At 72.4% G+C, this 57,671-nt stretch carries 46 protein-coding genes and 1 tRNA gene (2 of these 47 cut by a window edge); 15 read left to right on the forward strand and 32 right to left on the reverse strand.

The window, feature by feature from the left end:
• From PSD17_RS04820 to PSD17_RS04830, 3 genes are all read right to left on the reverse strand, one after another.
• A protein-coding gene (locus PSD17_RS04820) for an FAD-binding oxidoreductase (RefSeq protein WP_339121794.1) crosses the window boundary here: on the reverse strand, nt 1–496 show its 5' end (the start). 905 nt of this gene lie to the left of the window's left edge; 496 of the gene's 1,401 nt are visible here — the first part of the coding sequence; its start codon is at nt 494–496; the stop codon falls past the left edge of the window.
• A gap of 66 nt (nt 497–562) precedes the next feature.
• On the reverse strand, nt 563–3,523 hold the full coding sequence (locus PSD17_RS04825) for an ATP-binding protein (protein WP_339121795.1): 2,961 nt from the start codon (nt 3,521–3,523) through the stop codon (nt 563–565).
• Between the two features lie 165 nt (nt 3,524–3,688).
• Entirely contained in the window at nt 3,689–4,888 is a 1,200-nt protein-coding gene (locus PSD17_RS04830) for a helix-turn-helix transcriptional regulator (protein ID WP_339121797.1), read from the reverse strand.
• Between PSD17_RS04830 and PSD17_RS04835 the strand changes: the two genes are divergently transcribed.
• Entirely contained in the window at nt 4,855–5,658 is an 804-nt protein-coding gene (locus PSD17_RS04835) for a hemerythrin domain-containing protein (protein ID WP_339121799.1), read from the forward strand. The genes PSD17_RS04830 and PSD17_RS04835 overlap by 34 nt on opposite strands.
• A gap of 118 nt (nt 5,659–5,776) precedes the next feature.
• Complete coding sequence (locus tag PSD17_RS04840) at nt 5,777–6,805, forward strand: alpha/beta fold hydrolase (RefSeq protein ID WP_339121800.1); 1,029 nt, start codon at nt 5,777–5,779, stop codon at nt 6,803–6,805.
• A gap of 260 nt (nt 6,806–7,065) precedes the next feature.
• Here the strand turns inward: PSD17_RS04840 and PSD17_RS04845 are convergent, their stop codons facing one another.
• The 15 genes from PSD17_RS04845 to PSD17_RS04915 form a co-directional block, all read right to left on the reverse strand.
• Nucleotides 7,066–8,175, reverse strand: coding sequence for a plasmid pRiA4b ORF-3 family protein (locus PSD17_RS04845; protein ID WP_339121802.1), 1,110 nt, complete (start codon nt 8,173–8,175; stop codon nt 7,066–7,068).
• Nucleotides 8,176–8,311: 136 nt separating this feature from the next.
• Nucleotides 8,312–9,514: a serine hydrolase domain-containing protein gene (locus PSD17_RS04850; RefSeq protein ID WP_013678414.1), complete on the reverse strand. Its 1,203-nt coding sequence runs from the start codon at nt 9,512–9,514 to the stop codon at nt 8,312–8,314.
• Between the two features lie 302 nt (nt 9,515–9,816).
• The gene (locus tag PSD17_RS04855) at nt 9,817–10,833 is read right to left on the reverse strand and encodes a hypothetical protein (RefSeq protein ID WP_339121803.1); all 1,017 of its coding nucleotides are present in this window, start codon (nt 10,831–10,833) and stop codon (nt 9,817–9,819) included.
• A 332-nt stretch (nt 10,834–11,165) separates the two neighbouring features.
• The gene (locus PSD17_RS04860; protein WP_339121804.1) at nt 11,166–12,503 is read right to left on the reverse strand and encodes an MFS transporter; all 1,338 of its coding nucleotides are present in this window, start codon (nt 12,501–12,503) and stop codon (nt 11,166–11,168) included.
• A gap of 72 nt (nt 12,504–12,575) precedes the next feature.
• Complete coding sequence (locus tag PSD17_RS04865) at nt 12,576–13,769, reverse strand: cytochrome P450 (RefSeq protein WP_339121806.1); 1,194 nt, start codon at nt 13,767–13,769, stop codon at nt 12,576–12,578.
• Between the two features lie 118 nt (nt 13,770–13,887).
• Nucleotides 13,888–14,784: an alpha/beta hydrolase gene (locus tag PSD17_RS04870; protein ID WP_339121808.1), complete on the reverse strand. Its 897-nt coding sequence runs from the start codon at nt 14,782–14,784 to the stop codon at nt 13,888–13,890.
• A gap of 5 nt (nt 14,785–14,789) precedes the next feature.
• A complete protein-coding gene (locus tag PSD17_RS04875; RefSeq protein ID WP_339121810.1) occupies nt 14,790–15,800 on the reverse strand; it encodes an AraC family transcriptional regulator in 1,011 nt (336 codons plus the stop codon).
• A gap of 51 nt (nt 15,801–15,851) precedes the next feature.
• Nucleotides 15,852–17,513, reverse strand: coding sequence for a (2,3-dihydroxybenzoyl)adenylate synthase (locus PSD17_RS04880; RefSeq protein ID WP_339121812.1), 1,662 nt, complete (start codon nt 17,511–17,513; stop codon nt 15,852–15,854).
• A 23-nt stretch (nt 17,514–17,536) separates the two neighbouring features.
• Nucleotides 17,537–18,661 (reverse strand): FAD-dependent monooxygenase, encoded by a 1,125-nt coding sequence (locus tag PSD17_RS04885; RefSeq protein ID WP_339121814.1) that lies wholly within the window; start codon nt 18,659–18,661, stop codon nt 17,537–17,539.
• Nucleotides 18,658–19,230: a flavodoxin family protein gene (locus PSD17_RS04890; RefSeq protein WP_339121815.1), complete on the reverse strand. Its 573-nt coding sequence runs from the start codon at nt 19,228–19,230 to the stop codon at nt 18,658–18,660. The genes PSD17_RS04885 and PSD17_RS04890 overlap by 4 nt, the downstream gene beginning before the upstream one ends.
• Nucleotides 19,231–19,235: 5 nt before the next feature.
• Nucleotides 19,236–20,498, reverse strand: a complete 1,263-nt coding sequence (locus tag PSD17_RS04895; protein WP_103381172.1) for an alpha/beta hydrolase — start codon at nt 20,496–20,498, stop codon at nt 19,236–19,238.
• On the reverse strand, nt 20,495–20,752 hold the full coding sequence (locus PSD17_RS04900) for a hypothetical protein (protein ID WP_013678425.1): 258 nt from the start codon (nt 20,750–20,752) through the stop codon (nt 20,495–20,497). The genes PSD17_RS04895 and PSD17_RS04900 overlap by 4 nt, the downstream gene beginning before the upstream one ends.
• Nucleotides 20,749–21,345, reverse strand: coding sequence for a VOC family protein (locus PSD17_RS04905; RefSeq protein ID WP_041762998.1), 597 nt, complete (start codon nt 21,343–21,345; stop codon nt 20,749–20,751). Before PSD17_RS04905 ends, PSD17_RS04900 begins: the two co-directional genes overlap by 4 nt.
• Before the next feature lie 94 nt (nt 21,346–21,439).
• Nucleotides 21,440–22,168, reverse strand: coding sequence for a TetR/AcrR family transcriptional regulator (locus PSD17_RS04910; RefSeq protein WP_234028080.1), 729 nt, complete (start codon nt 22,166–22,168; stop codon nt 21,440–21,442).
• Between the two features lie 217 nt (nt 22,169–22,385).
• Nucleotides 22,386–23,087, reverse strand: a complete 702-nt coding sequence (locus PSD17_RS04915; protein WP_013678428.1) for an alpha/beta fold hydrolase — start codon at nt 23,085–23,087, stop codon at nt 22,386–22,388.
• Nucleotides 23,088–23,865: 778 nt separating this feature from the next.
• Here PSD17_RS04915 and PSD17_RS04920 point away from each other — a divergent pair.
• On the forward strand, nt 23,866–24,066 hold the full coding sequence (locus tag PSD17_RS04920) for an alpha/beta fold hydrolase (RefSeq protein ID WP_339121820.1): 201 nt from the start codon (nt 23,866–23,868) through the stop codon (nt 24,064–24,066).
• Nucleotides 24,067–24,120: 54 nt separating this feature from the next.
• Here PSD17_RS04920 and PSD17_RS04925 read toward each other — a convergent pair whose 3' ends face one another.
• Complete coding sequence (locus PSD17_RS04925) at nt 24,121–25,683, reverse strand: PucR family transcriptional regulator (RefSeq protein WP_143770703.1); 1,563 nt, start codon at nt 25,681–25,683, stop codon at nt 24,121–24,123.
• A gap of 152 nt (nt 25,684–25,835) precedes the next feature.
• Here PSD17_RS04925 and PSD17_RS04930 point away from each other — a divergent pair, with 152 nt between their 5' ends.
• The 9 genes from PSD17_RS04930 to PSD17_RS04970 all read left to right on the forward strand — a co-directional run bounded on the left by PSD17_RS04930 (nt 25,836) and on the right by PSD17_RS04970 (nt 37,043).
• Nucleotides 25,836–26,828: an LLM class flavin-dependent oxidoreductase gene (locus PSD17_RS04930; RefSeq protein ID WP_013678440.1), complete on the forward strand. Its 993-nt coding sequence runs from the start codon at nt 25,836–25,838 to the stop codon at nt 26,826–26,828.
• Nucleotides 26,825–27,913 (forward strand): DUF917 domain-containing protein, encoded by a 1,089-nt coding sequence (locus tag PSD17_RS04935; protein WP_013678441.1) that lies wholly within the window; start codon nt 26,825–26,827, stop codon nt 27,911–27,913. The genes PSD17_RS04930 and PSD17_RS04935 overlap by 4 nt, the downstream gene beginning before the upstream one ends.
• The gene (locus PSD17_RS04940) at nt 27,906–29,471 is read left to right on the forward strand and encodes a hydantoinase/oxoprolinase N-terminal domain-containing protein (RefSeq protein WP_103381177.1); all 1,566 of its coding nucleotides are present in this window, start codon (nt 27,906–27,908) and stop codon (nt 29,469–29,471) included. The genes PSD17_RS04935 and PSD17_RS04940 overlap by 8 nt, the downstream gene beginning before the upstream one ends.
• 107 nt (nt 29,472–29,578) lie before the next feature.
• Complete coding sequence (locus PSD17_RS04945) at nt 29,579–30,430, forward strand: FAD binding domain-containing protein (protein ID WP_013678443.1); 852 nt, start codon at nt 29,579–29,581, stop codon at nt 30,428–30,430.
• 5 nt (nt 30,431–30,435) lie between these two features.
• Nucleotides 30,436–30,903 (forward strand): (2Fe-2S)-binding protein, encoded by a 468-nt coding sequence (locus tag PSD17_RS04950; protein WP_013678444.1) that lies wholly within the window; start codon nt 30,436–30,438, stop codon nt 30,901–30,903.
• A complete protein-coding gene (locus PSD17_RS04955) occupies nt 30,900–33,221 on the forward strand; it encodes a xanthine dehydrogenase family protein molybdopterin-binding subunit (protein ID WP_339121824.1) in 2,322 nt (773 codons plus the stop codon). Before PSD17_RS04950 ends, PSD17_RS04955 begins: the two co-directional genes overlap by 4 nt.
• The gene (locus PSD17_RS04960; RefSeq protein ID WP_339121826.1) at nt 33,218–35,638 is read left to right on the forward strand and encodes a xanthine dehydrogenase family protein molybdopterin-binding subunit; all 2,421 of its coding nucleotides are present in this window, start codon (nt 33,218–33,220) and stop codon (nt 35,636–35,638) included. The genes PSD17_RS04955 and PSD17_RS04960 overlap by 4 nt, the downstream gene beginning before the upstream one ends.
• A complete protein-coding gene (locus PSD17_RS04965) occupies nt 35,635–36,510 on the forward strand; it encodes an FAD binding domain-containing protein (protein WP_339121828.1) in 876 nt (291 codons plus the stop codon). The genes PSD17_RS04960 and PSD17_RS04965 overlap by 4 nt, the downstream gene beginning before the upstream one ends.
• Entirely contained in the window at nt 36,507–37,043 is a 537-nt protein-coding gene (locus PSD17_RS04970; RefSeq protein WP_013678448.1) for a (2Fe-2S)-binding protein, read from the forward strand. Before PSD17_RS04965 ends, PSD17_RS04970 begins: the two co-directional genes overlap by 4 nt.
• Before the next feature lie 96 nt (nt 37,044–37,139).
• On the opposite strand, the gene PSD17_RS04975 is transcribed toward PSD17_RS04970, so the two are convergent.
• Nucleotides 37,140–37,652 carry a hypothetical protein gene (locus PSD17_RS04975; protein WP_013678449.1) on the reverse strand — a complete coding sequence of 171 codons (513 nt, stop codon included), beginning with the start codon at nt 37,650–37,652 and terminating at the stop codon, nt 37,140–37,142.
• 299 nt (nt 37,653–37,951) lie between these two features.
• Between PSD17_RS04975 and PSD17_RS04980 the strand changes: the two genes are divergently transcribed.
• Nucleotides 37,952–39,454 (forward strand): matrixin family metalloprotease, encoded by a 1,503-nt coding sequence (locus PSD17_RS04980; RefSeq protein WP_296154160.1) that lies wholly within the window; start codon nt 37,952–37,954, stop codon nt 39,452–39,454.
• A 138-nt stretch (nt 39,455–39,592) separates the two neighbouring features.
• Here the strand turns inward: PSD17_RS04980 and PSD17_RS04985 are convergent, their stop codons facing one another.
• Genes PSD17_RS04985 through PSD17_RS05000 form a run of 4 tightly spaced genes read right to left on the reverse strand, consistent with a single transcriptional unit; the run spans nt 39,593 to nt 42,870 of the window.
• A complete protein-coding gene (locus PSD17_RS04985; protein ID WP_339121833.1) occupies nt 39,593–40,009 on the reverse strand; it encodes a hypothetical protein in 417 nt (138 codons plus the stop codon).
• Nucleotides 40,010–40,020: 11 nt separating this feature from the next.
• On the reverse strand, nt 40,021–41,196 hold the full coding sequence (locus PSD17_RS04990; protein WP_339121835.1) for an LLM class flavin-dependent oxidoreductase: 1,176 nt from the start codon (nt 41,194–41,196) through the stop codon (nt 40,021–40,023).
• Between the two features lie 41 nt (nt 41,197–41,237).
• Nucleotides 41,238–41,675, reverse strand: coding sequence for a GlcG/HbpS family heme-binding protein (locus tag PSD17_RS04995; protein WP_339121836.1), 438 nt, complete (start codon nt 41,673–41,675; stop codon nt 41,238–41,240).
• A 28-nt stretch (nt 41,676–41,703) separates the two neighbouring features.
• Complete coding sequence (locus PSD17_RS05000; protein ID WP_339121838.1) at nt 41,704–42,870, reverse strand: SDR family oxidoreductase; 1,167 nt, start codon at nt 42,868–42,870, stop codon at nt 41,704–41,706.
• Between the two features lie 225 nt (nt 42,871–43,095).
• Here PSD17_RS05000 and PSD17_RS05005 point away from each other — a divergent pair, with 225 nt between their 5' ends.
• On the forward strand, nt 43,096–44,118 hold the full coding sequence (locus PSD17_RS05005) for an AraC family transcriptional regulator (protein ID WP_339121839.1): 1,023 nt from the start codon (nt 43,096–43,098) through the stop codon (nt 44,116–44,118).
• 367 nt (nt 44,119–44,485) lie between these two features.
• Here the strand turns inward: PSD17_RS05005 and PSD17_RS05010 are convergent, their stop codons facing one another.
• The 4 genes from PSD17_RS05010 to PSD17_RS05025 are packed head-to-tail and all read right to left on the reverse strand — an operon-like array spanning nt 44,486 to nt 52,353.
• Entirely contained in the window at nt 44,486–45,691 is a 1,206-nt protein-coding gene (locus tag PSD17_RS05010; protein WP_013678455.1) for a TIGR02679 domain-containing protein, read from the reverse strand.
• A complete protein-coding gene (locus tag PSD17_RS05015) occupies nt 45,688–46,812 on the reverse strand; it encodes a TIGR02678 family protein (protein ID WP_339121843.1) in 1,125 nt (374 codons plus the stop codon). Before PSD17_RS05015 ends, PSD17_RS05010 begins: the two co-directional genes overlap by 4 nt.
• Complete coding sequence (locus PSD17_RS05020; RefSeq protein ID WP_339121845.1) at nt 46,805–48,289, reverse strand: TIGR02677 family protein; 1,485 nt, start codon at nt 48,287–48,289, stop codon at nt 46,805–46,807. Before PSD17_RS05020 ends, PSD17_RS05015 begins: the two co-directional genes overlap by 8 nt.
• Nucleotides 48,286–52,353 (reverse strand): TIGR02680 family protein, encoded by a 4,068-nt coding sequence (locus tag PSD17_RS05025; protein ID WP_339121846.1) that lies wholly within the window; start codon nt 52,351–52,353, stop codon nt 48,286–48,288. Before PSD17_RS05025 ends, PSD17_RS05020 begins: the two co-directional genes overlap by 4 nt.
• A 227-nt stretch (nt 52,354–52,580) precedes the next feature.
• Between PSD17_RS05025 and PSD17_RS05030 the strand changes: the two genes are divergently transcribed.
• Nucleotides 52,581–54,287, forward strand: coding sequence for a DUF5635 domain-containing protein (locus PSD17_RS05030; protein WP_339121848.1), 1,707 nt, complete (start codon nt 52,581–52,583; stop codon nt 54,285–54,287).
• A gap of 132 nt (nt 54,288–54,419) precedes the next feature.
• Here the strand turns inward: PSD17_RS05030 and PSD17_RS05035 are convergent.
• From PSD17_RS05035 to PSD17_RS05050, 4 genes are all read right to left on the reverse strand, one after another.
• Nucleotides 54,420–54,496, reverse strand: a tRNA-Thr gene (locus tag PSD17_RS05035).
• 55 nt (nt 54,497–54,551) lie between these two features.
• Nucleotides 54,552–54,968: a nuclear transport factor 2 family protein gene (locus PSD17_RS05040; RefSeq protein ID WP_103384602.1), complete on the reverse strand. Its 417-nt coding sequence runs from the start codon at nt 54,966–54,968 to the stop codon at nt 54,552–54,554.
• 28 nt (nt 54,969–54,996) lie between these two features.
• Nucleotides 54,997–56,148 carry a DNA polymerase III subunit delta' gene (locus tag PSD17_RS05045; RefSeq protein WP_339121850.1) on the reverse strand — a complete coding sequence of 384 codons (1,152 nt, stop codon included), beginning with the start codon at nt 56,146–56,148 and terminating at the stop codon, nt 54,997–54,999.
• Nucleotides 56,145–57,671: the 3' portion of a bifunctional MFS transporter/dTMP kinase gene (locus PSD17_RS05050; protein ID WP_339121854.1), read on the reverse strand. Its footprint extends 774 nt past the window's final position; only the last 1,527 of its 2,301 coding nucleotides appear in the window; the start codon falls outside the window, past its right edge; the stop codon is at nt 56,145–56,147. The genes PSD17_RS05045 and PSD17_RS05050 overlap by 4 nt, the downstream gene beginning before the upstream one ends.

Raw genomic sequence — 57,671 nt, forward strand, 5'->3', positions numbered from 1 at the left:
ACCGCAGGTTGTCCACGGCCAGGCCGCACCGGCGCGTCAGCCAGCCCATTCCGCCGCCGAGGGTGAGCCCGCCGACGCCGGTGTGGCTGATCGTCCCGCCCGTCACCGCGAGTCCGTGCTGCTGGGTGGCGGCGTCGAGCTCGCCCTGGGTCACGCCGCCGCCGCAGCGGGCACGGCGGGCCGCCGGGTCGACGACGACGTGGCGCAGCAGACTCAGGTCCACCGTCAGCCCACCCTCGGGCAACGGCGCGCCCCCATAGGAGTGGGCGCCGCCGCGCACCCCGATCTCCAGCCCTTCCCCCCGGGCGTGGGCCAGCGCGGCGCCCACGTCGTCGGGCGTCGCGCAGCGGGCGATCACCGCGGGTCGGGCGGCGATGGCGCCGTTCCAGGGTGCGCGGGCCGTGGCGTAGTCGTCGTCGGCCGGGGTGAGCACGCTGCCGGTGAAGCCCGCGCGCAGCGTGTCGAGCGTGCCGGTGCTCGTCGTGGTGTCGGTCATCGTCGGTGCCTCCTCGCTCTGCGTCTGCGCGACAGGATGCGAGGACGGGCGTTCCGCAGCCGTTCCTCAGTCGTCGGCAGGAACGCGGACCAGCACGTCACGGGCGGCGGGCGCCCACAGCCGGGCCGGCCCGCCCGCGGCCAGCAACCGCTTCGCCTGCGCCGCGGCGCCGGAGTGGTCACCCGCGGCGACGAGCGCCGCGAGCAGGACCCGGCTCGCGATCGCCGCCTGACCGGGTGCGCTCGGCCGCTCGCAGACGGCGCGTTCGGCGGCGCGGATCGCGGCGAGACCGCGCTCGTGCGCGCCGTCGAGCACGGCGACGTAACCGCGGAGCATGGCCATCGTCTGGATGTGCACCCTCTCCCCGCCGTGCGCCTCCAGGCCGACGGTGAACCGGCGCACCGCGTCGTCGTCGCCCATGTCGACGGCGAGCACCATCGCGAACGTGAGAGCGGTCAGATGGCTGAACCGATGCCCGACCACCTCGGCCCACGCCAGCGCCTCGTCGCGGGCGGCGACCGCACCCGCCGGATCGCCGAGGAAGAACAGGGTGTTGGCCAGCCGGCTCTGGCACACGACCTTGGGATCCTGCACGTAGTCGACGAGGTGGATGCGGCGCAGCTCGGGCCGGTAGCAGCGCAGCGCCCGCTCGAAGTGGTCCCGTGCGGTGCCCATCTCGTTCTGCCAGAACGCGGCGATGCCGAGCACGTAGGCGGCCTCGACCGCGAGCACGCCCGCCGGGGCGCCGTCGCCGCGGTCGGCCGCGTCCCAGAGCTGTTGCCCGAACCGGCCGGCCGCGGCGAAGTCACCCCTGGTGAGCGCCTCCAGCGCGAGCGAGCGCAGCGCCGGTGCAGCGGGTTCGACGCCGAGCGCCGCGGACAGCTCCAGGATCCGCTGCTGGGTCGACCGCACGGCCTCGGACACGTAGCCGTGCACGGGCACCAGTGGCCCCAGCAGGGCGGTGCGGAGGTCGAGCTCGACCGCGTCGCGTTCTGCGGAGCGCGGTCGGGTCCCGGCCAGCGCGAGGGCACGCCCGAGCAGGTCGGCGGCGCGGACATCGGCGTGCAGCAGCTGGGCGGCGGCCGCCGCCCGGCGGTACCAGAGGATCGCCCGGTCGACCGCCCCCGCCTGCGCGTGGTGGGCGGCGACCTGCGCGCTCACCGGGTCGGGTGTGGCGCCGTGGGTCCGTTCCAGCGCGTCGGCGATCCGCTCGTGCAGCATCCGGCGCCGGGCCGGGCTGAGCTCCTGGTAGGCGACCTGTCGGATCCGGTCGTGGCTGAAGTCGTAGCTGCCGCCGTCGCCCTGCTCGCGCACGATGCGGTGCCGCCACAGCTCGTCGAGCCCCCGCACGGCGTCCTCCGCGTCGAGCTCGGCGGCCGCGACGAGCACGTCGACGGGGAACTCGCGGCCGATGGCCGCTGCTACTTCGAGCAGGTGGCGGGCGGTGGCGCCGAGTCGCGCGAGCCGACCGGCGATGACCGACTGCACACGGGGGCTGGGTGGCGCACCGGGCGTCCAGCCGCCGCGCAGCGCCTCGACGATGTAGAGCGGGTTGCCCTCGGTCTCGGCATGCAGCCGACGCGCGTCCGCGGCGTCGAGGCCGGCCCCCTGGGTGCGGGCGGCCAGCTCGGCCGTGTGCATCGCGTCGAGCCGGCCGAGGTCGATCTCGGAGAGCCGGTCGCGGTGCGCCAGGCCGACGAGCAGCTCGCGCAGCGGCCCGTCCGGGGCCGTGTCACCGGTCCGCGCGGTGCCCACCACCAGCAGCGGGGCGTCGGCCGCGACGCGCAGCAGGTAGTGCAGCAACCGGCAGGTCTCGCTGTCGGCCTCGGGCAGGTCGTCGACGACGAGGAGGGTCGGCGAACGGGTGGCGACGACCGCGGCGGCGATGGCGTCGTACAGGCGGTGGCGCTGGTCGCCCGGGGGCAACGGCACCGGCGCCGCCAGTCCGGGAACCTCGGCGAGCAGTTCCGGCAACAACCGGGCGAGCTCGGTCAGCCGGGCGGGCTCGAGCCGGGCCAGCCGGGCACGGACGGCCGGCGTCCGCAGCCAGTCGACGACCGCGCCGTAGGCGAGCGTGCCCTCCGCGGCGTGGCATCGGGCGACGGCGACGACCGCGCGCCGCCGCACGCACCACGCGCCCAGCTCCTCGACGAGCCGGCTCTTGCCGATGCCGGCTTCGCCCTGGACCAGCACCAGCCGCGCCGCCCCGGCCGTCGCCTCCTGCCACGCCGCCGCCAGTACCGCCTGCTCCCGGCCGCGCCCGACCAGAGCCGGCCGCGCACCACGGGTTTCGGGCGCACGGGCCGGGACGGCGAGCAGCGCGTCGTACGCGGCGCGTGTCGGCTCCGAGGGCTCGACGCCGAGCTCACGCTCGAGCGTGCTGGCGCACAGGTGGTAGGCGCGTACCGCCCGGGCCCGGTCGCCGGCGGCATCGTGCAGTCGCATCAGCGTCCGGTAGGTCTGCTCGCGCAGCGGGTCCAGCCGCAGCAGCCGCTCGGCGTGCGTGGTCGCCTCGACGACGTCGCCGGCCGCCGTACACAGTTCCACCAGCTCGGCCAGCGCGTCCATCTGGAGCCGGGCCAGCCGGTCACGCTCCGCCACCAGCCATTCGTCGTCCCGTCCCTCGCCGAGCTCGCCGCCGTAGAGGGCCACCGCCGCGCGCAACGCGTCCCGCCGGGCGGCGTCGTCCTCGGTGGCCAGGAGCTTCTGGTACTCGGCGACGTCGAGCCACAGTTCCGCACCGGGGCGCCAGCGCAGGGTGCGGCCGGTGATCTCGACGAAGTGGTCGAGCTCGGGAACGGTGCTGCGCACGGTGTGCAGGAGATGGCGCAGGTTGGTGCGGGCCTGCGTGCCCGTGGATCCGGGCCACAGCGCGGACGCGACCCGCTCACGCGGGAGCGCCGTCTCGGGGTGCAGGACCAGGTAGGCGAACAGCGCCTCGGCGCGGGCCGATCCCGGCGCGGCACCGGCGGCGCCGAGCCGGATGTCGAAGGGTCCGAGCAGCCGGACCCGCGCTGCCGACGGCACGGCCGGATTCTCCCGGTTCGTACTGGTCCGCACCAGGGCATACGCGACCGTGATCCCGGTGGCGGTGGGCCGGGCCGGTTGCGATCGGTCGGACTCGTCCTGGGAGGGCAGGGCCTGCGCGTCACGAACCTGTTGGATGCGACGTCACCGCAGTCCGGGCACGGGTCACGCCCGCGTGGGTCGGCTGTCGTCGAGGACGAGTCGGGCGATCATCTCGCGCCGACTGGAGACACCGAGCTTGCGGAAGACGGCCTTGAGATGGTCCTGCACGGTGTGCGGCGAAAGGTGCAACGCGCTCGCGATGACCTTGGTCGACGCGCCCTTCAGGACCATGACCGCGACGTCCTGCTCGCGCGCCGTGAGCCCGCGCGCGGCCAGCGTCATCCTGCCGACGGCCGACCGGGGCGCCTCCTCGATGGTGACGACGACGGAGCGCGTCGGCGTCGGCCCTCCGTCGAGAGCGATGGCGCGCAGCGACGACCACCTTCCGGACCGCCCCAGCACTCGCGTCGTTGCCGGCTGCCCGCTCGTGCGCGCGCGTGCCACGACGGCCAGGACGTTCGACGGCAACGATTCCCCGTCCCAGCCCCCCAGATCCACGATCTGCTCGTCCGCCGCCGCCGTCATGTCGGACACCCGGTCGCGATCATCGACGATGATCACCGCCGCACCCGTCGCGGACCCGGTCGTCGGTGGGGACGCCGCGAAGAGCACACGCTGCAGGCTCAGCGCAAGGAGTTCGTGCACGTCCGACAGCTCGCGGGCCTCGCGGGCGGTGAAGGGCACGTCCCCGGCACCTCGGTAGAGCGCGAGCGCACCCCACGACACCCCGCGCGCGCGACACACGAGTCGCAGCTCGTCGCTGAAGCCGAAGTGTGGTTGCAGGAAATCCCGGAACCGTCGGCAACGCTCGGGCCGGCCATCCGTGTCGACCGAGAGCACACCGACCGGCGCTCGACGCCCGGCGATGTCGGCGAACTGGTTGACGTCGGGACCGCCGTACTCTGCCGCGGCGAACTCCTCGTCCCCGACGGCGAGGGGGTGGGACTTGAAGGCGCGAGCGATCAGGCCGCTGCTCGGATCCATCGTCGCCAGACAGGCGAATGCGAACGGGACGTGCGCGCCGACGGCGGCGAACACGGCCTCTGCGACACCGTCGACGTCGCGACAGCCGGGCAGGACCGCACCGAGCCTGTCGCCCAACGACCGGGGACGCACGCCGCGCATGCCGCCATCGTGGAGGACGACGTGCTCGCGAGGGAACACCCCCGGCACGAAGTCCCCACATACCTGGGATGGGAACCGACGCGTTCCGCCACGACCCTTCCCACATGCCCGACCACGCGGAGCCCGATCCCTCGACACCGGCGAGCACCTGGGTGCACACCCACGGCCCACGGTGCTGGTGGAGCCCGGACCAAGCCGGGTGGTTCTGCGCGGAGTCCGCCGACCGGGCCGCGACGGCCCGCGAGCCCGAGCCACCGCTGACCGACGTCCGCGACCTGCTCCTCGTCCACACCGCCCTGCTGCGGGAGTTCCGGCTCGCCGCCCGAGCCGTCGCGCGCGTGCCGGCGCCCGACCGGCGCGGGGCTCGGGCTGTCGGCCGACACCTGCAACTGCTGTGCGACCTGCTCCACCACCATCACCGAGGGGAGGACACCCTGCTCTGGCCCGTCCTGCGGGCCCGTACCCCAACCAGCACGTCGCGGGTCTTCGACGAGGTCGACTCCCAGCACGACGCCGTCGACCAGCTCGTGCAGCGCGTCCGGGACCTCGGACTCGCCTGGGCAGACACTCCCGGTACCGACCACGGTGCCGCGCTGACCACGACCCTCACCGATCTCCACACCCTGCTCGCGGTGCACTTCGACCTCGAGGAGCGTGCAGTGCTCCCACTGGCAGCGGCGAACCTCACCGCGGACGAATGGCACGCCGTCGGAGAAGCGGCCGTCGCCGAACTGCCCAAGGCCACGATGCCGCTGGTCTTCGGCATGTTCGCCTACGAGGGCGACGCCGCGGTCCTGCGTGCCATGCTCGCCTCGGCGCCACCCGTGCCCCGTGCCCTGCTCCCGGTGATCGCGCCGCGGATCTACGCGCGACGTGCTCGTCGAATCCACGGGACGGCGACCCCTTGACCCGGGCGTGGACGACGCAGCCGGCGTGCGGTGACCTGCCTCCTCGCCGACGATGAGCCGACCGAATCATCCCGCACGGATGTGGACAGCGGCCCGCATACGGAACAAACTGCGCCGGGTGAACAGAGCCCGACGGTCCCCCGGGGCCGGCGTGCGCGCCACGGGCAGGCAGCGATGCGCCGTCCGTCGGCGAGCTCGGCAGACGGCCTCGTCCGTCGTCGGTGTCGCGCTGCTGATCGCCGCTGCGTGCTCGCAGCCGTCGGCCGCCGGCACGAGCCCGTCCCCGACCGCCGGTCCCGGCTCGCAGGAACCGACGGCCGGACTGGTCGACATCGGCGGTGGCCGCACGATCTGGCTGGAGTGCCGTGGCACCGGCACGCCGACGGTCCTGCTGGTCTCCGGCGCGGTGGGTGCGCACGACGACTGGACCCACACGTTGAACGACGCCGACCCGGCGGCCGCACCGTCACAGAATGACGCTGCGGTGTTCTCCGAGGTCTCCCGCTTCACCCGGGTATGCGCCTACGACAGGCCCGGGACCACTCGACTCACCGGCGAGCTGTCCCCCTCCACCCCGGTGCCCCAGCCGACCACCGCGCAGGCCGCCGCGTCCGACCTGCGCGCGTTGATGTCCGCCGCCGGTGAGCGTGGACCGTACGTGCTCGTCGGGGCCTCCTGGGGAGGGATGCTCGTCAACCTGTTCGCCCGGGAGAACCACGCCGACGTGGCCGCCCTCGTCCTCGTCGACGGCGCATCGGACTTCCTCGAGGAGACGCTCACCCCCGGCCAGTGGGCTGCCTGGATGCAGGCGGTCGCCACCTCGCCCGTGCCGCCGGGTGGGGAGATACCCGACTACGACGGTGCCGTCGCCGAGATCCGCGCGGCGCCCGCGCTGCCCTCGGTGCCCGCGGTCGTGCTGACCGCCGACCAACCGTGGAACCTGTCGCTGGGCGATCAGCCGCCGACGTGGCCTGCCTGGACCGCGGCCCAGGACCGGCTCGCCGACCAGCTGCACGCCACCCATGTCACCGACACCGACAGCGGACATCCCATCAACCTGCAGAACCCCCGCGTCGTGGTCGACTCCGTCCGCAGCGTCGTCGACACCGCCCGCGGCACCCCCGGACCGGCAGCCACCACACGCTGATCGGACTGTGCCTGCGCAGCTGCCGCCACAGGTCCTCGCCGACCGGATCGGTGGCGGGCGACGGCCCGAACGACGACCTCGGGAGCCGACGCCACCAGCCCGTCCTCGATCGACCGACTGCTGGAGGCGCACCGCATGCAGCTCGAGGCGATGGCCGAGGGTGCGCGGATCGCCTCGGCGCGACTCTGGTCGTAGGAGCGGGGACGGCGGCTCGGGAGCTCTGCGGGGGCTCCTGACCGTGAGGTCGGGGGCGCGCCGAGCTACCAGGCAGGTCGGCGGGACCACAGCGCAGCCAGGCCCGTCGCCCGGGGCAGCAGCGTCGCGGCCGACGGACCGGCCTCCCAGGTCCGCCAATCGCCGAGGACGAGGTCGAGCGCACGCAGCTCCGCCGACACCCGATGCAGGTCCATCTCGAGGTCCGGCTCGGTCAACGGGCGGCCGTCGACGCTCCACCCGTGTCCCATCAGCGGCATGACGCGACGGGCCAGCTCCGCCGTCGGCAGCGGACCGGACGCGGCGAGGACCGCCACGGCGGTCGTCGCCAGGATTTCCCCGAACCCGCCCGGTTCGAACCACCTGCGGAGGCGCCGCACGACCTCGGTGTCGTCGCCCGCCGCGCGGGTCGGGCTCATCACCCCGCCTGCCAGCCGGGCCAGCCCGACATCGCGCAGCATGTCGTGCAGCACGGCCAGCGGCGGCAGGTGCTCCTCGATCGACGCCGGCCGGTCCAGCCGCCGCCAGTGCGGGCGACGCTCCTGGACCGCCCGCACGAACGACCGGGGCAGTCGCCCACCGGGCGTCAGCTTGACCCCACCGGCGAGCAGGTCCAGCACGATCCGCACGCTCTCCGGTACCTCGCCGACCGTCTGCCGGACGAGCAGGCTCGTCGCATCGCGCTCGAAGGTCGGCAAGTCCCCCGCCCACCGGCGAAGATGCTCGTGCTCCTCGTGCCCCGGATCGGCCAGCACCGCCAACAGGTGCGCGTAACCCGGCGCGCCGCCGCAGTCCTCGGGTGGGCAGCCACCCTCGCCGTCCACGCAGGCAGGGGCCTCGCCGCCCCTCCCGAGCGCCTCGACCTCGTGCTCCCAGCCGTCACCCAGGTCGTAGACGTACTCGAACCGCGACGGCAGCTCCCGCAGCCGTACCACGGCCTCGTCGCGGACCTGCAGCTCGTCGACCCAGTCCGGATCCGGCACGCCGTACCGGACTCCCTCGGCCTCGAACAGGTGCAGGTGGCTGTCCGTCCAGCCGATTGCCGCCTGGAGCAGATCGTGCAGCTCCGCCAGCGTCGCGTCGGCGGGGACGTCGATCACCCGGACGACCGCCGGTTCGACGTCCCGCATCCTGATCCGCAGCCGTGTGGTCCGCACGATCGGCACCGTACCGACGCGTCACCGGTCCCGGCCCGGGCGGGCCGACCACCCTGGTGACCCGAGGACCGGTGTCGACCGACGCCGCGTTGGTGCCGCCGGGCCCGACCCGGCGGCACCACCCGACGACGACCCGTCAGTCGTTGGCGATGGCCTTGTAGACCGCGGTCTCGAAGTCCATGTAGCCGCCGAACGAGACTGGATCACCGAACGGGAGGATCTGCGTCGCCCAGTAGCCGCCGATCCCGTTGGCACGGTCGATCCAGTAGAACAGGTTCGCCAGACCGGCCCAGCCGATCGCACCGGCGGGCCGGCCGGTCGGTGCCACCTCCTCGTTGACCTGGAACGTGTACGACCACGTCTTGCGCTGGCCCGGGAAGAACTCGGCGTCGTTGGACAGCCACTCGATCACCCCGGGCAGGACCTTCACCTGCAGGTTGTCGGGCAGGTGGTTCTGCACGCCGAGCTCGACGGTCTCCGGCCTGAGCACCTGCTCACCGGAGTCCGCGCGCCCGTCGTTGAGCCACATGCGGATGAACCTCAGGTAGTCCGACACGGTCCCGAACAGCCCGTGCCCGCCGAAGTGCACCTCGGGGTCGGGGGGCAGCGCGAAGTCGCTCGGGGTGAGCGAGCCGTCGGCCTCGCGCTGGTGGGTGCGGGCTGCCCGGGCGAGCTGCTGCTCGGACGCCTCGAACGTCATGTCGGTGATGCCGAGCGGGGCGAAGATTCGCTCCTGGCACACCTCTCCGAGCTGCTTGCCGGTGATGCCCTCGACCACCTGGCCGACCCAGTCGATGTTGCTGCCGTACTCCCACTTGTCGCCCGGGTCGAACAGCAGCGGCGTGCGCAGGGCGCGCTGCGAGGCGGTGGCCACGCTGGGCTGGTCGTGCTCGTCGGCGAGCCGCTTGTAGGTCTCGTTGAAGAAGTCGTAGCCGAAGCCTGCGGTGTGGGTCAGCAGGTGGTGGGTGGTGACGTCGCGGGCCGGCGGGCGCAGGATCGGCTTGCCCGAGTCGTCGAAACCCTCGATGACCTGGAGCTCCCCGATCGCCGGGGCGTACTGCTTGGCAGGGGCGTTCAGGTCGAGGTCGCCCGACTCCACGAGCTGCAGTGCAGCTGTGCCGGCCACGGCCTTGGTGGTGGACCACAGCGAGAAGATCGTGTCGGTGGTCATGGCGGTGTCGCCGGAGAGGTCCCGGACACCCGACGCGCCCAGGTACACCTCGCCGTCGCGGTCGGTGACACCGGCGACGACGCCGGGCACCCGTCCCTGGCCGGACGGCGGACCGTCCGAAACCTTCTGGACGACGGCGTCGGCGGCCGACCGGATTGCCTCACTCATGAGCCGTTCCTTCCTGATCGGACGGTCACGGCCCGGTCGGTGCCGGCAACGGACGATGCTGCCGGCGAAGGAACCAGAGGTACGTCGTACCGGCGCCGGCGAGTCGTGACCTTGATGAGCACAGCACCCCCGAATGCCTGCGACGACAGGTGTGCGCGACGCGCCCACCAGGGCCACGGTCCTCGCGAGGTGCGACCTGCGTGTCTCGCGATCATGCTACGACCGGCACATCGCGTGTGGGCTGCCCCACACGCTATTTCACCGAACGGAGCAGTCCGGCGGGAGAGGGGCACGACGGCGGGTCACAGCCACCGCGCGCCGGCCAGCGCCGCCTGCTCCCACCAGTCGAGCTCCGCCGCGTCGCCGACGGCCTTCTCCCAGCCGAACAGCGCCGCCGTGGCGACGAGGCTCAACCCGAGCTGCCGGTCCCACCACCCGGTCGTGTCGACACCGTGCCGTTCGAGCCGGTCGCGGTACCGGGCGATCGTGGCCTCCTTGCCCTCCGGAAGGCGGGCCCGGTTGAGGGCGAGGTACCACGTCAGGTCCCAGGTCGGCGGCGCCTCACCGGGGAAGGCCCAGTCGATCAGCACGGTCCGCCCGTCGGGACGACGGCCCACGTTGCCGAGTTTCCAGTCGCCCGCGACGAACGTCATGGGGGTCGTGCGCAGCGCCTGCGCCAGCGCGGCCGGGTCGCGGTGGACCGCCGTGACGAGATCGTGCAACCGCGGCGCCCGCTCGGGGAGCAGGGCCCAGCCCTGGTGGGCCACTGCGATCGGTCCCGGCACCTCCGGCGCGTCCAGCTCGGGGGCGATGGTCTCGGGGGCGAAGAACATCCAGCGTCGGGAGAGGTCCTGCAGCCCGAGCAGGTCGTGCCAGCCCATGAAGTGGGCATGGCCGGCGGCCATGTGGTCGATCCAGCCGGCGTGGTGCGCGGCCGGGACCAGGTCGTCACCGGGCGGCACCAGGTCGGCGGCGCGGTCGAGCATGAGGATCGACAGCCGGGCCACCGGGCCCGCATCCGACGGGACGTCCTCCAGCGCCATGCCCACGACGGTGTGGTCGATGACCCTGGGCATCTCCGCGTAGAGGCCGGCCCTCCAGGCCGTGAACTCCCAGTGCGAGTCGTTGCCGGCCACCCGCATGAGCCAGTCGTCGGTGGCGGAGACGACCTTGAGGAAGTGCGGGACACCGTCGACGCGCAGCCGCTCGAAGCACGCGCCCGACTTCGCGTCGGAGGGGCGGACCACGACCCGGTCGTCGGCGCCGGCAAGGAGCTCGTCGAGTGTCCCGGCGATGCGGGGGGCGATGTCAGTGGACATGGTCTGCCTCCGTCCCGGTGAGCAGGGTCGCAGACCAGCGGTCGGCGCAGAAGTGGCCAATGGCGGTGCGATTCGATTCGGGCGGGACCCGGCGCGTGCCCGACACCGGCGCGCTCTGGCGATGGACGCGCACCGGCGCGTTGGACGTCGACGTCGAGGGCCGGCTCCGCACGCAGCACGCGCGTCCGCGCTCCTGACCTCCTGTCGGATGCGCCGACCGGTCGGGCGTCGGCGCGGCGGCGATCGTCCACCCCGCCGGGCCCGACCGCACGCCGCGGACGGGCAGGCGCACACGCCCGGACGGATCGTCCGACCGCGCGTGTCGGTACGCGTTACGCGTTGGCCGCAGGTGTGGCCGGAGAGGTCGTCGAGACGGCGTCGTCGGCGGCCGGGCGGTACGGGCTGCGGAGGGCGAGCGCGGCGGCCAGGCTGACGAGCGCAGCGACCGCGACATATCCCGCCACAGCGGTGAGCCCCCCGGTCGAGCTCGCGAGCAGGGTGGCGACGATGGGCGCGCAGGCACCGCCCAGCACCCCGCCGATGCCGTACGCGACGGAGGCACCGCTGTACCGGACCTCGGCCGGGAAGGCTTCTGCGAGGTACGCGCCGTACGGGCCCGTCATCAGGGCGATGGTCAGCGCCGCGACGGTCGACCCGACGAAGAGACCGACCGTCGAGCCCGACTCCACCAGCGCGAAGTAGGGGAAGGCCCACAGGCCCATGGCCACGATCCCGGCGACGAGGACCGGCCTGCGGCCGTACCGCCCGGCCAGCACCGCCGCGAGCGGGAGCGCGACGGTCCAGAGCAGCGCCGCGACCATCGTGACCGTCAGCATCGTCGAGGCGCTGTGCAGCTTCGCCTGTGCGGCGTAGCCGAGCACGAACGCGAGCAGCAGGTTGCCCAGCACCGATGCCGCGATGGTCACCCCGGAGGCGGGGATCCAGATCCGCGGGGCCCGGAACACGTCCGCGATCGGGGCGCGCCGCACGGTGTGCGCCGAGCGCAGCCGCTCGAACTCGGGGCTCTCGTCGAGCTTCAGCCGGATCACCAGGCCGACCACGACGAGCACCGCGCTGGCGAGGAACGGGAGACGCCAGCCCCAGGACACGAACCCGCCGTCGCCGACGGCGAGGCGCACCACCAGGAACACCATGCTGGAGAGCACCACGCCGAGCGGCAGGCCGACCTGGGGCAGCGAGCTGAACAGGGTCCGCTGCGCGGGGGTCCTGGCGTGTTCCAGCGCGAGCAGGGTCGCGCCGCCCCACTCCCCGCCGACCGCGAGCCCCTGCGCGAGCCGCACCAGCACGAGCAGGATGGGCGCGGCGACGCCGATGGTCGCGTAGGTCGGGAGCAGTCCGACGAGCGCCGTCCCGATCCCCATCACGAGCAGGGACAGCACCAGCATCTTCTTGCGGCCGACCCGGTCACCGAAGTGGCCGATCAGCGCGCCGCCGATGGGGCGGGCGACGAAGCCGATGGCGAAGGTCGACAGCGCGGCCAGCGTGCTCGCCAGGCTCGACGTGCTCGGGAAGAACTGCGGGGCGAAGACGAGCGTCGCCGCCAGTGCGTAGATGAAGAAGTCGTACCACTCGATGGTGGTGCCGATCAGCCCGGCGATCGCGACCCGCCAGGGACGCCCGGTCCCCGTCGGGGAGGTGGTTTCAGACATCGTCGTCCTCTCGGGGGTGGGTGTCGGAATTCGGGTACGAGCCGGGGGCCGGGACAGCGACGACGACCCCGATCACGCCCGCCATCCCGGGTTCTCCGCGGTGAAGGCGACGGGCAGCGCGTAGTGCGTCATCAGCGATCCGCCGACCAGGCCGCTCTCGACGGGCTCCCCGTCGAGCCGCAGGTCCGGGAGCCGGTCGAGGAGCCTGCCCATCGCGATCCGCAGCTCCGCGCGAGCGAGGTGCTGTCCCTGGCACACGTGCACGCCGGTCCCGAAGGCCAGGTGCCGGTTGCGCGTGCGACCGCGGTCGAAGGTGTCGGGATCACCGAACTCGCGGGGGTCGCGGTTGGCGGCCGCCAGATCGAGCAGTACCCGCCCGCCTTGCGGCAGTTCGTACCCACCGACCTGCACGGGGCACCGGACGCTGCGGGCGAACAACTGCAGCGGCGTGGTCAGCCGCAGGCTCTCCTCGATCACCGCCGGAAGTGCGCTGCGGTCGGCGACCAGTTCGTCCCGCAGTCCGGGCACGGTGAGGACGTGCCGGATCAACCCACCCAGCGCCGACCCGGTGGAGTGGTGGCCGCCGAGGATGTAGGCCACCAGGAGCCCGGTCGCGCCCGCCTCGTCGATCTCCTTGCCCTCGACGACGCCGTTCGCCAGCTGGGTCAGCATGTCGTCGCCCGGGTGCCGGCGACGGTCTGCCAACCATCCCTGGGTGGTGTCGTGGAACTCGGCGTACCGAACGGGGAACTCGGGGGTCCCCATCGCGGCGTACAGCGCGGCGGCGATGGCACGGGCCCGCACGGCCTCCGACTGTTCGAGTCCGATCATCCGGCCGATCACGATGGCGGGCAGGGGTTCGGCGAGCTGGTCGACGAGGTCGGCCTTCCCCGATCCGGCGAAGCCGTCGATCAGCAGGTCCACGACCTCGGTGATCACCGGCTCGAACGCCCGCACCGCCCGCGGCGTGAGCGGGCCGTCGAGGACCCGGCGCCATTCGGCGTGCTCGGGCCCGTCGAACTCCAGAGCGGGGACCGGCGGGAGCAGCGAGTTGGACGGGATCTTCACGCCGTCGGCCGAGGAGAACGACGCCGCGTCGCGCAGCGCCGCCCGGACGTTCTCGTAGCGGGTCAGGTAGTCGAAGCCGCCGTGACGGTCGCTGTGCACCACCGGACAACGCTCACGCATCTCGGCGTGGGCCCGGCGGACCTCGGCGGCGGGCAGGGTGCCGTCGAGGTGGTCGAAGGCAGCGGGTGCGGTGGTCATGGCGACTCCTTCGTCTTCGCTGACGGGCCCGCCCAGCGTCGTCCGGGGGACGCGAGCGGTCTATCCGGTCGGTGCGGCGATGTCCGCAGGACGCGACCCGTCGAGGGCTGCACGTCGTTCACCGGCGCGCGGCGCATTCGGCGGCGAAGGCGAGCTGCCCGAGGTGGAACGCCCTCGAGAGCCGGTGGTGGTCGAGGTTGTGGCCGGCGCCGCCCTGGATCCGGGCGTGCACCCACGGGGCCGAGGTGAAGGCCACGGCGAACGCGGCCAGCCGCTCCTCGTCGACGATCCACAGCCCGTCGTGTTCGGCGAGCGTGTACTGGACGGGGACGACCACGTCGGCCGCCGGCCGCACGTACGTCGAGGGCCATCCGTCGACGATCTCCAGCATCTCCGCGAGCGGCAGCGGCGCGACACCCGCCCTGGCCGCGTCCACGGCCTCCTCGTCCACCGTGCCCGCCGGCCCGTAGAGCAGCGCCCGCCGCTGCGGAGCCGGGAGCTCCACCGGCCCCGCATCGGGCGGCACGCCGTGCCAGGCGTCGACCACGTGGGCCGGCGACCGGTCCCCGACACCGTGCAACGAGATCCCCAGCAGCGGCCACTCCGGCCTGCGGGCCGCCAGGTGGACCGCGATCGCCGAGCCGATCGAGTGCGAGACCACGACGACACCCGGCCGGGCGCCGCCGCGCTCGCTCCACAGCGCACCGATCGCCTCGTCCAGGACCTCCGCGGAGCGCGCGAACGTGAGCTCGCCCGCCGGCAGCGCGTCGCTCCCGCCGTACCCCGGCCGGTCGAGCGCGACCACCTCGAAACCCGCTGCCACGCCCACGTCGAGCAGCGAGTGTCCCGGGACGTCGAAATAGCCGGAGTGGTAACCGCCGCCGTGCAGGGCCACCACGAGCGGCGAGTCCTCGGCGCCCGGTCCGGTGCCCCGACCCGTGATCCGGCCCGCGGCGGTGCGCAGCTGCACCGTCGTACGTGCCGGCGTCGTGAATGCCGGCGTCGTGAATGCCATGGTCGTCATCCCCTCGTCGTGCCGGGCCGCCCGTCCCGCGCGACACGACGGGCGCCGTGCAGCGTGACGGACGGCGTGATGCCGTAGCGGGCGCGGTAGTCCTGCGCGAACCGGCCCAGGTGAACGAACCCGCAGGCCAGCGCGACGTCCGCGACCGTCGTCTCGCCCGGGGGACCGGTCAGCATCCGGTGGGCGCGCACGAGCCGCTGCTCGCGCTGGAAGCCGGTGAGCGAGGTCCCGAACCGCGACCGGAAGCCCTCCTGCAGCGTGCGCAGCGAGACCCCCGCCCTCGCGGCCAGGTCCTCCGGGCGCAGGGGCGGGATCGGGTCCGCCGCGACGATCTCCGCCACGACACCCGCGGCCCGGTGGCCGCGCGTCCCCCCGCCCCGGGTCAGCGCCGTGGCGTGGTCGTGCGACTGGGCCAGCAGCAGGGTGGTGACCAGCATGCGCTCCAGCTCGGCGCCGGCGCCCGGCGGCAGGACGCCGCTGTCGAAGCGGTCCACCGTCGATGCGGCCAGCCGGAGCACCGCGGGCCACGGCGAGTCTCCCGGCACACCCAGGTCGAACGTGAGCCCGCGCGCGGGCGCGGTCCCGATCCGGGAGTACGCCTGGTCGACGACGATCCGCGGGAGCTTGGCCGCGACCTGTGCGGTCCGGGGGGCGAACCGCAGGCGCAGCCGTTCCCCGGGGGAGATCACGCAGGCCCGACCGGCGGCGACCCGGTGCTCCCCGAGGTCGGTCGCGACGTCCATCCCACCGCCCAGCACCAGCAGAACGGTGTAGTAGTCCATCGGGACGCGGCCCGTGACCTCCGCCTCGCCCGCGTACACCGCGGAGAGCAGCGTCGACGCGCCGATCGCGACCGCGTACACGCGGGACCCGAACTCCTTCGGACGGGACGCTCGCAGTCGGTGGGCCGACATCACCCGGCCCGCCACCTCCTCGGCCTCGTCCAGGGCGGTGGTCTGCAGTCGGGCGTGCCTGCGCAGGGGCAGGTGCGGCGACATCGTCGTCATGGCGGTCCTCCGTCGACCCTCACGAAGATCGTCGAGCCGGGCGGGTCCCTGCTAGGTGCGGGCCTGCGGGACCAGGTCCTCGGCGAGCCGCCGGAGCCGGATTCGGTCGATCTTGCCGACCTGGCTGACCCGCGGCATCTCGGCCAGCACCTCGATGCGCTCGGGCCACTTGTACTTCGCGACCCCGAGCCTCTCGAAGTGGGCGCGGACGGCGTCGAGATCGATCTCCGCGCCCTTCCTCGTGACGACGAAGGCACAGGCGCGCTCGCCGAGCCGCGGGTCGGGCATCGCGACCAGTGCCGCCTCCGAGATCGCGGGGTGCGAGCCGAGCAACAGCTCGATCTCCTCGGTGTTGATCTTCTCACCGCCGCGGCTGATCATGTTCTTGATCCGGCCCTCGACGGTGTAGCAGCGCACGCCCGCGATGGTCCGCTCCGCCATCAGGTCCCCGGTGCGGTAGAACCCGTCGGCGGTGAAGGCCCGACGGTTGTGCTCGGCCGAGTCGTAGTACCCGAGCAGGGTGTACGGGCCGCGGGTGCAGAGCTCGCCCACCTCGCCGGGCACCACCTCGTCCTCGGTCCCGGGCTCGTACAGGCGGACCTCGTCGCCGCTCGAGATCGGGACACCGACGCTGTCGGCCCGCGCGTCGAGCGGGTGGTCGAGCGGCGTGGTGAGGCACAGGCCCTCGCTCATCCCGAAGATCTGGCCGGCCCAGACACCGCGTGCGTCCAGCGCGTCGACGTGGGTGCGGGGGACCTTCTTGCCGCTGAAGAGGACCCGCCGCAGGGCGCCGCCCGCCGTGAGCCCGTCGTCGAGGGCGACGTCGTAGGCGAACGGGCCGAGCAGCAGATCCGTGGCCCGGGTGCGGACCACGAGATCGACCGTGGTCCGCGCGTCGGGCACGCCGAGGACGAGCGTCGCGCCGACGCTGTGCGGGCCCTGCAGCCCGATGATCACGCCGGCGTTGTGCACGATCGGCATCATGAAGGCCATGCGGTCGCCCGGGCCCCAGCCCATCGCCCGGGCGAGGCTCGCGCCGTAGTGCCAGTAGGGAGCCTGCAGGCACGGGATCACCTTGGGCACGCCGGTCGTGCCGCCGGACAGCTGGAACGCCGCGAGGGACTGCATTCCCAGCCCCGCCTGCACCCCCTCGACGAACGCGCGGGCCTCGGCGGGATCGATGTCGTCCCCGAGGTGGTCCAGCTCGATCGCGCGCGGGTCGGACGCGGCGCCGTCGGACACCAGGACCGTCCGCTCCACGCCCGCCGCCTGCTCGAACGCGAAGGCGACCAGGTCGAAACGCGGGTCCGCGGCGGCGACCAGGTGCGCGACGGGTGCCGTCTGACGGGCGATCTCGGCGATCTCGTGGCCGCGGTGCAGCGGCAGCGTGCAGACCGGCACCAGTCCGGCCTTCAGCAGCGCGTACCAGGCGACCACCGTGTGGACGGTGTTGTGCACCTGCAGCAGCACGGCGCCGCCGGGTACGAGCCCCAGCCTGTTCAGCCCCGCGGCCCGCTGGTCGCTGGCCCGGTCCAGCTCGGCGAAGGTCAGGCTGTCGGCACCGCAGACCACGGCGTCGGTCGTCGGGTGCTCGAGCGCGATCGAGTGCAGGTGCTCCGCGATCGTCGGCCGCTGCCAGAAGCCCTCGCGGACGTAGCGGTCCTCGACCTCGGGCGGGTAGCGGACGATCCTGGCGTCGGAAGCGAGCGTCATCGCACGTCTCTCTCGTGAGGCGGTCAGCGTAGGTCGCGCTCGTAGCCGAGCACCACGTCGCGGTTCCGGCGGCGGAAGTCGCGGTAGGAGACCCGGCCGGTGCGCATCAGGTACTCCAGCGCGAACTTCGTCGGGTGGGTGATGGTGCGGCCGGGTAGGCCCTCGTACCAGTCGATGCTCCGCTTGGCCGCGGCCTGGAAGGCGTCTGCGACGGGTTTGCGGGCGCGCTCGAACTCCTTGAGGCCCACCTCGACGTCCCAGCCGGAGCCCGCCAGCGCCTGCGTGAGATACACCGCGTCGCGCATCGCGAACCGGGTGCCCGATCCGATCGACGGGTGCACCGTGTGCAGCGCGTCCCCGATGAGCACGAGGTTGTGGTGGGTCCAGTGGCCGCAGCTGAGGAACGTCGTCCGGAACCACGGCGAGTGGTTGCTCCGCAGCGGGGCGCCGTCGAGCGAGTCCGCGAACAGCTGCTCGCACAGCGCCCGCGACTCCTCCTCCGTCATGTCGCCGAAGCCGAGCCGGTCGAAGGTCTCCTGGCCGACCTCGACGGTGAAGTTGCTGAGGTCGGGTGAGAACTGCGAGGCGTGGCTCATGAGCAGGCCGTGGTCGCTGTTCCGCAGGATGATCGACGGCGGGTAGGCCCTGGGCGTGCCGTACCAGGCCAGCCAGTTCGAACCGAGCTCCTCGGTCGGCGCGAAGTGCTCGGCGAACCGTGTCCGGGTCCGACTGTTCACCCCGTCGGCGCCGACCACGAGGTCCCAGTCGCCGAGGTCCGCCTCGGTGACGGCCGCCTCGGACTCGTGCTCGACGGTCACGCCGGCCTCGCAGGCGATCCGCTCGAGCGCGGCGAGCAGGGCCCAGCGGGCGTTGAGGTAGCTGCGCCCGACGTGCACCGGGACGTCGGTCCCGTCGAGGCTGAGCACCATCTGCTCGTGGCTCATGCCTGCGGTCAGGGCATCGACGACGTCCGGCGCGGCGGGCCGCAGCGCCTCGGCGGCGCTCTCGCTGAAGGCCACGCCCCAGCCGTAGGTCACGCCGGGCGGGTTCTGCTCGCGGACGTGGACCGTCGCCGTGGGGACCGCCCGCTTCGCGAGGAGCGAGAAGAACAGACCGGCGGGCCCGCCGCCGACCACCAGGATCCTCACAGTCCGGTTCCCTTCCACAGCGCCACCTGCCGCGCGACGCGCTCGCCGAGCGACGCGGCGGTGCGCAGGTCGCTGTCCTTCATCCCTTCCAGGCCCTGGTCCGAGTTGGACTGGGCCATCGCGCCCGCGTAGGCGCCCAACCGGTTGAGCTCGGCGTCCGAGCCGGTGCTGCGGCCGTTGCCGTCTGGCAGACCCAGCCCGACCCAGACCATCCCGTGCTGCATCGCGAAGAGCCACAGCTGCGTCAGGGTGTTGAGCTTGTCCCCCGAGTGCCCGCTGGAGTTGGTGAACCCGGCGGCGAGCTTGCCCTTCCAACCCTGGTCGAGCCAGATCTTGGAGCTCGCCTCCATGAACGTCTTGAACACGGCGGAGCCGCTGCCCATGTAGGTGGGGGTGCCGAGGACGAGCGCGTCGCACCCGTCGAGCTGTCGGGGATCGGCGGCCACCTCCTCGGCGAAGTACAGGGCGACGTCGGTCCCGGGGACCGCGGCGGCGCCCTCCCCGACCGCCCGGGCCTGGGCGGCGGTGTGGCCGTAGCCGCTGTCGTAGACGACTCCGACGGAGCCCACGTGGGTCACCTCGTTCCGTGTGGTGGTGCGGTGCCGAAGCGCTCCGCGAGCCAGTGGTCGACGTGCACGGCGGCGGCGGCGTAACCGGTCGGCTCGCCGTCGGCCACGGGCTGGCCGAAGTGCTGTCCGCGTACGACGTGGTGGGTGAGGTCGGCGGCGCCGAGGGCGGCGACCATCCGGGCGCCGGCGGCCGGTCGGGCCGCCTGGTCGCCGCTGAACTCGACGTACAGCGTCGGCACGGTCACACCCGGGGCGCAGCGCACGAAGTCCGCGCGGGTGTGGTTCGCCGACCACGTCGAGAGCCAGGAGTCGGGGGTGGTGATCCTGCCGAACCCGACGAGCCCGTAGTTGATCAGGTCCGGCCGGCGCCCGAACAGCGATCCGTAGTGCCGGTCGTTGGGGTCGATCGTCGGGTCCACGTAGGCGGGATCGGCGTCGGTCCGGTAGGTGGTGATGATCCGCGGGGCCAGCGCCGCCCGCCGATCCTCCGGGTCGCGGCTGCGGCTGTGCCGGGCCCGCGCCTGCGTCGCCTCCTCCGCCGCGGCGACGGCCCGCGCGTCGATCCGGGCGATCCGCTCGGCCTGCGCGGCGCGGTACGTGGCGACGAAGTCCGCCGGGTAGCGGCTCGGTTCCGGGGGCGGCGCGAACCCGTTGCGGGCGGAGTACATGTCGAGCGCGGGATCCACCGACATCGGGTCCGCCTCGTCGACGACGGACGGGTCGATGCAGTGGCGCAGCACCTGGCCCTGCCCGGGGTGGGGAGCGAGGAAGATCGCGCCGTCCGGCACGGGCATCCGTGTGCCCGGTAGCGGGACCGGCCGGCCGGCGGGCGTGACGTCGATGCGCCGTTCGGGCTCCAGCGCGGCCTGCTCGATGTAGAAGGCGGCGAGCGGGCCGCCGCCCGAGTGCCCGAACACGAGCACCGAGGTGAAGCCGAGGTCGCGCAGCCGCGCGTGGCCGGCGGCGGCGTCGAGCAGGGCCTGCTCGTGCACCAGCGCGATGTCGTTGTTCGGCGATCGGGTGCCTTGGGTCCAGACCGACACGCCCGCCCGCAGGAACAGCGGGACCATCGGATGGTGGGTCAGCGACTGCCGCGGGTGCATGACGGTGACGACCGTCGTGGCGCCGGCGAGCGCGTGCAGGACCCCCTCGACCGTGGCGCCGTCCGCGGTGGTGAGCCGATGGACGGAGATCGTGACGCCGGGCGGCGGCGGCGCGGTGTCGACATCGCGCCCGGCGCCGAGACGGTCGACGGCGATCGGGCTCACGGCGCCTCGTCGATCGGTTCGACGACGAGCTCGACCTTGTCCCACCGCGCCACGCGACCACCCGCGACGGCGGCGACAGAGCTGTACCAGACCGCGTTCCGACACCCGGTCGCACCGCGTTCGATCCGGATCCCCCCGGCCGCCTCGACCTCGAGGTACGGCCCGCGGCGGTGGACGGTCGTGTCCGGTTCCTTGCTCGCGACCTCGGCCAGCGGCCGGAAGTCCGCGACGTCGAGCACGTAGAGGACCGTCATGCGAACGTCACCTGCTCGGCCTCGCCCATGTAGCGCTCGGCGATCAGCGTCGCCTTGCGCGCGAAGAACTTCTCCAGCGTCGGCTCGTCCTCGCCCGCCACGTCCATGAGGGCGTCCACGCTGACGTCGGCGTCGATGTCGTCCTCGATCGTGATCGCCCGCAACGGGCGGGTGATCTCCATGAGGTAGCCGTTGGGGTCGGTCACGTAGATCGACTCGACCGTCTCGTGCCGGACCTGCAGCTCGCACGGCCAGTCGCTCGCGTCGAGCCGGCGCCGGTACTCCAGCAGGTGCTCCTCGGAGTCCACGTGGATCGCCAGGTGCCGGGCGCGGTGGATCAGCTCCGGGATCGCCGCGTCCCGGTAGGGCGCGACGCCGAAGTAGTAGAAGAACGCGAGCCGGTCACCGTTGCCGATGTCGAAGAAGAAGTGGATGAAGTCCGGGTGGTCGCCCGGGCCCCACCCCAGCGCGCAGGTCGCGTGCACGACGGGGAACCCCAGCACGTCCCGGTAGAAGGTGATCGTGGCGCGCGGGTCGAAGGTGGGGAACGCGGCGTGGTCGACCCCGCGGACCACGTGCGCCTGTTCCGAGATGGACACCGGATTGCTCCTCCCGCGTCGAACGATGCGGGCACGAGCGTAGGACGAGGGTGTCAGACACGTCAAGAAACTGACGAGCCAGTATCGATCAGCTCTCCTCGCGAAGGAGCCGGGCCAGGTAGTCGAGGTCCTGCTGCAGCAGGGCGACCGCGCCGAGCGGCGTGGGCGCGGTGGGGCGTCGCTCGTCGACCTGCGCGACCATGGCGAGGGCGTTGGCCGCGATCTGCTCGGCCACCGGCTCGGCGGGATGTGCGGGGGCCGGGTGGAACCACCAGGCCACCCAGTTGCACATGCCGATGATCGACAACGCCGTGATCCGGCTGTCGAGCGGCCGGAACACCCCCGCCGTGACGCCCTCGTCCAGCACCGCCGTGACCTCGCGCAGCACAGCCCGGCGCGAGTCGAGGTGCCGCTCGGCGATCTCGGCGGGCAACGACTGCTCGCTTCGGTCGAGCGTCCGGAACTGCGCCGGCTGCTCCGCTCGCTGCATGACGAGCGTGTGGACGAGCGTGCGCAGCTTCTCGGCGGGTTCCAGGTCCACCCGCTCCCGCACCGCGCGGAGGGTGAGGGCGGCCTCCTGGCTCGTCGCCTCGACCATCGCGACGAGCAGCTCCTCCTTGCTGCGCACGTAGTTGTAGAGGTTCGGCCTGCTCAGACCCACCGCGTCCGCGACGTCCTGCAGCGTCGTGCCCTCGTAGCCGCGCTCGGCGAAGAGCTGCATCGCCTGCTCGAGGATCTCGCTCATCATGAGCTTGCGCCGCGGCGCCTGCTTCCGGGGACCCCGGCCGTTGCCACCCCGCTCGACGTCCTCCGTCACCCGGCCACCGTAGACGCCGTCCACTCCGGAGACCGGCGGCTCCTCCACGTCGACCCGGCCGCCGCCGGGCCGAGGGGTGACGACCCGACCCGGTCGGCCCGGTGGGCAGGTCAGGCCGTCTCGCCCCGAATGGACCGAGGATCGCGCAAGCCGGCCCGTGAGTGGCTGTCCGGATCCGTCGGGCACCACACGGTGACCGGGAACGTCGTCGTGCGCCTCATCCCACGGGCTCGACCGCCCTGGAGGCGGTCGAGATGAGCTGCAGCACGTCGTCGGGGTGGGAGACCATCGCCACGTGGTTCGTCGCGACCTCGACTGTCGTGGCGTTCATGCGGGCGGCGAACTGACGCTGGGCCTCCGGCGGGATCGCCTGGTCGCCGTGGGCGACCAGGAACCAGGACGGGTGCGACCGCCACGCCGGTACCCCCATCACCTCCTCGACCGCGGACCACGCCAGCGGCTGCTGCACCGCGTGCATGACCCGCGCCTTGACCGGGTCGACGTCGGCCGCGAAATGGTTGACGAAGTCCTCCTCGGGCAGCCAGGCGAAGCCCTGCTCGTCGACGTCCAGGTGCGCCAGCGCGGGGCCCGGGGGAGCCTGCGCCAACAGTTGACCGATCGACTCACCCTCGTCGAGGCCGAAGGCGGCGACGTAGACGAGGCCGACGACGTTCGGCGCATCCGTGCCCAGCGCGGTGATGATCTGGCCGCCGTAGGAGTGGCCCGCGACGATCGTGGGACCGTCCTGACGGGCCAGGACCTGGCGGAGCCGGGCGACGTCGGCCGCCAACGACGACTCCGGGAACTGGGGCGCGGTGACGGTGAAACCGTCGGCCTGCAGGCGCTCGATGACCGCGCTCCAGCTGGAGCCGTCGGCCCACGCGCCGTGGACCAGGACGATGTTGACTCGGCGACTCATGGCGTTCCCTTCCGGATGGCGGTGTCGAACAGTCACGGCGCGCGGTCGCGGACGCCGCAGGGCAGACCGGGCGTCGTCACACACGGCCGGGGTTCCGCAGGTCGCGGAGGTTCCACGCCGACCCCGCGGGGTCCGGGAACTCACCCGGGCCCCGTATCGGCGTTGCTCGTCGATGTCACCCGGATCGGTCATCCCGGTTCGACGTCCGGCCGGGTCGGTCCACGAGTTCGGGCAGGTACCGCAGTACATGGCCCGACAGGTCCGTGGCCGCTGACACCACTCCGGGACCGAGCGCCTCCGGGTTCTCGCGCATCTGTCCGGCGAGGCCGTCGAGGAGCCGGGCGATTCCTGACATCACGTACTCACCGGGGAACTGCGCCCCGAAGATCCACTCGGCTGCGGAGCCACGCAGCGCTGCGGCCGCTTCTTCCAGCCGGGCCGGGTCGCCCCGGATGGACCACCGGCCCGGAGGATCGTCATCCGCTCCCACAGGTGGTCCCCGTCCCGCCGATCACGACGATCTTCACGAGCGTTCCTCCCGTCGGACGTTCGTGGCACCCGGCCGCGGCCGACCGACGGGCCGACCAGCGGGCGACGCTAGGCAACGGGTCTCCGCGACTCATCACCCCCGAGGGGTGGTTGACGTGACCGACCCCGCGGGCAGCGCCGGACGAGCGGCCGCCGGGCCCGGGACCCGGGGTCCTTCGCGGGATGCTGGGACGCGATCTCCCGGCTCGACGTCGCCGCCGGCCTGGCAGCCCTCGACCTGCCCGTCCTGGTGTTCACCGGGGACGCCGACATCAGCCTGCCCCCCGACGCGGCGGAGACGCTCGCCCGCACCGGCCGGGACACGACGACGGTCACCGTCGCGGGCGGATGGCACCTCGGTGCCTACGAGCACCCGGAGCCCTACCGGGACGCGATCGAGGCCTTCCTCGCCACGCTCCCGACCCACCCGAGCGGCGCTGTCCTGGGGTAGGTCCGCACAAGGGCGTCGTTCGCGCGCGATCCGGTGTCGCCGCTGGTAGGCCGCTCAGGTCGTGGGGCCGGCGCTGCGCGGCCGGCGGTCCGCGGCGCGCAGGGGGCCTCCGGATCCGTACTGCATCGTCGAGGCGTAGCAGGCCAGGTAGAGCGCGAGGAACTGGCTCGGGTCGTCGAGGTCGACGCCGAGCACGTCGAGCACCCGCCGGATCCGGTACGCCACCGTGTTGCGGTGCAGGTAGAGCTGCTCGGAGGTGCGGCTGACCGATCGGTTGTTCTCCAGGTAGACCCGCAGCGTCGTGGCGTACTCCTTCTGCTTGGCCTTGCCCAGTCCGGCCAGCGGGGCCATCAGGTCGTCGATGCTGTGCCGGACGGAGCTGGACGAGTACCACTCGACGAGCAGCCTGCTCAGCCCCGGCGCATCGAACAGCACCGGCTCGTTCAGCGCGCCGCGCAGCCGGGCGCTCTGCAGGGCGGAGTCCGCCTCGGCCCGGGAGGCGCGCATCCCCTGCAGGCCCTCGTGGGACCCGCCGATCCCGCAGAGCACCTCGAGGCCGGGCAGCGACGCGACCATCGCGTCGATCACGGTCTGCGCCGCGGTCCGCAGCCTGCGCAGCTCGGCCGGCCCGTCGGGACGGCTGCTGCTGCGCAGCAGCAGCACGCCACCCGCGCGGGGCGCCATCGTCCACCGCCCCTCGTGGTGGGCCGCCGTCTGCACCGCGACCCGGCCGAGGGTCTGCGTGTGGTGGTAGCCGGCGACGGGGTCGTCCTGCGCGAGCGCCGGCAGGTTCGCGAACTCCAGCTGCACGATCTGGTGCCATGCCTCGACCCGGACGCCGACGTCGGCGGCGCGGCGGATCAGCGGTCCGCCCTCCTCGGTGGTGGCGTCGAGCAACTGGTTGAGCAGCTCGCCCGCGGACATGAGGGACAGCTCGTGCGCGCGTTCGGTCTCGATCGAGCGCCGCGTCATCGCCGCGGCGATCCGCCACATCGCCAGTTGCGCGAGCGCGTCCTCGGCGGCGGTCGTCGGCTCGCGCTGCAGCCAGGGGCCTTCCGGGTCGGTCAGCACGGCGGGGATCCCGGTCAGCCGCGGGTCCCTGGCCACCAGTTGCAGGCCGAACGTCCGGGCGGCGCCGCTGCGCCGCAGCAGCGCGGCGTCGGTGAGCTGCTCGGACTCCAGCGCGGCGACCTCGGCGCACACGCCCATGGCTCGATCCAGCAGCGTCGGCAACTGCGCGTCGAGCATCCGGACGACGGTCGTCAGCAGCCGGGTGACGTCGGCCGGTCTGGTGAGACGGATCAGCGACAGCTCCTCGCGGCGGGCCAACGCGACCGCGCTGAGCGAGGGCCGCGGCGCGTCGGACTGCAGGACCAGGCCCGCGACGTCGGCGCCCAGCCGGCGCAGCGCGACGTCGAGCTTGTAGCCCTGCGCGTCACGCGACGCCGCCCGGCTGAGCACGACCAGCGCCTGCGGCGGGCTCTCGCCGATGTCGTGCAGGTCCTCGGCCAGCCACACAGCCCGGACGTCACGGTCGGTGGTACCCGCCAGCACGTCCACGAGCGCAGGCTCGCGCCGCTCCAGCTCGGCCAGCACGTCCGACACGGTCAGGCGCACCCATCGGGCTCCCTGCATCCGGTAGTTCACCATTGTGCAGCCGGAACAATCAAGGCTCCGAGCTTGTGCACGGCGCCATGGCCGCGGGTGGTCCACACCACTAACGTCGTCGCAGATCACGCGAAACGGACCGGACGTGGAAAGGACACTCGGTGGCAGCATCGCGTCTCGGCATCCTCCTGCTCAGCACCACCGCGCCGGAGCGCATCGGTCAGATGTCCGCTCGGTGCGAGGACCTCGGTTTCGACGAGGTGTGGCTGGCCGAGGACTACTTCTTCTACGGCGGTTTCAACGCCGCTGCCCAGGCGCTCGCCGCCACCGGTCGGATCCGGGTCGGGCTCGGGGTGATCTCCTGCGTCGCCCGGCACCCGGCCGCGACGGCGATGGAGATCGCGTCGCTGGAGCGTTCCTTCCCGGGTCGGCTGTTGCCGGGGATCGGGCACGGCGTCCCGGCCTGGGTGGCGCAGATGGGTCTGACCCCGAAGTCACCGATGCGCGCGCTGACCGAGGCCGTCACCGGTATCCGGACGTTGCTGACCAGCTCGGAGCCGTTCACGACCGAGGGCGAGTACTTCACCTTCCGCGACGTGGCCCTGTTCCACCCGCCGGGTGGCGAGGTGCCGCTGTACCTGGGAGTGATCGGGGCCAAGGGCTGCGAGCTGGCCGGCCGGATCGCCGACGGCAACGTGCTGTCGGTACTCGCGCCGACCGAGTACGTCACGTGGGCGCGCGACCTCGGGCAGCGCGGGATGGCCGCGGCAGGCCGGTCGGGCACGTTCAGCGTCCCGACCTACGTGCTCACCGCGGTGGACGAGGACCGCGACCGGGCCCGCCGAGCCGTGCGCGAGTCGCTGGCGTTCTACCTGGACGCGATCGGCCCGACCCCGCTGACCGGCGCGATCGGCATCAACGACACCGTCGCCGAGCTGGCCGCCGGCGGCTTCGCCGCGCTCGTCGACGGCATGCCGGACGAGTGGGTCGACCGACTGGCGATCTGCGGCACCCCTGACGAGGTGGCCAAGCGGATCGAGCAGTACTGGGCCGCGGGCGCCGACAGTGTCGTCCTCTCGCCACAGCCTGCCGACACCGTCGGGTCCCAGCTCGAGCTGATCGCCGCCGAGGTGCTGCCGCGGTTGAGCCGGTGACGGCGGTCGAGGTGGGCATGCAGATCGACCTGGACAACCTGCCGGCACTCTCCCTGGGCTGCACCGTCTTCGCCGGGGGCGGCGGCGGGGACCCGCGCATCGGCGAGCTCATGGCGATGGAGGCGATCCACCGGCTCGGACCCGTCGAGGTACTGCCGCTGGAGGCGCTCGACGACGACGACCTGATCATGCCGTGCGGGATGATCGGGGCCCCGACGGTGATGGTGGAGAAGATTCCGAACGGAGCGGAGGGGCGGGTCATCCGCGAGGCCTACGAGGGCCGTTTCGGCCGGCACGTCGCCGCGGTGATGCCGTTCGAGATGGGCGGGATCAACGGCGTACTGCCGGTGGCGTGGGCCGCCTACGCCGGCCTGCCGCTGCTCGACGCGGACTTCATGGGCCGCGCCTTTCCCGAGCTGCAGATGCTCACCCCGCACCTGTACGGGATGTCCGGCTCGCCGGCGGTGATCACCGACGAGCGGCTGCAGACCATCGTGTTCAACACCCGCGACAACATCTGGCTCGAACGGCTCGTCCGCAACTGCGTGGCCACGCTCGGTGGGTCCGCCTGCGGCGGCCTCTACCCGATGACGGCCGGGGCCGCGCGCCGGCCTGCCATCACCGGCACGGTGACGCGGGCCATCCGGATGGGCGAGGCGATCCGGCGCGGGGGCGAGGACCCGCTCTCCGCGATCGGGCAGGTCGCGCCGCTGACCCGGCTCGGTCAGGGCAAGGTCGTCGACATCGAGCGGCGCACCAGCGGCGGTTTCGTCCGCGGCTCCGCGCTGGTCGAGGGCCTCGCCGCGGACAAGGGTCGGCTCTTCCGGCTGGAGTTCCAGAACGAGAACCTCGTCGTGCTCGAAGACGGGGAGCCGCTCGCGACGGTCCCGGACATCATCACGCTGCTCGACCTCCACACCGGCCATGGGATCGTCACCGAGGGCATCCGCTACGGGCAGCGGATCGAGATCGTCGCGTTCCCCTCGCCCGAGGTGTGGACGAGCCCCGAGGGACTCTCGGCGGTGGGTCCGCGGGCCTTCGGCTACGACTTCGACTACGTCGCGGTGGGGGTTCGCCATGGCTGAGCGCGGCCGGCTGCGCGTCGGCATCGACGTCGGCGGCACCAACACCGACGCCGTGATCGTCGACGACCAGGCCAAGCTACTGGCGAAGGTCAAGCACCCCACCACGTCCGACGTCACGACGGGCATCCTCTCGGCGCTGCGCCTGGTGCTCGCCCAGCTCGACGGCGCCGCCGCAGGCATCAGTCACGTGATGCTGGGCACGACCCACGCCACCAACGCGATCCTGGAGCGCCGCAACCTCAACAGGGTCGCCGCGATCCGCCTCGGTGGCCCTGCGACGCACTCGGTCCCGCCGCTGGCGGCGTGGCCGGCCGATCTGCGCGCGGCGGTCTCCTGCGGCGCGACGATCGTCGACGGCGGGGTCGAGATGACCGGGGAGCCGATCGTCCCGCTCGACGAGGACGCGGTGCGCCGCTTCCTCGACGAGGTGGCCGAGCAGGCCGAGGGGGTGGCGATCTCCGGGGTCTTCTCGCCCGTGCTGTCCGACCAGGAGTACCGGGTCGAGGAGCTGGTCCGGGAGGTGCTCGGCGACGTCCCGGTCTCGCTCAGCCACGAGATCGGCTCGCTGGGGCTGCTGGAGCGGGAGAACGCGTGCGTGCTCAACGCCGCGCTGGTCGCGGTGGCGGCCAGGGTGACCGCCGGGCTGGGCGACGCGATGACCGTCAACGGGATCTCGGCCGAGGCCTACATCGCGCAGAACGACGGCACCCTGATGAGCCTGGACTACGTGCGCCGCTACCCGATCCTCACCATCGGCAGCGGTCCCACCAACAGCATGCGCGGGGCCAGCTACCTGACCGGGGCGACCGACGCGCTGGTCGTGGACGTGGGCGGCACGTCGACCGACATCGGCATCCTCACCGCCGGCTTCCCGAGGGAGTCGTCCACCGCGGTCGAGATCGGCGGGGTGCGGACGAACTTCCGGATGCCCGACCTGGTCTCGCTGGCCATCGGCGGCGGCACGATCGTCGGCCCGGCCGGCGACGACGTGCAGCTCGGGCCGGGCAGCGTCGGGTACCGCCTCACCTCCGAGGCGCTGGTCTTCGGCGGGACGGTGCCCACGTTGACCGACGCGATCGTCGCCGCCGGCCGGGCCCACGGCATCGGCGACCCCTCCCGCACCGCCGCGCACGAGCGGCTGCTGCGCCGGGCCGTCGCCGCGTCCGACGCCCGGATCGAGGAGGGCGTGGACCGGGTGAAGACGTCCGGCCGTGAGCTGCCGCTGATCGCCGTGGGCGGGGGCAGCGGGCTCATCCCCGACTCGCTGGCCGGGGTGGCCGGCGTCGAACGGCCGGAGAACTACGACGTCGCCAACGCGATCGGTGCGGCGATCGCGTCGGTGTCCGGTGAGCTCGACCGCGTCTTCGCCTATGGCAAGGACGGCCGCGACGAGGCCATCGCCGAGGCCGTCCGGTTGGCCAGGGACGAGGCGATCCGCGCGGGCGCCGATCCAGGGCACGTCGAGGTGGTCGAGATCGAGGAGGTTCCGTTGGCCTATCTCACCGATCCGGTCGCCAGGGTCCGGGTGAAGGCCGCCGGGCCGTTGAAGACACATTGACCTGTGCCGGCCGCACAGGTAGGACGACGACCTCGTGCAGCCGGCACACAGCCCATCGGCTGACCGTTCCCAACTTCGGCCGACACGACCGTCGGAAAGGAGGTGTCATGGAACTGAGTACAGCGGACTCGGTCGACGAGGCCCTCGACGAGTTGTCGCGGCGCGGCGAGCGGTGCCGGGTCCTCGCGGGTGGCACCGACGTGATGATCCAGCTCGCCCGCCGGGAGATCGCACCGGAGCACCTGCTGCACGTCGAGCGGCTCGGCGAGCTGCGGGCTGTCGAGACCGACGGCAGCACCCGGCTCGGCGCGCTGGTGACCCACCGAGACCTGGCCGTCGGCCGGCTCGGACCCGGCTACGCCGCGGTCGCGGAGTCGGCCGCCACCGTCGGCGGCCTGCAGACCCAGGTCGTCGGCACGATCGGCGGCAACGTCTGCAACGCCTCGCCCGCCGCGGACACGTTGCCCGCGCTGCTCGTGCACGACGCCGAGGTGACGCTGCGCAGCGTGCGGGGGAGCCGGACCGTCCCGCTGGCCGAGTTCGTCGTCGGCAGGCGGGTCACCACGCGGGCGCCCGACGAGCTGCTCACCACGATCACCCTGGGCCGGCCCGCACCGCGCACCGGGGACGTCTATCTCAAGGTCGGCAGGCGCAGCGCGATGGAGGTGGCGATCGTCGGGCTCGCGGCACGGCTGACGTTCGACGGCACCGGCGTCGTCACCGACGCCCGGATCGCCGTCGCATCGGTGGGACCACGCCCGCTGCGCTCGGTCGGCGCCGAGACGGCCCTCGTCGGGGGCACCGGGGACGCGGAGTCGGTCCACGCGGCCGCGAAGGCACTGCTGCAGGACGTCGACCCGATCGACGACGTGCGCGGAACCGCGGACTACCGGCGCCGCGTGATCCCCGGGCTGCTCGGTAGGGCCGTCCGGGTCTGCGCACAGCGAGCGGAGGGATGAGCGCGGTGGACGTCACGTTGACCGTCAACGGCAGGCAGGCGCAGGTCGAGATCGAGCCGGCCGAGACGCTGCTGGGGATGCTGCGCGAGCGGCTGCGGCTGACCGGCACCAAGGAGGGCTGCAACGAGGGCGAGTGCGGCGCGTGCACGGTGCTGGTCGACGGGCTGCCCGTGGACTCGTGCATCTATTCGGCCGCCGCCACGTCCGGGCGCTCGGTCGAGACCGTCGAGGGCCTCGCCGACGACGACCTCGGTCGCGAGCTGCAGGCCGCGTTCGTCGCCGCCGGCGGCGTGCAGTGCGGGTTCTGCACGCCCGGCTTCCTGACGACCCTCGTCGCCGTGCTGCGGGAGAACCCCGAACCGTCCGAGCCGGAGCTGCGCGAGGCGCTGGCCGGCAACATCTGCCGCTGCACCGGCTACAGCCAGATCCTCGACGCGGTCGCCGCGACGATCTCCGGGAGGAACCGACGATGAGCGTCATCGGCGAGCGCGTCCCGCGCAGCGACGGGCGTGCGAAGGCCAGCGGCGAGGCCGAGTACGGCGTCGACCACGCCGAGCCGGGCATGATCTGGGGCGCGCTGGTGCGCTCGCCCGTCAGCTCGGGCCGGATCACCCGGCTCGACACCGCGCCGGCGCTGGCGATGCCCGGGGTGCACGCCGTGGTCACGGCGGCGGACGCGCCCGACACCCGGGCCGGCTGGGTGCTGCGCGACCAGCGGCTGTTCGCCGCCGACCGGGTGCTCTACGAGGGCCAGCCGGTCGCCGCGGTGGCGGCCGACACCCTTGAGCTGGCCCGGGAGGCCGCGGCAGCCGTCGTGCTCGAGATCGAGCCACTGCCCGCGGTGGTCGACCTCGACGCGGCGCTGCGCCCCGACGCGCCTCTCGTGCATCCCGACTGGGAGAGCTACGTCCCGGCCCTCGGCCCCGACGCCGACTACCCGCGCCACGGGAACCTCGCCGCCGAGTCGGTGTCCGACCCGCCCGGGGTCGACGACGCCTTCGCCAGGGCCCACCGGGTCGTCACCGACGAGTTCGTGGTGCAGCGCCAGTACCAGGCCTACATCGAGCCCAAGAGCGCGGTCGGGATCTACCGCGACGGCCGCTTCACCGTCCACACGGCGCACCAGTTCCCCTACAACGTCCGCGACCGGGTGTCGCAGTTCCTCGACGTCCGGCCGTCCGCGGTGCGCATCGTCGGACACACGATCGGCGGCGGGTTCGGCGCCAAGCTCGACGCGGCACTGGAGCCGTACGCCGCGCTGCTGTCGAAGGCGGCGCGGGGGCGGGCGGTCAAGCTCGTCAACACCCGCACCGAGGACCTGATCACCTGCCCCAGCCGGGAGGGGGCGATCACCCGGGTGCGGTCCGCACTCGACGAGGACGGCACGATCATCGCCCGCGAGCTGGAGGTGATCGCCGACAACGGCGCCTACAGCGGGGAGATGCCCTGGCTGGCCAGCATCGCGCTGCACTGCGCGCGCGGTGTCTACCGGGCCGGCCCGACGCGGGTGACGGCCCGGCTCGTCTACACGAACACGGCCCCGACCGGCGCGTTCCGCGGTGTCAACGGCACCTACCTGTACCACGCCGTCGAGCGGCACATGGACCACATCGCCGCCGAGCTGGGCGTCGACCGGCGGGAGTACCGGCTGCGCCACCTGTTCGACGACGGCGAGGAGCTGCTCAACGGGCAGGTGCTGACCGACGCCGGGATCCTGCGTGAGGGCTTCGAGGCGATCGAGGCGGCGGCGCCGTGGGCGAAGCTGGAGGCGGAGCGGCGGCCCTACCGCGGCATCGGGATCGCCGCGGCCTGGTGGCTGACCAACCCGATGCCCGGCACGGCCGTGGTGAAGCTGCACGAGGACGGAACCGCCGCGGTGATCACCGCGGCCACGGACAACGGCTCGGGTGCGGTGTCCATGGGCGTCACGCAGATCGTGGCGGAACGGCTCGGCATCCCGCCGTCGGACGTGTTCGTCACGCTGCCCGACACCGACGTCGCCGGGTTCGACGCGGGGTCGCAGGGCAGCCGCACCACCCGGATCGTCGGAAAGGCCTCGCAGATCGCCGCCGACGAGGTGATCACGAAGCTCAAGGACGTCGCGGCGGGGCTGTTGGAGGCCGCGGCCGACGACCTCGAGGTCGCCGACGGGACGGTCCGGGTCAAGGGCGCACCGGGCACCAGCGTCCCGATCGCCGTGGTCGCCGCGACGGCCACGAACACCGTCGGGCCGATCCAGGGCACCGGGTCGTTCGTCACCCCGTTCCCGGACTTCAACCCCGGCTGTGCCACCGGGCTGATGCTGCCGTCGTTCCCGACGCCGACCTACCACGTGCACCTGGCCGAGGTGGAGGTCGACCCGGTCACCGGCACGGTGCAGGTACTGCGCTACCTGGTCGCGCAGGAGGTGGGGGCGGTGATCAGCCCGGACGGCACCTACGGCCAGGTGATGGGCGGGGTGACCCAGGGCATCGGGTACGCGCTGCACGAGAGCCTGCGGATCGGCGAGGACGGCCGCTACCGCGAGCGGACGCTGGAGAGCTACCGGCTGCCGCTGGCCGGCGACGTGCCCCGCGTCGAGTTCTTCCCCCTCGAACACCCCGACCCCGACGGCCCGCACGGTGCCAAGGGCGTCGGGGAGGGCCCGATCCTGCTGCCCGCCGCGGTCATCGCCAACGCGGTCAGCGACGCGATCGGCCGACCGCTGAACAACATCCCGATCACGCCGGAGGAGGTCCTCGCGGCGCTGCAGACAGCCGAGTTGAGGAACGACGAGGAGCACGTGCGATGACCATCGTTGAACCCGACAGGACCACCTACACCGGAACCAGGGTGCGGCGCACCGAGGACCCGCGGCTGCTCGCGGGCCGCGGCCAGTACGTCGACGACGTCACGGTGCCCAAGATGATCGAGGCAGCGGTGCTGCGCAGTCCGCTGGCGCACGCCCGGATCACCGGCATCGACGTCAGCCGGGCCCGCGAGCTGCCCGGCGTCTTCGACGTCATCACCGGCCGCGACCTGGCGGCCGTCGCGGGCGAGCAGCCGGTGATCTGGTTCCCGATCCCCGACCAGCGGATCGCGCGCACCCACGCGTTGGCCGTCGAGCGGGTCCGCTGGGTCGGCCAGGCGGTCGCGGCCGTGGTGGCGGTGAACCGCTACGTGGCCGAGGACGCGCTGGAGCTGATCGAGGTCGACTACGAGCCGCTGCCGGTCGTCGCCGACCTCGACGCGGCGCTCGCCCCGGACGCGCCGAAGCTCTACGACGACTGGCCCGACAACGTCAGCGGCTCGCTCACGTATACCGCCGGCGACGCCGAGGCCGCCTTCGCCGAGGCCGACGTGGTGGTCCGGGAGAGCTTCACCCACGGCCGGGCGTTCGGCTGCCCGCTGGAGCCGCGGGGCTGCATCGTCGAGTGGGACGACTTCGCCGGGACCGTCGACGTCCACCTGTCCACGCAGTCGCCGAACCTGGCCCGTGACCTGCTCTCCGAGGTGCTCGGGGTGCCGGTGCACAAGATCCGGGTGCGCACCCCCAACCTGGGCGGCGGTTTCGGCAACAAGTTCGACTTCTACGGCGAGGAGGTGATCGCCGCGGTGCTCTCGCGGCGCACCGGCCGCCCCGTCAAGCTCATCGAGGACCGGCTCGACAGCTTCGTTGCCACCTCGCACTCCCGCGACCAGCGCCTGGACTTCGAGATGGCGCTGCGCGACGACGGCACGATCCTCGGGCTGCGGGGGATCTCCTACGGCGTGCTCGGCGGAGCGCTGGGCACGGTCGGCGCCGGGCCGCCGTGGGCGTCGGTGCTCACCTGCATGGGCCCCTACAAGATCCCGAACCTGGACGTGACGGTGAAGGCCGTCGTCACCAACCGGTCGCCGTACGGCTCCTACCGCGGCTGGGGCGTGCCGAAGGCCAACATCGTGCACGAGCGGCTGATCGAGATCGCCGCCCGGGAGCTGGGGATGGACCGCGCGGCGATCCGCCGCAAGAACTTCCCGGCGCCCGAGGAGTTCCCGTTCTTCAGCGGGGTCGCGTTCACCTACGACAGCGGCGACTACGCCGCCTGCCTCGACCTGGCGATGAGCAAGGTCGACGAGCTGGGCTGGCGGGACCGGCAGGCCGCGGCGCGGGCCGAGGGGCGCTCGCTCGGCATCGGCTACTCGTTCCACATCGAGCCGAGCGCCTACGGGCCGAGCCGGATCCTCAACCTGGTCGGCCTGGCCCACTCCGGCTTCGACGAGGTGACCGTGCGGATGGACTCCGTCGGCAAGGTCACGGTCTACTCCGGACAGATCAACATGGGTCAGGGTACGCACACGATCTACGCGCAGCTGACCGCCGACGGGCTCGGCATCCCGATGGAGGACGTCGTCGTGGTCACCGGCGACACCGACTCCTGCCCCTACACCGGCTACGGCACGGGCGGCAGCCGGGCCGCCCCGCTCGGCGGCGCGGCGATCCTGCGGGCGACCGAGCGGTTGCAGGCGAAGATCCTCCGCGTGGCCGCGGAGCTGCTCGAGGCCTCGCCCGACGACCTGCAGATCGAGAAAGGCGTGATCAGCGTCAAGGGCACGACGTCGCGCTCGGTGACGACCCGCGACGTGGGCGACGCCGCCTACCGCAGGCTGCTGAACAAGATGCCCGAGTCGGAGGTGCCGACGCTGGAGGAGGTCGACGTGTTCGACCCACCCAACATGGCCACCTCCTACGGATGCACCGCGCTGCTGGTGGAGGTCGACCGGGGCACCGGCGCGGTCACCCTGCTGGACTGCCTGCAGGCCCACGACTGCGGCACGGTGATCAACCCGATGCTGGTGGACGGCCAGCTGGCGGGCGGGCTCGCCCAGGCCCTCGGCGGGGCGCTGCTGGAGGAGCTCGTCTACGACGAGGAGGGCCAGCTGCGCACGGCCAGCTTCATGGACTACCTGCTGCCGACGGCGATGGAGATCCCGCCGTTCCACTTCTTCCACCAGGAGACGCCCGCCCCGGACATTCCCGGCGGGATCAAGGGGGTGGGGGAGGCGGGCACGATCGCCGGCGTCTCGCTCGTCGCCAGCGCCGTCGACGACGCGCTCAGCGACCTCGGGGTGACGGTGACCCGGTTCCCGATCACGCCGCCGCGGCTGCTCGACCTGATCCAGGCCGCCCAGACCCCCATCGGGCAGACCCCCACCGGACAGGCCCGCACCGAGGAGGACGCGCGATGAAGCCACCGGCCGTCCGCTACGCCCGGGCCGGCGACGTCCGGGAGGCCGTCGCGCTGCTCGCCGAGCACGGCTCCGACGCGAAGGTGCTCGCCGGCGGCCAGAGCCTCGTGCCGCTGATGAGCTTCCGGCTCGCCCGACCGTCGATCCTCGTCGACATCAACCGGGTCGGCGGGCTCGACCGCATCGAGCAGGACAACGGCAGCCTGCTGATCGGAGCGATGGCCCGGCAGCGCGACGTCGAGCTCAGCGACGTCGCCGCGGCGGCGGTGCCACTGCTGCCACAGGCGCTGCGCTACGTCGGGCACGTCACGATCCGCAACCGGGGCACCGTCGGCGGCAGCCTCGCGCACGCCGACCCTGCAGCGGAGCTGCCCGCGGTGGTCACCGCGCTCGGCGGGGAGCTGGTGTTGGAGGGCCCCGGCGGCACCCGGTCCGTCGCGGCCGAGGACTTCTTCACCGGCACCTTCACCACGGTGATGGCACCCGACGAGGTGCTGGTCGGCGTCCGGCTGCCACGGCTGCCCGACCGCACCGGTGTCGCCGTCGAGGAGCTGGCCCGCCGGCACGGCGACTTCGCCGTCGTCGGGGTGGTCGCCGCGGTCCACCTCGCCGACGACGGCACCGTCGACCTGGTGCGGCTGGCCGCGAGCGGGGTCGACTCCGTCCCGGTCCGGCTGCACGCCGCGGAGGCCGCGCTCAGCGGGGCGAGGCCGACCGCAGATGTCCTCGAGGCCGCAGCGGCCACCGTCGACGCGAGCATCCATCCGGCCGACGACGTCCACGCTCCGGCGTCGTACCGGCGACACGTCGCCCGGCTGCTGGTGCAGCGGGCACTGGGAGCGGCCGTCGAGCGGAGCGGAGTGGAGCGATGACAGAACTGGCGAGCGGGTCGACGTCCCAGCGCGAGCTGGCGAGCGAGTCGACGTCACAGCGCAACACCGAGTCGATCACGGTGACCGTCAACGGGCACGCCTACACCGCCGACTGCGAGCCCCGGGTCACGCTGGCGGACTTCCTGCGGCACACGTGCGGCCTCACCGGCACCCACCTCGGCTGCGAGCACGGCGTGTGCGGAGCGTGCACCATCCTGGTCGACGGTCGCTCGGCGCGGGCGTGCCTGATGCTGGCGGTGCAGGCCGACGGCGCCACGATCACCACCGTCGAGGGGCTGGCCGCCGGCAACGCGCTCAACCCGCTGCAGGAGGCGTTCTGGGACAACCACGGCCTGCAGTGCGGGTTCTGCACGCCGGGCATGCTGATGACGGCGACGGAGCTGCTGGCCGACAACCCGGACCCCGACGCGGCCGAGGTGCGGGAGGGCTTGTCCGGCAACCTGTGTCGCTGCACGGGCTATGACTCCATCGTGCGCTCGGTGCTCGACGCGGCGCAGCGGATGCGCGGCTGAAGGCGCCGCCGGTGTCGCGCCGAATCACGCGACTCCTCGGCGGCGCAGGCGCCGGGCCCGGGGTACCGACCCGCCCCGGGGCCGGCCGGGCGTCACTCAGCGCCGGCCGGCCTCGGCCAGGTCGTCGGTGCAGTGGAGCCGGACCTTGTAGTAGGCATCGGTCGTGAGCCAGTTCGTCGCGCTGGAGTTCAGCGGCCCCGTCTTCGTCCCCGTGATCAGGCTCCAGTGCTGCGGGTCCCTCGGATCCGGCGTCAGCTCCCACCCGGTGATCGAGACGCCGATCGGCCACGGCCGGCTGCTGTCCCAGGGGCTCTCGAGAATCTCGAGCCCGGGCGGCAGCGTCGTGAAGTCCGGTGCGTACTTGTCCTTGGTGAGGTAAGGGTGGTCGGCCGGACAGCTGTAGGCGGGGACCGACTCGCTGGTCCAGCCCTTCATCAGACGCCACTCGCCGTCGACAGTGATCGTCCCGGAGGCCGCGGTCGGCGACGGCGTGCTCGCCTGCGCCGCCGTCGCGCCGAGCACCCCGGTGACGACGACGCCGACGGCGACGGCCGCTGCACGCCGGCGCCAGCGCCGGCCGCGCCCGGGGGTCTGTTCCTGGTTCGTCATGGCTCCTCCTGGTGGGTGTGTCCGTCCGGCGCCCTCCGTGTCGGGGCGTCCGGTGTGACCACCATCTCCGAGACGGCCAGGTGCGACCGTCGTTCGATCGGACCCCGCCCAGGGGGATCCCCCACCCCTCCGATCGGCCGACACCGCGCCCACCGATGGGCCGGGCTCCGCCATCCGCGGCGGGCCGTGAACCCGACACACAACACTGACACCCCGCATCCGGGTAACGACGCGCAGTGCACGACCGAGCAACCCGCCACACGCCGCAAATCCGATGCGGTGCGCCAAGGGGGGACGTCATGGCCTTTCCGCTCGGAGGAGCCGAACTCGGCACGCCACGCTGCCGAAAGGCGAATCCTCCCGGGAGCAGCGGCCTGCACCCCAGCGCCTACGGCCCGCCCGCGGGCCGCTGGCCCGGCACCGACCTGACCTACTCCGTCGACCCTTCCGGCGGCGGCGTCGAGTACGACGCCGGCGGCAGACTCTCCTCACAGAACATCGCCGACTGGATCGCCGATGCGTTCGAACTGTGGGCCGATGCGTGGTCCCCGCTCACCCTGACCCGCGTCCCGCCCGACAGCAACCCGCCCGCCGACATCAGGGCCGCCTTCGTCGGCGCGGACGTCCAGCCCGACTTCTTCGACACCAGCAGCGTCGGGAACGGCGAGTTCCCACCCGACGGGACGATCCATTTCACGACCGCGCGCAACTTCACCGCGACCTCGATGAAGGCCACGGCGATCCACGAGATGGGTCACGCCCTGGGGTTGACCCACTCCGGCGACGAGGCGTCGGTGATGTACCCGTTCGGCCTCGACGTGGTGGTCATCGACCAGGACAGCCGCGACGCGATCAACGACGTCTACGCGCCCTGGTCGCCGCAGGCTCAGCTGGGCGACCGCGCCACCGACGACCGGCCGGCGCTCGCGGCATCGGGGTTCGCGAGCTTCGGCGGCAGCAGCCGCGAGCTCAGTGCCGTCTGGCGCGGGTCGAACGGGGACCGCACGATCTACCACTCCCGGTTCCGCGCCGGCTCGTGGACACCGCAGGAGCGCATCGCGGGCGCAGCCTCGACCGACGGGCCGGCGCTCGCGTCCTACGACCTTCGTGACGGAACGCCGTCGACCGGGCTGATGATGCTCTGGAAGGGCGCCGCCGGTGACTCCACGCTGTGGTGGAACGTCAACCCCGGCAACGGCTGGAGCCAACCCCGGCAGATGCCGGGCGCCGGCACGAGCGCGCGCCCCGCGTTGGCCTCCTTCACCGACTCCGTCGCCGCCTGGAAGGGTGCCGGCGACGACACCGGCATCTACTGGTCACTGTGGCAGGCGGGCGGCTGGGCTCCGCAGCAACGCGTTCCCGACGCGGCATCCGGGCACGGCCCCGCCCTGGCGGTGCTGAACCGCCGCCTCTACCTGTTCTGGCGCGGGGTCGGGGACGACCACGCCCTCTGGTACAGCTCCCGCGGTTCCGGCGAGGACCAGCTCTGGCAGCCCCGCAGGCTGATCCAGGCCGAGGACTTCAGCCTCGACATCGGCGGAGGCGTCTGGATCACCCCCGGGTCCACGCACGGACCGGCGGCCGCGCACCACGTCGACCGGATCCTCCTGGCCTGGAAGGGCGTCGAGGGCGACTCCGGCATCTACTGGTGCGCGTTCAACGGTCGCGAGTTCTCTCCGCAGATCCGCGTCGAGGACGTCGGAACCAGCCGCGGCCCGGGTCTGGGTAGTCTCGACGACCGCACCTTCATGATGTGGAAGGGGGTCTCCGGCGACAACACGCTCTGGTGGTCCCTCTACTGACGCGCACCGTCAGGCCGTCACCGCGCAATCCGCTTGCCGGTGGCAGGTCCAACGGGACCGTACGCGCCCCAGTGGGGCAATTCGTCCGAGGGTGAAACGCCCTGATGAGAGCCGCCTTTGGGGCGTCGAACCCCAGACCTACGCACTAGGAGAATGACGATCGGTGTGTTCAGGGTGCCCGCTGAGTCCATCGGCGCACGTCACGCCCTTCCTCGTGAACACCTGGACACCGGGCGCCGTCGTTTCGTTCCACGAACCGTTCCGCGGCAAAGATCGTTGCGCCGGTCGCTGAGACCCGCTCCGCGGCACGATCCTCGACGCCGCCGGCAGCGCATTCGACCGCGTCACGTGGTGTCGTCTCGAGCCACTCCGCGACCCGGTGACCTCGTCGATGTCGATACCGGTGTCGCCGCCCTCCTCGTCGAGCGGATCGAGCAGTTCCTCGGCGGCGATGTTGCCGGTGGCTCGCGGGGTGAACGGGCAGCGCTCGATGCCGCCGACCGGCTCGTTCCGCAGCCTGTCCCGGGGGCCCACCTCACAGATCGGGACAGACATGGGCGATCTCCTCAGTGACGCAGGCCGGCCTGCTTCAGCAGGGGTAGAACGTTGTCGCCGAAGTAGTCGATCTCCTGGTTGTAGTCGAGCATTCCCATGATCATCCCGTCCATCCCGCCGATGTCGTGGATGCGCTGCATGTCCTCCACGACCTGCTCTGGGGTGCCGACAATCGGGTAGCCGCCCCAGCCGGCGATGAAGCGCTCCTGGTAAGACGCGAGCTGCGAGGCGAAGGACTCGCTCTGCATGCCGAGCACCTTCATCACGTTGTTCGCGCCGTCGCGGTCGCCCATGTCGACGATGTGCTGGAAGTCGCGCTTGGCCTCGTCCTCGGTGTCGCGGCAGACGATCAGGCCGTAGGTCATGGTCTGGATCTCGCGCTGGTGGTCGTCGCGCGCCTTTGCCTTCAGCTGTGAGGTGTAACCGTTCATCGTCTCGACCGTGTCCATCGCGGCGAAGTTGACGTCGACGTTGCGGGCGGAGAAGTCGATGCCGGACTTGGAGTTTCCTGCATTGATCAGCGCCGGGCGTGGGCCTTGGTAGGGCTTCGGGTAGGACTCGACGTCGAGGCTGGTGAAGTCCTGGGTGACGAAGTCGAAGGAGCCTTCCTCCGTCCAGAGCTTGTTCACGAAGTCGATCCACTGCTGGCCGTAGACGTAGCGCTGGTCGTGCTCGCGCTGCTCCGCGCCGAACATCTCCATCTCCGGAGTGAACCAACCCATGACGAGGTTGAGCCCGAAGCGGCCGTGGGAAACGTGGTCGGCAGTCGTCGCCATCTTCGCCGCGACGATCGGGTGCACCGTGGGCAGGTGCGAGGTGGCGAAGATGCCGATGTTCTCCGTGAGCGCGGCCAGGCCGGTCGCCCACGTATAGGTCTCGAAGCAGGTGCCGTTGAAGTTGGTGGTGCTGCCGAAGCCGCGCCAACGGGCTACTGGCACGAGGGCCTCGAAGCCGAGCCTGTCGGCCTTCTGCGCGATCTCGAGCGTGTGTTCCCAGGTCGGCTCGTAGGTGGTCTCGGCGTGGCTGATGGTCAGCCCGTACGAGCAGTTGGTGCCGAACAGCCCGAGCTTGAGCGGCTGGTCGTTGAAGATCGGGTGTGTGGTGCGACCGTCGGCGACCGGTGTGCGCTGGTTTTCCGGCCGTGGAGTGGCGGGGGCGAGACCCAGACGTTCTGCTGCGCTGCTCACGGGGGTGCTCCTCGGGTGTGCGGAGTTGATGGGGATGCAGGTCAGTCCGCGAGGCCGACGGCCCGCAGCGCGCCCTGTGCAACGACCATGTCGTCGTTGTAGTGCCCACCGCTGACGCCGATGCCGCCGACGATCTCGCCGTCGACGACGAGGGGGTAGCCGCCGCCGAAGGTCACCAGGCGGGGTGTGTGCGGGATCCCGATCCGAAGCGGTTCGTCGTCCTTGATGAACTCGTGCCACTGGTCGGTCGGGATGCCGAACGCGACGGCCGTGTAGGCCTTGTCCTGCGAGATCTGCACCGACAGCAACGGCGCCCCGTCCATCCGGACGAACGCCTTGAGGGTGCCCTCCCGGTCGCACACCGTGATCACCATGGGCCTGCCGTTCGCGGTTGCCGCCTCGACCGCCCGGACGACGAGCTCCTGGGCGAATTCTGCGGTGATCGTCGAGACGCTGGCGGTCCTGGTCACATCGGTCATGTCACTGCTCCTCGGATGGGGAATCGGTTCATCGGACGGACCAGCCGCCGTCGATGGGGATCGCGGCGCCGGTCATGAACGTCGAGTCGTCGCTCGCGAGGTAGAGCGCGAGCGAGACGATCTCCTCGGAACGGCCGAGCCTGCCCACGAGGTGGCCGTCCTCGAAGCCCTGCCAGATCGCGTCCTTCTCCGCCAGCCCGCTGATGAAGTTGCGGGGCATCGGGGTGTCGACGACGCCGGGGCAGATCGCGTTGACGCGGATGCCGTACGGCGCGAGGTCGACCGCCGCGGCCTTGGAGAACATGGCGAGCCCGCCCTTGGCGGCGCCGTAGGCTGCCATGTTCTCGAACGCCACGAGCCCGCCGACGGACGACACGTTGATGATCGAGCCGCCGTGGTCGAGCATCAACGGGGCGATCTGTTTGGTGAGCAGGAAGACGCTCTTGAGGTCCACGTCGTGGACCAGGTCCCATTCCTGCTCGGTCGTCTCCAGCAGCGGCTTGCCCAGGATGATTCCGTGGTTGTTGTAGAGCACGTCCACCTGGTCGAACCGGGCGCCGACCTCACCCGCGAACCGCTCGCACCCTGCCGATCCGGACAGGTCCGCGGCCACGAATGCGAAGTCGTACCCCTTGCCGCGTAGTTCCTCCGCGAGCTGGGTACCGGCCTGCTCGTCGAGATCAGTGCCGAGTACCCGGGCGCCCTCCTCGCAGAACAGGCGGCACGCGGCCTGTCCCTGCCCACCGGTGGCGCCAGTGATGACGACGTTCTTGCCATCGAGCTTTCCCATCGGACTTCTCTCCTCGGATGTTCCGCGCGCGGCCCACTGCCCGCGCTGTTCCCCGGCGACGATCAGGCCGCCGTAGATCTCCTCGTTGTGCTTGCCGAGCTCCGGTCCCAGCCACCGGACCTCGCCCGGCGTGCCGGACAGTCCAGGTGCCACGGTCGGCGTCGGGAACGAGCCGAGCCGGTCGAGCCGAACGATCGCCTGCCTGGCCCGGAAGTGCGGGTCGTCGACCATGTCGGCGGCGGTGTAGGTGAGGCCGGCAGGCACGCCGGCCTCGTGCAGCGGACCCAGCAGGTCGTCGGCATCGAGCGTCCGGGTCCAACCGGCCACGAGCTCGTCGAGCTCCCGCTGGCGCCGAACGCGCCCGGTGTGCGGTGATCCCGGCCAACGGACCCGCTGCCCCGCCATCCGTCTGCTGCTCGTCAACCGGCATGCAGGAGAGCCTGCGGCGCACACCCGTGGGCCGAGTATCCCGGAAACGCACGATCCGAGGTCACCACGCGCACGCCCACCCGGGATGTCCGCTGCACGCACCGGTCGTGTCCGGGAAACGCACGTGCGGCCCGGTAGCAGTGCTCCGGTGCTAGCGTCGGCCGGACCGCCACCAGGTCGGGACGACGGAGTCCGGTCACGATGACACAGCAGGCAGAAGTGATCCCGGGAACAGACCCAGCGCCGATCCGCGAGGCACACGACCTCGCCGAAGCCAGGCACCACATCACCACGGTCTACATCCCCCACGAGCTGACCTCGCACGACAGCCGGCCACTGGACTTCAGGCTCGCCTACCTCCACTCGCGGCAGCTCACCCTCGGGCACCTGCGCTATGGAGCCGACGTCGAGCTCCTCTGTCCACCCATGCTCTCCTGCTACCACGTCAACCTCACGCTGGCCGGCAGCACGCAGGTGCGCCAGGGCAAGCGCTCGGCGGCGACCGACGGCGGCCGTGGTGGAGCGGCGTTCGGCTTCGCCGAGCCCTACCTCGTGCGGTGGAACCCGGACGCGGTGCAGTACGCGATCAAGATCCCCCGGACGGCCATGGAGGGCCAGCTCGCGGCCCTCACAGGCCGACCGGTCGACGCACCCATCCGGTTCGACCTGGGTTTCGACCTGAGCTCCGCGCACGGGCAGAGCCTGCTCGCCGCGGTGCGCCACCTGAAGGCCGAGCTCGCGCGACCAGGCGGCACGGCCGAGCTCCCCCTCGTCCGGGCGCAACTGGAGTCCTACGTCATCAGCCAGATGCTGCTGGTGATCCCACACGACCACCAGGACCTGCTCGCACCCACCGGCCGAGCGGCAGGCCGCACCCACGTCCGCATCGCGATGGAGTACGCCGACGAGCACGCCGCCGAGCCGATCACCGCACCTGACCTGGCCCGGGCCGCGTGCGTGAGCATGCGCGCGCTGCAGGTGGGATTCCGTGAGGAACTGGGTGTGTCGCCGGGCACGTACATCCGCAACGTGCGCCTGGATCGGGCCCGTCAGGACCTGCTCGCGCGCCCCGAGGGTGTGCCGATCAGCGAGATCGCCCACCGCTGGGGGTTCCACCACCTGGGCCGTTTCGCACAGCATTACCAGCGCAGATTCGGCTTCTTGCCGTCCGACACCATCGTCACCGATGAGACTGCCCAGACCTTGGTCGACCCAGTTCGGTAGGACGGTCAGGCGGTCGAGCCGTATCTCGAACTCCGCTGGGGTCAGACGACCAAGGCCGGGCGGGAACCGACCACGCCTCCGTTGCATGAAAAGCTGCGCTGACCTGCGCGAACAACGTCAATACGTTCCACGCACCATGCCATACGGATTTCAAGATCGCTCTACAGGCCGCGGACCTGCGGAAGGTGGAGCCGCCTTGGGGAGTCGTACCCCAGACCTACGCATTACGAGAAATCTCTTCCATGGAGGCGCCGCAGGCGTCGGTCGCATCGGTGCAGTTCAGACGCTCGCAAGAGAACACGGCAGGCATCGTCGGACGCAGTTGGAGGCCACGACAGAGGCCATGACCATTCCCCGAGCCGCAGGCTCAGCGGGCCGCATGCGAGGCCAGCACATCGTCCATCACCCGCTCTTCGTGGACGATCAGCCGTGACGCCTCGAAGGCCGTCGCGAGCGCCGCATCCCATGGGGTCGCCGGAGTCACTCCGCCGTCGCGTGGCAGCTCGACCCCGTTCGAGGACGCGACCACGAGCGCCGCACGATAGTCCTTCGCGCTCATGAGAAACGGAGCACAGCCCGATGCAGCCACGCGGGCTGCCATCGCCAGGCCCGCGGTGTCGAAGTCGCCGTGGTAGCGCAGGTCGGCGCCCGACGAGCGCAGACCTGCGATGCACTCGGACGGCGCCGTGGTCGGATTCCCATTCGTGCACATCACCGCGGCAGGAAGGCGGCGCTGAGCCGCGGCCTCGACCAGGCGCGGGTTCTCGACGACGAGCACCCGAGTCCCGTCCGGCACGCGCAGAGGTTCGGCGCGCAAGGCGACGGTCGACAGATGCAAGGGCAGGCCCGCGCCACGCATCGCGCGCGAGGACTGCGCGACGGCGCCCTCCCCGAGCAGCGGCAGTCCCCAGGTCAGGACGGGTGCGGACACCAGGTCGAGAGGCATCCCGGCCCGCTCCCAGACCACTCGCTCGGACTCGGGGCCGTCCCGAGCGATCAGAGCCCTCGTCACGAGGACGGCGATGCGCTCGGAGGAGTCCAGCGCGTGCGCATTGCCGAGGAGCAGCGCTGCAAGCTCGGTGCGACTACGGCCTGTCCCTGCGTGGCGGAGTACCCGCGCGGTATCCATAATCAGCGTCCGGACCTCCTCGGGTGACTGGCGCGCGAACAACCCGTCGGTCCAGGCCGAGTCGCCCCACCCGACCGCCCATGTCGCATCCGGGAAGGCGGCCTCGACCGCGGTGTCGACGGCCGCGCGACGGAGCCGGGTGGCCTCCTGATGAGCAAGTCGTGCTTCCCGACGCCCCGACGGCCGATGGCCGAGGTCGGTCAGCGCACTGACGAGATCGGTCCGGGAGAGCCTCTCGACGGCGGCAGCGAGCTCGGCGAGCGGAACCGAGCGCCGATCCGCGGGGATCGGCCGCTCGAGGAGGACTCCCAGGCGCCGGCGCCCCTCGGCGGGCAAGAGGGGCAGGGCCAGGCGGCCACGCCACTCCAGGCCGTTGCGGTCGAGCGCAGCGCGGACGGCCTCCCACAGCGGCGTCAGCTCCGAGACGGCGAGGAAGTCGGTCACAGCAACATCATCGGCGGATCGTCGTCCTCGTCGTCGACGACCACGGCGGGGGCGAAGCGCGCCGCCGCGGGCTTCGGCCGGACGATCCCGGCGGCGTCGACGGCGACGAGCCCCATCGCCCGGAGGAGCTCCACCGCCTCCTGCCGCAGGGCGGTGGGGTCGGCGACCGCGTCCTTGCGCCAGAACCGTCCGTAGCGCCCGACGAGGTGCCCGACCTCGTCGTCGAGTGCCTTCTGGTCGGCGCCGTCTCGATGGTGGTCCCTGAGCGCTGCGAGGAGGAGCAGGGCGACGTGCGCGGTGGTTCCCGAGCGAGGGAAGACGATGTCACTGAGACCGCCGTCGACGTCGATCGCCGCGAGGCCCTCGGCGCGAGCCTCGATGCGGAGCCCGAACATCTCGTCCAGGAACCGGACCTCCTCGCCGACCCGCCTGCGCAGCTCGGCCCAGTCCTCGGCGCTGACGTCGTCGGCGTAGAGCACCGGGTCCTCCACCAGCCTGCGGCGCAACGCAGCACGCCCACCCGGGTCGGTGCTCCGCTCGATCAGCTCGGCAGCCGACTCGGCGCCAACGAGGGCAGGGGTATGCAGCATGAGCAACCGATCGTTGCGGATCTCCAGCAGGGCGTCCGACCGGCCGTCGGACTCGTAGGCTGCGACGGATCGGTCCAGCTCGCGCACCACGCCACGCTCGATGAGCCACCGCAGGGCGGTGACCAGCGTGCGCCGCTCCGCGGACCCTCCGTCGAGGGTGATCCCGGCGTCGGCGGCCGCGGAGCGGAACTGGAGGACGAGGTCACGCAGGCTGATCCGGTCCGGGCCCGCTGCGGTGGCCGCGAGCACCAGGGTGAGCGCCACGTACTCCCGACCGGTGAACGGGCGGCCCGTCCGCGTGCGCAGCGGGCGATCGTGCGGCAGGTGCCCGCTCTTCGTCAGCCGCGCAGTGTCGGCGTCGACGACGAGGCGATAGCCGAGCCGTTGGGTGAACCAGCGGTCGAGCACCTCGGCATGCCGGCGGATGAGCAGGAAGAGTGACGGGTCGGTCTCAGCGGGCCGCCAGGGGTCAGCGAGCAACGCCCGAGCGGCGGCGATGCGCTCGGCGGGCCGATGCGGATCGTCACGCATCGGCGGCCATCACGGCGATCCCGAGCTCGTGCACGACCAGCGTGCCGGCGGGCGTGCTGACCGTAGTGGCCTCGCCCGCTCGGCGTTCGACGATGCACCGCGTCCCGTCGGCCTCCGCCTCGCCTTTCTCCCCGGTCGGGCCCATCGCCGCGACCGCAGGACCGAGGAGCCGCTGCAGCGCGCGCAGTGCCGATGTCGACATCGCCGTGCCGTTCGCGAGGGTGCCGTCCGATGCGGCAGCGGCGAGGAGCTCGGCGCGCGCGGCAGCGGTCGCCTCCTCCTTGGCACGACGCCGGGCCAGGAGGTGCGCGCGCTGCACCGACCGGTCCGCGACCTGCCCGGAGCGGCCACGGTTGGTGGTGTCCCCTCGCTCCCGCAGGCTGACCGGGATGTCCGCGGTCGGCGCTGTCCACCACGAGGTCACCGACGGCACCGGATCGTCCTGGTCTCCGGGCGCACCCCCGAGGTGTCGGCTGCCGAACAGGCCGAACGCCGCTCCGACGAGCCGATGGAGCTCGTGGGGCCGTTCCCGGGCCGCGGCGTCGAGCCACGAGGCCAGGCGGAGGTAGTCGGCGCGCCGCGACGACCCGGCCACGCCGGAGCGCGACAGCCGGGTGAGGTTTTGTGTCAGGGTCCGGACGGCGTTGACGGCGTCACGGCCGAGGGTCGCCACCCTGCTCGGGACGCCCGGACGCCCCCGGAACCAGTTGCCGAGGTTCTCCCAGTCGGCCGGGGTGCCGCCCTGCCCGGAGCGGACCTGCACGTCCGTGAGACCGGCCTCCGCCACCCGAGCGGCCAGGCCGTCACGCGCCCTCGCGACGACCACGGGGATCAGGGGCTCCAGCTCCGCCAGCAGCCTCCCGATCGGCCGGGCCTTGCGCTCCAACGACTCCAACCGCTCGCCGACGTACCCGACGAGCACCTCGGAGAAGAACGCGAACTCCGACTCGTCCAGATCGAAGCGGGCCTGCCATTGGTTGATCGCGGCGAAGAACTGGGTGATCTCGGCGGAGAAGGCGCGGTGTGGGTCGAACACCGCCCGCACCGCGTCGGCCAACGTGGCCGGCGAGGCCGCCCGCACGTCCAGCCGCAGCAGCGCCTCCAGAGCGGCGGCCAAGACGTCCAGCCGGCCGAGCGAGACGTCACGCACGTCGTCGACCTGGGCCAGAACGTTCTCGACGAGCTCGTGCACCTCCTGGCCGACGCGGGTGATGAGGTAGCGGTTGCGGCGCTTGTAGTAGTCGGCGACGGTGCTCACCGCCCCGACCGACGCCGACACCTCCAGGTTGCCCCAGTTCCGCAGGCTCTCCAGGCGCACCGCCACCGTATCCACCGGCAGCTCGATGCCGGTCGCGGCGAGGCGTGCGGCCACGTCCTCCGGGGTGAGCTCAGCAAAGAAGGTCCCGGCGAAGATCCCGAGGATCGAGCGGTAGTCGGGGCTCTCGGTGACGTAGGCGAAGACCTCGGTGCGGCTCATGCCGTCGCCAGCTCCGTACGCTGGCGACCGTCCCAGTGGTAGTGCAGCAGCGCGATGGTGCGCAGGTCCGCGTCTCGCAGGACCTCGGTGATGGCGAGCTCCGGGACGCTCGCGTGGGTGCCGAAGAGCCGCTCGCTCGTCACGATGAAGTCCAGGTCCAGTCCCACGAGCAGGCTGAAGAGGCCCTCGTGGTTGTCCTCGGACACCTTGGCGAACGCGTCGTCCAGCATGATCAGCCGCGGCGCACCGATCCCGTTCGGGTCGTGTGCGGTGGCCGACACGGACGCCGCCGCGGCCATGGGCAGGTAGGTGACGAGCTTCTTCTCCCCCTCCGACAGCCGGGAGCGCCTGCTGAGCAGCTCGTCCGGACGGCCCGGGCGGCGCAGGTAGACCCGCAGCTCGTGCCAGCTGCGGTAGTCGAGAACCCGCCCGATGACGTCCCGGTAGGACGCGTCGGTGTCGGCGGCGCGGGCGTCCTCGACCAGCCCGGACACCGCCACGCGCACGGCGGCGTCCTCCTCGTCGCTGCGCGCGTCGGGATCCTTCGCCATCAGCCGCAGTGCCGTGGCGGTGTCCGGGTCGAGGTCCCCGCGGTGACGCCAGTCCAGTCGGACACCGATCCCTAGGCTCGTGGTCACCGCGCGAAGGATGGTGTTCATGCCCCTGACCAGCTCATCAGCCTCGAAGAGGGCCCGGGCCACCTCCCGCGCCACCCGGCCGTGCAGAAGGTTGCGCAGCGCCTGATCCTGCTGGGCGGTGAGCAGGCCCTGAGACCGGCGGAGGTCGGCCGCGACCTGCTCGGTCGCGGCGAGCAGTACCCGCCGCCCGTAGGGACCGGAGACCTCGATGGCGACGGGCGCGCCGTCGCCGAACCGGCTGGTGCCTGCGTCCCAGCCGGCCCCGAGCGAGTCCCGCACACCGCGGAGCGAGCGGTCCAGTGCGCCCTCGTCGACCGGCCGTTGCGGGTCGGGGACGGCGGCCCGCACCGCTGCCACCAGCTGGGCGGCGCCTTCCACGGTGTCCGGCAGGTCGGGCAGGTCGTCGGTATCGTCCGCGCGGGCTGCGGAGAACAGTCCCGGCACCCGAGTGACCTCGAGCAGAGCTGCCCGCGCGTCTCTGCACCCCTGCTCGGAGCGCTCGACCTCCCCCTCGGCGGACAGGGCCGTACTGCGAGCGGTCGCGGCGGCGCCGATGGCCTGGTTGTGCGCGGCGCGGCGGGCCTTGATCTCTTCGGCGAGACCGTCGCGCCGCGCCTTGGCGGCGTCGACCTGCGCCGCGACCCGCTCCGGCTCCTCGCCCAGCGAAGCCTCGGTGGCCGAGAGTGCGGTACGCGCCGCCGTGGCTCGGTCGCGGGCCTCGACGGCGCGGTCCTGCGCGGCTTCGAGGCTCTCGGACTCGGCCTCCCACGCATCGACGGCCGATGTCCAGTCCTCCAAGGACCGCCGAGCCGTGTCGACCCGGTCGGGGAGCCTGCGCAGGACCGCGTCCGTCTCGACGAGCGCGCCCCGGATCTCGTCCAGAGCCTCCGCCTCCAGCCGCAGGCCTGCCTCCGCCGCACCGGTCTCGGCGGTGGCCCATGCGCGCTCGGCCGTGCGTTCGGCCTCGATCGCCAGCGTGCGGTCCCGCGCGGCACGCTCGCCGGCACGTACCGCATCCTGCACCGCGCCTGCGGCGACCGCGGCGGTGTCGTCGACCCGCCGCGCGTCGGGGATCTCGCCACCCAGGCCGCGCAACACACGGCGCCACTCGACCAGAGCATCGTGCACCTGCTGGTGGGCGCGCCGTCCATCGACTGCCACCGCCAGGTCGGCCTCCAGCTCCGCGATGCGCCGGAGGCGGGCGGCCGCGCGGGATCCGGCCCCGATGAGCTCCGCGGCGGGCTTCCTGTGGCGCCCGCGCAGCGGGCCCGCGCCGAAGCGACCGTCCTGCGCCACCCACAGCGCAGCCGCGGAGGACGCCCCGAGCCCGATCCTGGTCAGCGCCGCCGCCACCGCCGCCGGGTCCACACCCTCCGGCGGTGCCGCACCGAGGACCTCGGCGAGGTTCGGCTCCACGGCCGGGCCGGGCCCGAGGAGCAGCTCCCCGTCCGCGGCGATCAACTCGCCGTCGGCTCGGATCGTGGCGGTGAGCAGGCCTGCTGCCTCGCAGGCGGCCTCAAGAGCGGCCCGCGCTCCGTCGTCGAGACCGGGGAGGAAGTCGACGACCGAGGCGAACAGGACGGCATCCGGCGGCTCCGCGCCCTGCCATACAGGCCGGGTGAGTGGGAGCTCCCTGGCCTCACGCACCTCCACAAGCTCCCGGTTGAGCGCGGCTACGTCCGCGGTGGCTCGTTCCCGGCGCAGCGACGCCGCGGCCAGCGCCGGCTCCAGCTCAGTCTCCGTCTCGGCGACCGCCGCGGCGGCCCCGGCGAGCCGCAACCGCGCCGACTCGCGCAGCTCGTCACCTCCCGGATCCACGGCCGCGGGGACGGTCAGCCAGCTCGCGCTGCCGGCGGGGTTGGCGGGTGGGATCGCTCGGACGTGCTCGGTCAGCCGCCCCCACCATGCGGCGACCGCGGCTCGATGGTCTGCACCCGCCGCCTCAGCGGTGGCTCGGGACTCCGCGGCCGCAGTACGGGCCTCGTCAGCCATCTGCTCGGCCGCACGCGCCTCGCGCTCCGCCCGGGATGCCGCCTCGGTCTGCTTCTCCGACTCCGCGAGCAGGTCACTAACTCGGGCGACGTCCACTCGTCGGCGCCGCACCGCGTCAGAGACCACGGTGGTCGTCACGTGCGCGAGCGGCTCTGCGTCCGGTTCCGGTCCTTCGACGCCGCCGCGGAGGGTCCGAGTGCGGAGCGCAGGAGCGTCGGGCAGCGGGGCGACCACACCGGCGGCCCGGCCGTGTCGGGCCGCAGCCGCGAGATCGTCGCTCACCATCTTGAGATCACCGTCGACCCGGCCCCGCCGGGACCGCACGAGGTCAACGGCAGCGCGCACTCGGCGCGCTGCCTCGTTGCGAACCTCCTCGACCGTGTCCGCCTCCGACTCGAGGCTTCTCACCTGGTCACGACGGGCGAGGAGCGCGGCGAGCTGCTTGTACGCGTCGGAGTCAAGCAGACCGGCGAGGGTGGAGTCCGCGGTGGCGTGCTCTCGCTCCAACTGCCCCACCTCGTCACGCAGCCGAGCCTCTGTCGCGTCCGCTGCGTCGCTGGCGGCGCGCAGCCTGCCGCGGAGCTGGAGCGCGGAGCGCGCGGTCGTCACCGCCGCGGCTGTGCGCTGGTCCGCCGCACGCAGCACCCGGCGGGCGTAGTGCCGGTAGGTCTCGAGCATGCTGTTCAACGCCCGGTCGGTCTGGGCGAGGGCGCGGACGTTGAGCCGATGGCTCTCCAGGTCCTCCAGGGGCTGAGCGGCGTCGGCGACGGCGTCCTCCGGGACCGGTGGCAGGGCGTCCAGCAGCCTGCGGGGCAGGTCCGCGTCGATCCGGTCGCCGACCCTCGGGTTGCGCACCTGGTGCAGCAGGGCGAAGTAGCCTGACGGGTCTGCCCCGCCGAAGAACCGCCTGGCGATCTCGGCCCGGTACTCCCTGACCTGGCTCTGGGTGAACACAGCCTCGCTTCCCAGCTCGGCCCGCAACGCGTCGACGGCGAGGGGCACGCGGCCGTTGGTCAGCGCGAAGTCGATCCGCGCACGTCGCGGCGTGGAGAACCACCACGTTGTCGCGCGGTCCGTGCTGCGGTTCGCACGGATCCCGCAGCCGACTGTGTGATGGCGCGTACCGCCAGCCACCTCCGGATCGGGCCGGGCGAACTCGATCCACAAATAGCCGGTTCGTTGCGTCTCGTCGTTGTCGGCGAGCATCCAGGACTTCAGCACCCCGGTCTGCTCGCCCGCGGCGTCGATCCGCCGGGTGTCCGCCTCCAGCAGGAAGGGCAGCAGCATGTTCATCGCTGTCGACTTGCCCGACCCGTTCACCCCGCGCAGCAGCAGCCGGCCACCGGCGAAGTGCAGGGTCTCGTCCTCGTACTGATAGACGTTGAGGATCCCGGCACGGGAGGGACGCCAGCGAGCGTCGGCCACCACCGTCATCCAGACCTCCTGAGATCCTGCGCAGAGAGCGTGACACACAGCACCGACAGTCACGCCCTTCACCTCGCGCACCGCAGCAGTCGAAACCCCCACGGATCAGCGCCCGCACCTCTCAGTTGTAGATTACGCAGACCAGAAACTTCAAGTGTGTGAGCGGGTGTCCGACTGTGTTGCCCTTTCATCCCGAGCCTGACCTCGTCGACGCCCGTTCCACACTCCGGCACGCCGTGGACGCGGTCCTCGCGAAGCTCCGGACCGGAGTACTGCCCGACGACGCCGAGCTCGAGCATGTCGACATCAAGGAAGAAGCCGGACGGCGTGGCAGCGGAGGGGCACTTCTGGCAGGTCAAGCGCAGAACACCGCCGCCGCCGCGCAACTCGCAGACGAAGTCGCCTGCTTCGCCAACACCCCGGGCGGCGGAGCATTGATCGTCGGCATCGAGAACAAGACCGGCGACCTGCTCGGAACCGCGCTGGACCGCGACTGGCTCCGACACGGCATCTACACCCGTGTCGACCTCGCCCCGGACGTCGAGGAACGCGAGGTCAGCGGAGTCCGTCTCCTCATCCTGTACGTCGCATCAGCTCACGAGCCCATCGAGGACACCAGCGGTCGGATCCGCTGGCGGGTGGGAGCCAACTGTGTCCCGGTAGACCGCTCGGAGTGGTGGCTGCATCGCCACAACCAGGCCGGGCACGACCGCATGGCCGCCGTCACGAGTCGCACCGTCGTCGACGTGAGTGACGGCGCGATCGTGGCGGCTCGCCGCTACCTTCGCGACGCCGGTTTCGAACACCATGCCGGCGAGCCCGTCGCCGATCTCTTGAGACGACTGGGTGTCCTCCATCCCGACGGACACCTGACCCAAGCGGGCGCTCTCCTGTTCTGCCCTGCTGACCGCACCTACCTCTCGGTGACGGCCATCGACGTAGAGGGCGGAGACGTGCTCCTTCGCCCCCCGGACCTCACGGGCTTGAGCGTTCTGGAGCAGTTGTCAGCAGTGGAGGACCGCCTGAGCTCACTCAATACGGAGGTCACCCTCCAGGGCGGCTTCGCGGAGTCGACCGTCCGCCGGCTACCACCCCGGGCGGTCCGCGAGGCCGTTCTCAACGGCCTGGTGCACCGTGACTGGTTGTCGTCCGACCCGGTGACGATCACGTGGATCGACGCCGACTCGGCCCTGCAGGTCATCAGTCCTGGCGGCTTCACGGGCGGCATCACGGCCGCTACCGTCCTCGCCCAGCGCTACGCCCGCCACCCTGCACTCGCCGACCTCTTCAGAGCACTCAACCTGGTCGAGAAGCAAGGCATGGGCGTCGACCGCATGTACCGGGAGATGGTCGCGCTCGGCCACCGACCGCCCGTCATCGTCGAAGAAGACGGGCCGCGGGTCAGGACGCGGCTCGTCGGCGGCCGCCCCGTCGTCCCGGTCATGGCCCTCACCGACCGCATCGAGCCTGCCGTCCGACGACGCGACGTCCGAGTCGCTCTCATCGTCGACCACCTTCTCCGCCAGCCGTTCGCCACCCCTGACCTCATCGCCGACCTCCTTCAGCGCACACCGCAGGAAGCGGCGGAAGCCCTCGACACCGCGACCACCGAATGCCGCGTCGGGTCTTCACCACTTCTCACACGGTTCAAGGACGTCCGGACCCTGTCCCCAGCCGCGATTCGGGTCGTCGAGAGCGCTGCCCCCGCTGCCGACCGCCGGGCCCGTGGAATCCTGACATATCGACGCCCAGACGACCCCGGAATGGTCGCCCGCTTCTGGCTGGCCGCCCATTCCCGGATCACATCCGGCGACTACGCAACGCTCACCGGCCTCACCCAGACCGGCTCGCTGAACCACCTCGACCGTCTCGTTGCCGACGGAGTCCTCGTACGAGGCGACGGCAAGGGACGGAACGCGCATTTCCTGGCCGCATGGCCGTAGACGCGAGACACCTGGATCCGGGGGCGCAGACCGGACATGCCAGTGCTGCCGGACGAGCCCATGCCGAGCTACGCACCCGGGAGGCCACGAAGCCGTCGGGGCAGGAATCGACAGGTCGCCAACCTGCAAATATGGAGCCGCCTTGGGGAGTCGAACCCCAGACCTACGCATTACGAGTGCGTCGCTCTAACCGACTGAGCTAAGGCGGCGTGTTGCGTCGTCAGTCTACCGACCCCTGCCTCCGCCCCCACAGGCCCCCGCCGCTCACCCCCGACCTGCGGGAACGGCGACGAAGGCGGCGGTGTCGTAGTAGGTGCGGAGGCCGGAGATGCGGTCGCCGGCGAGCGTCAGAAAGGTGGAGCCGGCGTAGTCGATCGGGGTGCCGTCGGCCAGCGAGCCGCGGCTCTCCCACTCCAACGCCGCACCGGCGGGGTCGGTGCTCTCGACGGCGTTGCGGAAGGCGGTCCGCACCTCACCGAACCGGGCCCGGTACTGCGCCCAGAACGCGCGGGCGTCGGCGACGCCGCCGCGGCCGTCGAGGCGATGCAGGACGGCGTCGTCGGTGAACAGCCCCGCGAGCGGGTCGACGTCGCCGTCCTGCTCGAACCGGCGCAGCTCGGCGACGAAACGGCGGACGGTGGCGTCGGCGATGTGGTTGTCCTCGAACTGCTCGAAGTCCATCGGGGCCGCGTACCCGGGCGGGCGGGCGTCAACCCCGATGCAGGGAGAGCAGCATGTTCTCGACGGCGATCTCGGGTTTCACGTTGGCGTTCAACGCCTCACGGCACGCGAGGACGGCCTCGAGGCGGCGCAGCGTCGACTCCGGCGTCCACTCCCCGGCGGCGCGCCGGATGTCGGCGAGGCGGTCGGGGTTGGTCAGGGGGACCTGGGCGCCGCTGCGGGTGACGAGGACGTCGCGGAAGAAGCCGGCGAGGTCGATGATCGCGCGGTCGAGGGCGTCGCGCTGGTTGCGGGTGGTGCGCGACTTCTGGCGCTTCTCCAACTCCCGCTCGGCGGCCTTCGCGCTGCGCGCGGCGGCCGCGATGCCCTTGCCGACGCCTCCCGCGCCCATCGCGACGGCGAGCTCCTCGCGTTCCGCGGCGTCCCGGCCCTCGGCGATCTCCGTGGCCTCGGCCTTCGCCGCGGCGACGAGCTTGCCCGCATAGGCAAAGGCGTCGCCGATGCCGCGGATCTTCATCGGCAGGTCGAGGGCCTCGGCGCGGCGACGGCGAGCCTCCTCGTCGCGGGCCAGCCACCGCGCACGCCCGACGTGCCCGCCCGAGACCGACGCGGCCCAGGTCGCGGTCTCGGGGTCGAGACCGTCGCGCGTCGCGAGGACCTCGGCGATCGCCTCGGCCGACGGCGTGCGCAGCGGGACGGGACGGCAGCGGGACCGGATGGTGATCGGGACGTCCTCGGGATGATCCGATGGCGCGCAGAGCAGGAACACCGTGTCGGGGGCGGGCTCCTCGACGGCCTTGAGCAGCGCGTTCGCGGCGCGCTCACCGAGCCGGTCGGCGTCCTGGATGATCAGGATCTGCCGTCGCCCGGTGCTGGGGCGGCGGGCGGCGAGCTGGACGAGGCGTCGCATCTCCGCGACGGAGATCGAGAGTCCCTCGGGGACGACCTCACGGACGTCGGCGTGCGTCCCGGCCAGGACGGTCCGGCATGAATTGCACTCCCCGCACCCGCCCTGCGGACACTGCAGGGCGGCGGCGAAGGCGCGCGCGGCAGTCGAACGGCCCGAGCCGGGCGGGCCGGTGAACAGCCACGCGTGGGTCATCGAGGACGGGTCGGCGACGGCCGCGGAGAGCTCGGCGACCGCGGCGGGCTGGCCGACGACGTCGCGCCAGACGGTCATGACGCCGCCGCGTCGTCGTCCCGGGTCGCCGCGAGGGGACGACCGGCCAACGGCTCGGTCGGCGCCTGCCCGGCCGATGCGCCGTCGGCGCTCATCCGCTCCGTGCTCGTCGCCTCGGGATCGACGTGCCCGGGGTCCATCCGCCCGGAGCCCATCCGCCCGGGGCCCGTCGACTCGAAGCCCATCCGCCCGGGGCCCGTCGTCTCGGGGCCGTCGCGCTCGGGGCCCGTCGGCTCGGGGCCGCTGCGCTCGGGCCTCATCCGCTCCGTCGACCCGTCCGCGCGGGTCTTCTGCAGCGGCACCGTCGGACCGCCGGAGGCAGGTGGGCGCAGCAGGGGTCGCAGGCCGTCGAGCACTCGCGCCGCGACGTCGTCGGGCGTCCCGTCGGCATCGACGACGACGTAGTGGTGCGGCTCGGCCGCGGCCATCCGGGTGAGCAGCCGCTGCACCCGGACGTGTTCCTCGCCCGCGACGCCGGCGGGGGCCGCGGTGCTGCTCGGCGCGCGGTCGAGCAGGACGGAGACGTCGGGCCGCAACCGCCCGGTCGCCCAGGAGACGAGGTTCTCGAGGTCGCCGGCATCGAGGACGGCGTCGTCGCGCTCGGACTCGACGCCGTACTGGGCGAGCGGGCTCGCGAGGAACCGGTCCATGACGACGACCGAGCCCCCGGCCAACGCGGGCCGCACGAACCGCTCGATCGTGTCGGCACGCACGGCCGCGACGGCCAGCGCCTTGGCCCGGACGCCGGAGTGCTGCGACTCGGCCTCGGCGGTGCGGACACTGTCGTCACCGGGTTCCACGACGTCGTAGCCCTCGGACCGCAACGTCGCGACCAGGCGCCCGGCCTGCTCGGCGGTCTCGGCGGGCGTCGCGCCCTCGACGGCGACGAGCACGCCGGAGCCGACGCGCCGGTCGCCGCGGCGCAGCGCCGCCAGGAGATCGGGCAGGAGCGGTTCGGTGCGCCGATCGTCCATCTGCCGGTACGCGAGCATGCCGACGACGGCCGCGACGAGCCCGCCCGCGAACATCACCGTCCGGGTGCCGTCGATCACGAAGGGGTAGCCGAAGAGGTCGATGCGCCGCGCGCTGACGAGCCCGACCAGCACCGGGACCAGCGACATCGAGCCCAGCAGGACCACCCGCACGAGCGACTGCACGAACGCGACGACGCGGCCGCGGACCTCGTCGGCGACCTGCGAGCCGATGATCGTCAGGCCGGCGAGGAACGCGATGCCCGCGAAGCCGCCGACGAGCGCCACGGTCACGATCGCGACGAGCAGGTGCGGCGACAACGCCACCAGCACGAGCGCGACGCCCGCGGCGACGATCGCGGCGCCGAACAGCCGGTTGTGCGGCAGGCGCCGGGCCAGCCGCGGCGCGGTGCCCATGCCGCCCGCGAGCCCCACGAAGATCGCGACGAACAGCACGCTGTACGCGGCGTCGCCACCTCCGAGGCTCGAGGAGTACAGCTTCGCCGACGCGATGACCGCACCACCCGCGGCGAAGGCGCCGATGATGCCGAT

It is taken from the genome of Pseudonocardia sp. D17, from assembly GCF_036984265.1.
Lineage (GTDB): Bacteria > Actinomycetota > Actinomycetes > Mycobacteriales > Pseudonocardiaceae > Pseudonocardia > Pseudonocardia benzenivorans.

Coding starts and splice junctions, on each gene's coding strand:
- PSD17_RS04835 (WP_339121799.1), top strand. CDS start 4,855: ATGCCCGACCACGCGGAGCCCGATCCCTCGACACCGGCGAGCACCTGG.
- PSD17_RS04875 (WP_339121810.1), bottom strand. CDS start 15,800: ATGACGACGATGTCGCCGCACCTGCCCCTGCGCAGGCACGCCCGACTG.
- PSD17_RS04980 (WP_296154160.1), top strand. CDS start 37,952: ATGGCCTTTCCGCTCGGAGGAGCCGAACTCGGCACGCCACGCTGCCGA.
- PSD17_RS04995 (WP_339121836.1), bottom strand. CDS start 41,675: ATGACCGATGTGACCAGGACCGCCAGCGTCTCGACGATCACCGCAGAA.
- PSD17_RS04985 (WP_339121833.1), bottom strand. CDS start 40,009: ATGTCTGTCCCGATCTGTGAGGTGGGCCCCCGGGACAGGCTGCGGAAC.
- PSD17_RS04880 (WP_339121812.1), bottom strand. CDS start 17,513: ATGACGCTCGCTTCCGACGCCAGGATCGTCCGCTACCCGCCCGAGGTC.
- PSD17_RS04865 (WP_339121806.1), bottom strand. CDS start 13,769: ATGACCACCGCACCCGCTGCCTTCGACCACCTCGACGGCACCCTGCCC.
- PSD17_RS04855 (WP_339121803.1), bottom strand. CDS start 10,833: ATGTCCACTGACATCGCCCCCCGCATCGCCGGGACACTCGACGAGCTC.
- PSD17_RS04915 (WP_013678428.1), bottom strand. CDS start 23,087: ATGAGTCGCCGAGTCAACATCGTCCTGGTCCACGGCGCGTGGGCCGAC.
- PSD17_RS04960 (WP_339121826.1), top strand. CDS start 33,218: ATGACCATCGTTGAACCCGACAGGACCACCTACACCGGAACCAGGGTG.
- PSD17_RS05020 (WP_339121845.1), bottom strand. CDS start 48,289: ATGAGCCGCACCGAGGTCTTCGCCTACGTCACCGAGAGCCCCGACTAC.
- PSD17_RS04870 (WP_339121808.1), bottom strand. CDS start 14,784: ATGGCATTCACGACGCCGGCATTCACGACGCCGGCACGTACGACGGTG.
- PSD17_RS04975 (WP_013678449.1), bottom strand. CDS start 37,652: ATGACGAACCAGGAACAGACCCCCGGGCGCGGCCGGCGCTGGCGCCGG.
- PSD17_RS04955 (WP_339121824.1), top strand. CDS start 30,900: ATGAGCGTCATCGGCGAGCGCGTCCCGCGCAGCGACGGGCGTGCGAAG.
- PSD17_RS04970 (WP_013678448.1), top strand. CDS start 36,507: ATGACAGAACTGGCGAGCGGGTCGACGTCCCAGCGCGAGCTGGCGAGC.
- PSD17_RS05025 (WP_339121846.1), bottom strand. CDS start 52,353: ATGACGGTGGTGGCCGACGCTCGCTGGCGTCCCTCCCGTGCCGGGATC.
- PSD17_RS04900 (WP_013678425.1), bottom strand. CDS start 20,752: ATGACGGTCCTCTACGTGCTCGACGTCGCGGACTTCCGGCCGCTGGCC.
- PSD17_RS04940 (WP_103381177.1), top strand. CDS start 27,906: ATGGCTGAGCGCGGCCGGCTGCGCGTCGGCATCGACGTCGGCGGCACC.
- PSD17_RS05045 (WP_339121850.1), bottom strand. CDS start 56,148: ATGACCGTCTGGCGCGACGTCGTCGGCCAGCCCGCCGCGGTCGCCGAG.
- PSD17_RS04850 (WP_013678414.1), bottom strand. CDS start 9,514: ATGAGTGAGGCAATCCGGTCGGCCGCCGACGCCGTCGTCCAGAAGGTT.
- PSD17_RS05040 (WP_103384602.1), bottom strand. CDS start 54,968: ATGGACTTCGAGCAGTTCGAGGACAACCACATCGCCGACGCCACCGTC.
- PSD17_RS05000 (WP_339121838.1), bottom strand. CDS start 42,870: ATGGCGGGGCAGCGGGTCCGTTGGCCGGGATCACCGCACACCGGGCGC.
- PSD17_RS05015 (WP_339121843.1), bottom strand. CDS start 46,812: ATGCGTGACGATCCGCATCGGCCCGCCGAGCGCATCGCCGCCGCTCGG.
- PSD17_RS05005 (WP_339121839.1), top strand. CDS start 43,096: ATGACACAGCAGGCAGAAGTGATCCCGGGAACAGACCCAGCGCCGATC.
- PSD17_RS04860 (WP_339121804.1), bottom strand. CDS start 12,503: ATGTCTGAAACCACCTCCCCGACGGGGACCGGGCGTCCCTGGCGGGTC.
- PSD17_RS04945 (WP_013678443.1), top strand. CDS start 29,579: ATGGAACTGAGTACAGCGGACTCGGTCGACGAGGCCCTCGACGAGTTG.
- PSD17_RS04965 (WP_339121828.1), top strand. CDS start 35,635: ATGAAGCCACCGGCCGTCCGCTACGCCCGGGCCGGCGACGTCCGGGAG.